52 protein-coding genes and 1 pseudogene (2 of these 53 running past the window's edge) are annotated in these 57,671 nt (G+C 57.0%); 20 read left to right on the top strand and 33 right to left on the bottom strand.

The features are described 5' to 3' along the window. Window positions 1-2,220, bottom strand: the 5' portion of a protein-coding gene (locus tag RCH91_RS09460; RefSeq protein ID WP_306534472.1) for a DEAD/DEAH box helicase. 3,009 nt of this gene lie to the left of the window's left edge; 2,220 of the gene's 5,229 nt are visible here — the first part of the coding sequence; it begins with the start codon at window positions 2,218-2,220; the stop codon falls past the left edge of the window. Between the two features lie 856 nt (window positions 2,221-3,076). On the opposite strand from RCH91_RS09460, the gene RCH91_RS09455 reads away from it, so the two are divergent. The 4 genes and pseudogenes from RCH91_RS09455 to RCH91_RS09440 all read left to right on the top strand — a co-directional run bounded on the left by RCH91_RS09455 (window position 3,077) and on the right by RCH91_RS09440 (window position 5,918). Beyond that, entirely contained in the window at window positions 3,077-3,682 is a 606-nt protein-coding gene (locus tag RCH91_RS09455) for a recombinase family protein (RefSeq protein WP_306534470.1), read from the top strand. A 116-nt stretch (window positions 3,683-3,798) separates the two neighbouring features. Then, window positions 3,799-4,161: pseudogene (locus RCH91_RS09450) on the top strand (IS3 family transposase). Beyond that, window positions 4,158-5,048, top strand: a complete 891-nt coding sequence (locus RCH91_RS09445; protein ID WP_306534468.1) for an IS3 family transposase — start codon at window positions 4,158-4,160, stop codon at window positions 5,046-5,048. The pseudogene RCH91_RS09450 and the gene RCH91_RS09445 overlap by 4 nt, the downstream one beginning before the upstream one ends. Window positions 5,049-5,678: 630 nt before the next feature. Continuing rightward, complete coding sequence (locus tag RCH91_RS09440; protein ID WP_306534466.1) at window positions 5,679-5,918, top strand: MbcA/ParS/Xre antitoxin family protein; 240 nt, start codon at window positions 5,679-5,681, stop codon at window positions 5,916-5,918. Window positions 5,919-6,148: 230 nt separating this feature from the next. Here the strand turns inward: RCH91_RS09440 and RCH91_RS09435 are convergent, their stop codons facing one another. Beyond that, window positions 6,149-6,913: a helix-turn-helix domain-containing protein gene (locus RCH91_RS09435; protein WP_306534463.1), complete on the bottom strand. Its 765-nt coding sequence runs from the start codon at window positions 6,911-6,913 to the stop codon at window positions 6,149-6,151. Between the two features lie 294 nt (window positions 6,914-7,207). On the opposite strand from RCH91_RS09435, the gene RCH91_RS09430 reads away from it, so the two are divergent. The 3 genes from RCH91_RS09430 to RCH91_RS09420 all read left to right on the top strand — a co-directional run bounded on the left by RCH91_RS09430 (window position 7,208) and on the right by RCH91_RS09420 (window position 9,659). After that, window positions 7,208-7,705 (top strand): HNH endonuclease signature motif containing protein, encoded by a 498-nt coding sequence (locus RCH91_RS09430; protein WP_306534461.1) that lies wholly within the window; start codon window positions 7,208-7,210, stop codon window positions 7,703-7,705. Between the two features lie 12 nt (window positions 7,706-7,717). Next, window positions 7,718-8,257 carry a hypothetical protein gene (locus RCH91_RS09425; RefSeq protein ID WP_306534459.1) on the top strand — a complete coding sequence of 180 codons (540 nt, stop codon included), beginning with the start codon at window positions 7,718-7,720 and terminating at the stop codon, window positions 8,255-8,257. A 367-nt stretch (window positions 8,258-8,624) separates the two neighbouring features. Then, window positions 8,625-9,659 (top strand): tyrosine-type recombinase/integrase, encoded by a 1,035-nt coding sequence (locus RCH91_RS09420; RefSeq protein WP_306534458.1) that lies wholly within the window; start codon window positions 8,625-8,627, stop codon window positions 9,657-9,659. 258 nt (window positions 9,660-9,917) lie between these two features. Here the strand turns inward: RCH91_RS09420 and RCH91_RS09415 are convergent, their stop codons facing one another. The 3 genes from RCH91_RS09415 to RCH91_RS09405 all read right to left on the bottom strand — a co-directional run bounded on the left by RCH91_RS09415 (window position 9,918) and on the right by RCH91_RS09405 (window position 14,652). Beyond that, window positions 9,918-11,774: a cytochrome c3 family protein gene (locus RCH91_RS09415; RefSeq protein WP_306534456.1), complete on the bottom strand. Its 1,857-nt coding sequence runs from the start codon at window positions 11,772-11,774 to the stop codon at window positions 9,918-9,920. 407 nt (window positions 11,775-12,181) lie between these two features. Continuing rightward, on the bottom strand, window positions 12,182-14,062 hold the full coding sequence (locus tag RCH91_RS09410) for a B12-binding domain-containing radical SAM protein (protein ID WP_306534454.1): 1,881 nt from the start codon (window positions 14,060-14,062) through the stop codon (window positions 12,182-12,184). 41 nt (window positions 14,063-14,103) lie between these two features. Beyond that, window positions 14,104-14,652 (bottom strand): MXAN_5187 C-terminal domain-containing protein, encoded by a 549-nt coding sequence (locus tag RCH91_RS09405; RefSeq protein WP_306534452.1) that lies wholly within the window; start codon window positions 14,650-14,652, stop codon window positions 14,104-14,106. A gap of 153 nt (window positions 14,653-14,805) precedes the next feature. On the opposite strand from RCH91_RS09405, the gene glmU reads away from it, so the two are divergent. Continuing rightward, the gene (glmU, locus tag RCH91_RS09400; protein ID WP_306534450.1) at window positions 14,806-16,233 is read left to right on the top strand and encodes a bifunctional UDP-N-acetylglucosamine diphosphorylase/glucosamine-1-phosphate N-acetyltransferase GlmU; all 1,428 of its coding nucleotides are present in this window, start codon (window positions 14,806-14,808) and stop codon (window positions 16,231-16,233) included. A gap of 65 nt (window positions 16,234-16,298) precedes the next feature. Next, on the top strand, window positions 16,299-18,128 hold the full coding sequence (gene glmS, locus RCH91_RS09395; RefSeq protein ID WP_306534448.1) for a glutamine--fructose-6-phosphate transaminase (isomerizing): 1,830 nt from the start codon (window positions 16,299-16,301) through the stop codon (window positions 18,126-18,128). 254 nt (window positions 18,129-18,382) lie between these two features. Here glmS and RCH91_RS09390 read toward each other — a convergent pair whose 3' ends face one another. The 12 genes from RCH91_RS09390 to ttcA form a co-directional block, all read right to left on the bottom strand. Continuing rightward, window positions 18,383-19,687, bottom strand: a complete 1,305-nt coding sequence (locus RCH91_RS09390) for a pyridoxal phosphate-dependent aminotransferase (RefSeq protein WP_306534447.1) — start codon at window positions 19,685-19,687, stop codon at window positions 18,383-18,385. A gap of 253 nt (window positions 19,688-19,940) precedes the next feature. Then, window positions 19,941-20,534, bottom strand: coding sequence for a hypothetical protein (locus tag RCH91_RS09385; RefSeq protein WP_306534446.1), 594 nt, complete (start codon window positions 20,532-20,534; stop codon window positions 19,941-19,943). A gap of 2 nt (window positions 20,535-20,536) precedes the next feature. After that, a complete protein-coding gene (locus tag RCH91_RS09380) occupies window positions 20,537-21,001 on the bottom strand; it encodes a WbuC family cupin fold metalloprotein (RefSeq protein ID WP_306534444.1) in 465 nt (154 codons plus the stop codon). Between the two features lie 7 nt (window positions 21,002-21,008). Next, window positions 21,009-21,359, bottom strand: coding sequence for a VOC family protein (locus RCH91_RS09375; protein ID WP_306534442.1), 351 nt, complete (start codon window positions 21,357-21,359; stop codon window positions 21,009-21,011). 216 nt (window positions 21,360-21,575) lie between these two features. Further along, window positions 21,576-22,118, bottom strand: coding sequence for a HyaD/HybD family hydrogenase maturation endopeptidase (locus tag RCH91_RS09370; protein ID WP_306534440.1), 543 nt, complete (start codon window positions 22,116-22,118; stop codon window positions 21,576-21,578). Window positions 22,119-22,120: 2 nt separating this feature from the next. After that, window positions 22,121-22,789, bottom strand: a complete 669-nt coding sequence (gene cybH / locus RCH91_RS09365) for a Ni/Fe-hydrogenase, b-type cytochrome subunit (RefSeq protein WP_306534438.1) — start codon at window positions 22,787-22,789, stop codon at window positions 22,121-22,123. 9 nt (window positions 22,790-22,798) lie between these two features. Then, window positions 22,799-24,499 (bottom strand): nickel-dependent hydrogenase large subunit, encoded by a 1,701-nt coding sequence (locus RCH91_RS09360; protein ID WP_306534436.1) that lies wholly within the window; start codon window positions 24,497-24,499, stop codon window positions 22,799-22,801. Window positions 24,500-24,502: 3 nt separating this feature from the next. Then, entirely contained in the window at window positions 24,503-25,588 is a 1,086-nt protein-coding gene (locus tag RCH91_RS09355; protein ID WP_373694378.1) for a hydrogenase small subunit, read from the bottom strand. A gap of 250 nt (window positions 25,589-25,838) precedes the next feature. After that, window positions 25,839-26,567, bottom strand: a complete 729-nt coding sequence (locus tag RCH91_RS09350) for a ComF family protein (protein ID WP_306534432.1) — start codon at window positions 26,565-26,567, stop codon at window positions 25,839-25,841. A gap of 1 nt (window position 26,568) precedes the next feature. After that, complete coding sequence (locus RCH91_RS09345) at window positions 26,569-27,222, bottom strand: lactate utilization protein (protein WP_306534430.1); 654 nt, start codon at window positions 27,220-27,222, stop codon at window positions 26,569-26,571. Between the two features lie 28 nt (window positions 27,223-27,250). Then, window positions 27,251-28,228: a 4Fe-4S binding protein gene (locus tag RCH91_RS09340; RefSeq protein ID WP_306534428.1), complete on the bottom strand. Its 978-nt coding sequence runs from the start codon at window positions 28,226-28,228 to the stop codon at window positions 27,251-27,253. A gap of 203 nt (window positions 28,229-28,431) precedes the next feature. Beyond that, window positions 28,432-29,205: a tRNA 2-thiocytidine(32) synthetase TtcA gene (ttcA, locus tag RCH91_RS09335; RefSeq protein ID WP_306534426.1), complete on the bottom strand. Its 774-nt coding sequence runs from the start codon at window positions 29,203-29,205 to the stop codon at window positions 28,432-28,434. 139 nt (window positions 29,206-29,344) lie between these two features. Here ttcA and priA point away from each other — a divergent pair, with 139 nt between their 5' ends. The 4 genes from priA (at window position 29,345) to RCH91_RS09315 (ending at window position 33,890) form a co-directional block, all read left to right on the top strand. Beyond that, window positions 29,345-31,588, top strand: a complete 2,244-nt coding sequence (gene priA / locus RCH91_RS09330) for a primosomal protein N' (RefSeq protein WP_306534424.1) — start codon at window positions 29,345-29,347, stop codon at window positions 31,586-31,588. An 84-nt stretch (window positions 31,589-31,672) separates the two neighbouring features. Next, window positions 31,673-32,176 (top strand): peptide deformylase, encoded by a 504-nt coding sequence (gene def / locus RCH91_RS09325; RefSeq protein WP_306534422.1) that lies wholly within the window; start codon window positions 31,673-31,675, stop codon window positions 32,174-32,176. Window positions 32,177-32,185: 9 nt separating this feature from the next. Next, a complete protein-coding gene (fmt, locus tag RCH91_RS09320) occupies window positions 32,186-33,133 on the top strand; it encodes a methionyl-tRNA formyltransferase (RefSeq protein ID WP_306534420.1) in 948 nt (315 codons plus the stop codon). Between the two features lies 1 nt (window position 33,134). Further along, window positions 33,135-33,890 (top strand): DUF116 domain-containing protein, encoded by a 756-nt coding sequence (locus RCH91_RS09315; protein ID WP_306534418.1) that lies wholly within the window; start codon window positions 33,135-33,137, stop codon window positions 33,888-33,890. 397 nt (window positions 33,891-34,287) lie between these two features. Here RCH91_RS09315 and RCH91_RS09310 read toward each other — a convergent pair whose 3' ends face one another. The 14 genes from RCH91_RS09310 to RCH91_RS09245 form a co-directional block, all read right to left on the bottom strand. Beyond that, a complete protein-coding gene (locus RCH91_RS09310) occupies window positions 34,288-35,742 on the bottom strand; it encodes an NADH-quinone oxidoreductase subunit N (RefSeq protein WP_306534416.1) in 1,455 nt (484 codons plus the stop codon). A 33-nt stretch (window positions 35,743-35,775) separates the two neighbouring features. Continuing rightward, window positions 35,776-37,335 (bottom strand): NADH-quinone oxidoreductase subunit M, encoded by a 1,560-nt coding sequence (locus RCH91_RS09305; RefSeq protein WP_306534414.1) that lies wholly within the window; start codon window positions 37,333-37,335, stop codon window positions 35,776-35,778. A 35-nt stretch (window positions 37,336-37,370) separates the two neighbouring features. Further along, window positions 37,371-39,380 (bottom strand): NADH-quinone oxidoreductase subunit L, encoded by a 2,010-nt coding sequence (gene nuoL / locus RCH91_RS09300; RefSeq protein ID WP_306534412.1) that lies wholly within the window; start codon window positions 39,378-39,380, stop codon window positions 37,371-37,373. 57 nt (window positions 39,381-39,437) lie between these two features. Then, window positions 39,438-39,740, bottom strand: coding sequence for an NADH-quinone oxidoreductase subunit NuoK (gene nuoK, locus RCH91_RS09295; RefSeq protein WP_306534410.1), 303 nt, complete (start codon window positions 39,738-39,740; stop codon window positions 39,438-39,440). Window positions 39,741-39,758: 18 nt separating this feature from the next. After that, a complete protein-coding gene (locus RCH91_RS09290; RefSeq protein WP_306534408.1) occupies window positions 39,759-40,262 on the bottom strand; it encodes an NADH-quinone oxidoreductase subunit J in 504 nt (167 codons plus the stop codon). Window positions 40,263-40,275: 13 nt separating this feature from the next. Further along, a complete protein-coding gene (gene nuoI, locus RCH91_RS09285; protein WP_306534406.1) occupies window positions 40,276-40,671 on the bottom strand; it encodes an NADH-quinone oxidoreductase subunit NuoI in 396 nt (131 codons plus the stop codon). Between the two features lie 27 nt (window positions 40,672-40,698). Continuing rightward, entirely contained in the window at window positions 40,699-41,739 is a 1,041-nt protein-coding gene (gene nuoH, locus RCH91_RS09280) for an NADH-quinone oxidoreductase subunit NuoH (RefSeq protein WP_306534404.1), read from the bottom strand. A gap of 62 nt (window positions 41,740-41,801) precedes the next feature. Continuing rightward, window positions 41,802-44,288, bottom strand: coding sequence for a molybdopterin-dependent oxidoreductase (locus RCH91_RS09275; RefSeq protein WP_306534403.1), 2,487 nt, complete (start codon window positions 44,286-44,288; stop codon window positions 41,802-41,804). Window positions 44,289-44,329: 41 nt separating this feature from the next. Then, entirely contained in the window at window positions 44,330-46,105 is a 1,776-nt protein-coding gene (nuoF, locus tag RCH91_RS09270) for an NADH-quinone oxidoreductase subunit NuoF (protein WP_306534401.1), read from the bottom strand. Between the two features lie 34 nt (window positions 46,106-46,139). Further along, window positions 46,140-46,661 (bottom strand): NAD(P)H-dependent oxidoreductase subunit E, encoded by a 522-nt coding sequence (locus RCH91_RS09265; RefSeq protein WP_306534399.1) that lies wholly within the window; start codon window positions 46,659-46,661, stop codon window positions 46,140-46,142. Window positions 46,662-46,688: 27 nt separating this feature from the next. Next, on the bottom strand, window positions 46,689-47,861 hold the full coding sequence (gene nuoD, locus RCH91_RS09260) for an NADH dehydrogenase (quinone) subunit D (protein ID WP_306534397.1): 1,173 nt from the start codon (window positions 47,859-47,861) through the stop codon (window positions 46,689-46,691). Between the two features lie 61 nt (window positions 47,862-47,922). Continuing rightward, window positions 47,923-48,411 carry an NADH-quinone oxidoreductase subunit C gene (locus tag RCH91_RS09255; RefSeq protein ID WP_306534395.1) on the bottom strand — a complete coding sequence of 163 codons (489 nt, stop codon included), beginning with the start codon at window positions 48,409-48,411 and terminating at the stop codon, window positions 47,923-47,925. A gap of 32 nt (window positions 48,412-48,443) precedes the next feature. Then, on the bottom strand, window positions 48,444-48,956 hold the full coding sequence (locus RCH91_RS09250) for an NADH-quinone oxidoreductase subunit B family protein (RefSeq protein WP_306534393.1): 513 nt from the start codon (window positions 48,954-48,956) through the stop codon (window positions 48,444-48,446). Continuing rightward, window positions 48,947-49,303, bottom strand: a complete 357-nt coding sequence (locus RCH91_RS09245) for an NADH-quinone oxidoreductase subunit A (RefSeq protein WP_306534391.1) — start codon at window positions 49,301-49,303, stop codon at window positions 48,947-48,949. Before RCH91_RS09245 ends, RCH91_RS09250 begins: the two co-directional genes overlap by 10 nt. A gap of 319 nt (window positions 49,304-49,622) precedes the next feature. Here RCH91_RS09245 and hemL point away from each other — a divergent pair, with 319 nt between their 5' ends. The 5 genes from hemL to atpE all read left to right on the top strand — a co-directional run bounded on the left by hemL (window position 49,623) and on the right by atpE (window position 52,621). Beyond that, on the top strand, window positions 49,623-50,906 hold the full coding sequence (hemL, locus tag RCH91_RS09240; RefSeq protein ID WP_306534389.1) for a glutamate-1-semialdehyde 2,1-aminomutase: 1,284 nt from the start codon (window positions 49,623-49,625) through the stop codon (window positions 50,904-50,906). An 88-nt stretch (window positions 50,907-50,994) separates the two neighbouring features. Continuing rightward, window positions 50,995-51,240, top strand: coding sequence for an AtpZ/AtpI family protein (locus RCH91_RS09235; protein ID WP_306534387.1), 246 nt, complete (start codon window positions 50,995-50,997; stop codon window positions 51,238-51,240). Then, on the top strand, window positions 51,212-51,598 hold the full coding sequence (locus RCH91_RS09230) for an ATP synthase subunit I (protein ID WP_306534385.1): 387 nt from the start codon (window positions 51,212-51,214) through the stop codon (window positions 51,596-51,598). Before RCH91_RS09235 ends, RCH91_RS09230 begins: the two co-directional genes overlap by 29 nt. A 3-nt stretch (window positions 51,599-51,601) precedes the next feature. After that, complete coding sequence (locus RCH91_RS09225; protein ID WP_004512585.1) at window positions 51,602-52,291, top strand: F0F1 ATP synthase subunit A; 690 nt, start codon at window positions 51,602-51,604, stop codon at window positions 52,289-52,291. Between the two features lie 54 nt (window positions 52,292-52,345). Continuing rightward, the gene (atpE, locus tag RCH91_RS09220) at window positions 52,346-52,621 is read left to right on the top strand and encodes an ATP synthase F0 subunit C (protein ID WP_298267138.1); all 276 of its coding nucleotides are present in this window, start codon (window positions 52,346-52,348) and stop codon (window positions 52,619-52,621) included. Between the two features lie 84 nt (window positions 52,622-52,705). On the opposite strand, the gene RCH91_RS09215 is transcribed toward atpE, so the two are convergent. Together RCH91_RS09215 and RCH91_RS09210 are read right to left on the bottom strand one after the other, a co-directional pair. Beyond that, window positions 52,706-54,196, bottom strand: coding sequence for a leucyl aminopeptidase (locus RCH91_RS09215; protein ID WP_306534380.1), 1,491 nt, complete (start codon window positions 54,194-54,196; stop codon window positions 52,706-52,708). 70 nt (window positions 54,197-54,266) lie between these two features. Continuing rightward, window positions 54,267-55,661, bottom strand: coding sequence for a DegQ family serine endoprotease (locus tag RCH91_RS09210; protein WP_306534378.1), 1,395 nt, complete (start codon window positions 55,659-55,661; stop codon window positions 54,267-54,269). 164 nt (window positions 55,662-55,825) lie between these two features. Here RCH91_RS09210 and RCH91_RS09205 point away from each other — a divergent pair, with 164 nt between their 5' ends. After that, window positions 55,826-56,689: a type II secretion system protein N gene (locus RCH91_RS09205; protein WP_306534376.1), complete on the top strand. Its 864-nt coding sequence runs from the start codon at window positions 55,826-55,828 to the stop codon at window positions 56,687-56,689. Between the two features lie 59 nt (window positions 56,690-56,748). Further along, on the top strand, window positions 56,749-57,671 hold the start of the coding sequence (gspD, locus tag RCH91_RS09200; RefSeq protein ID WP_306534374.1) for a type II secretion system secretin GspD. It continues 982 nt past the right edge of the window; the window shows 923 of its 1,905 coding nt (coding positions 1-923); the start codon lies at window positions 56,749-56,751; its stop codon lies off the right edge, out of view.

Raw genomic sequence — 57,671 nt, 5'->3', positions numbered from 1 at the left:
GTATTGGTAGCCGATTTTCAGCAGACCGAGCTGCTCCAGGTTGGGGTTGACGATTCGCCAGCCACGGCGCAAGTCGTAGAAGAGACGGTAGCCGAGCACATCACGCAACGCCTGCTGGGCTTTTCTCTCAGCGAGGAATTCGGCGTCGGGGTTGGCCATGAACTCGTGCTTACTGAGATCGAGTTGGCCAGCAACCAATTGGGTCAGGGTTTCGTCGGTGATCCCGGAGGGGTTCTTCTTGACTGCGGCCAGCAGTGCGCCACGAAGCAGAAGTACCATGACGAAGTCATTGAAATGACCCGCCTGAAGGGAGGCGTCCTGGCGGTTATCGGTAAAGCCGAGCAGCTTTTTGGCCTGATCTGGGAGTTCCTGTTCTTCTTCCAGAAGGTAGCGCATGACCGATAGGGCCATGATGGTGGTCGCCGAGCTGCGCCCCTCGGTACTAAGACTCGAAAGCTTGCTGCGGTCGCGCAACTGGCTCTCGTAGAGGTGACCGCAATCGGGGTTGAGGCAAAAACGCAAGGAACCGGGCAGATACCAGCCTCGCATGCCGCCATCATAGGTATCGCCGGCTGGGTTGACTTTCACATAAACCGGTTTGTATCTGCGGAAGTGGCTTTTAAGGCGCGGGGGTTCCTTGGAAAAATCGAGCCAGTCCTCCGGGAATGCCTTCTCCGGGTCGGCGTCATCCCAAAGGGCATCGGCATCGGGGAAGAACAGTCCGGGCTGGATATCTTCATCTTCGTGGGCACGATCATCAAGGCTACGAGGCTCAATTTTTTCGATTTGCCCTCCTTCGAACTGAGCCCAGACAGGAAAATACTCCTGCCCACACTGCCGGCAAAAGGTTGCGTTGAACAGGCGTTTGTCGCGATCGCCCGGTTTGAACTGCTGGCCGTTGACCGTCAGGTAACGTTGCCCTGGTGGCTCCAGGGTGGAATACAGATCCCCTGCTCCGGAGACGAACTGGTGAAGCCTGAAGGCAAAGAGGCTTTTCCCATCCAGTCCGCGCGCCTGATATGCCTTGAGAAGAAAATCCCGGAGCACATCTTCACAGCGTTCCTGGTTCACACCTGTCAGTTCGTAAAGCTTCTGAACCGCCTCGTTGATGCTCTGCGGTCTTGCTCGAACCCATGACTCTCCTTCTCTGGCAAGCCCCAGGTTCAGCTCAACCCATGGCGCCAACGGGTGAGCTCGAAGCAGTTCGAAATCTTTGATGTCCCCAAGACCCTGCTCCAAGGACTTGCAGAGAAGGGCAACATCTGGCTCCGTTTGCCCCACCGTGACACGTTGCAGGGTTTCGGTGATGACATTTTCGGCTTTTACCGGTGCACCGAAGAGCCTGCTGGCAATCCGGGCAACGGTCGACTTACGGTCTTCGGACTCCCCTTCCGAGGCCATGGTGGCCGAGGTACCGATGCAAAGAAGATTCTTGTTTAGCGACTCACGCACTCTCCGGACCAAAATTGCGACGTCCGCCCCTTGGCGGCCGCGGTAGGTGTGCAGTTCGTCAAGAACCAGAAACTCCAACCCCTGTGCAGCACGAACAATTCCCTTGTCCAACTCCTCTTGCCGGGTCATGAGCAATTCCAGCATCATGAAGTTGGTCAACAGGATGTCAGGCGGGTTGGCGACGAGACGTTCACGCTCCTCCTGGCTCTCCTGGCCGGTGTAACGGCCATATGTAACCTTCTCATTGCCTAGACCATAGCCTTCAGTGAGGAATTTCTGCAATTCTTCAAGCTGGCTATTGCAGAGGGCATTCATCGGATAGATAACAATGGCCTTGATCCGGGCCCTGTTCTGGCCCGCCTCATTTTGCCGCAAAACATGGTCGACTATGGGGATGAAATAGCTGAGGGACTTACCCGACCCCGTACCGGTGGTAAGAACATAGCTTTCCCTACGTTGAGCTATGTGGACTGCATCCTGTTGGTGTTTGTGGAGCAAGAGAGGAACGCCAAGATTTCCACCTTCTTTGCCACGGCGGAAAATGGCTTCACATTCCGGATGCAAAACCCCGTCCCTGACTAGTTGGTCGATGGCTTTGCCTGGAACGTAACATGGATTAAGCTGAATAAGGGGGGAAGGCCAGAAATGCTGGTCGGCGTAAGTCCTGTCGATGAACTCGACCATATCTGCCGTCTTAACCGTGCAGAAGCTGCGGGAAAAAGCCTCATAATCACTGGTAAGACGAGTGCGGAACTCAAACACATTCATGTTGTCCCTCGCAGGCTATTTCAGTCAAATATTTTCAAATCAACAAATGCGCCTGATATCTTCAACACGTCATTATGCCTGATCACCGTTCGGGTGGACATGATGAATGAGATCTTGCCGAGATAAATGTTGGCCAGGTGGAAAATCCTTGTTACATCATGCCCTTAAGACTGATTACGGTAACCAGAGATCACGCACCTGTCGTTCCTGGAAATGTTGCAACCAAATAAAAAAACGCTGCTGATGTTCTTGAACGTCAGCAGCGGCTGAATACCCCGTGTCATGCTCGAAGATTGTCCACACCCCGCACCCTCCGGTCATTAGAAAAGCATCATAGCTATCGTTTATAGAGCGGCGCCCAATCGATGTCAATCATCCATTTCCCAATGGAAAGCACCTCAATTGGCTATCAGTGCTTCCGGAGCAGTTGCCTCAATCCAGCGCCACGGTCAAAGTGGATTGACTGGGTACAGCTTGCGCAAGTTGGGGCTCCAGCTTTCAGTATGTCTCGTGCGGATTTGGTAATACATATTCGACAGCAATGTCAGAATACGTCACCTTCTACAGCAACGGAATCAGTTCGGAACCATTGCGATTCACCGCGTAAATTCAATAGATTGCGTGTCGCTCCTAGTCGTTTCATACATGAGTTGCATGTTGCACTCCCATAGGGGATGCAACATGCAACTCCTCACAGCCTTCGCGACCTGACAGGCCTACAAGCCTCAAATGTGAATATAAAAATGGCCGATTCTTCTTTACTTTAAATGAAGGCTAAAACCATGGCTTATGCTTTACGCTAGTTGTAAAGTTTGCTATGCTTTATGCGGTATTTGCTGACAGGAGGGTGAAAACGATGGCAACCTACGGCTACATTAGGGTGTCGACCGACAAGCAAGACCTGGAAACCCAGAAGTTCGGGATCCTGAACTTTGCAAACGAGAAGGGATTGGGCCAGGTGGCCCTTGTCGAAGAGGCAGTATCAGGCAGGGTCAGCTGGAAGAACCGGGAACTTCACCGGATTATTGATGGGCTGTGCAAAGGGGATGTATTGATCGTAACCGAGCTCTCGCGGCTGGGGCGAAGCATGCTCGAGGTAATGGAGCTGTTGTCGATCATGACAAAGAAAGAGGTTAAGGTCTTCGCCATCAAAGGGGGGTACGAGCTCGGAAACAATATCCAGTCGAAGGTCCTGGCATTTGCCTTCGCCCTGGCAGCGGAGATCGAACGCGAGCTTATTTCTGACCGGACAAAAGAAGCGTTAGCCAAGAAAAAAGCGGAAGGGGTAAAGCTTGGGCGGCCGAGTGGCAGACTCGGGAAATCGAAGCTCGATGGCCAAGAAGAAGAGATTGGGCGCCTCTTGGAGCATAAGGTGCCAGCGGCAGCCATCGCTCGACTGCTGAAGGTGTCCAGACCAACGCTGCTGGGGTTTATAAAGTCAAGGAATCTGACCCCCAACTGATTGGAGGCGTGAATCAGACTAATTGAGCAGGAACAGCAGGACGGCAACGGCTATGGCGGCCCCGGTTTTCTTGGACACGAAAATGAGGTAAATCTACGTGTTCAAGGAGGTCGTCAATGGAAAAGGATGTCAGTGTCTCCGGTGCGGCGGAAGGAGAGCGTAGCTCGACTGGAGCAGCACCGGAAGTCAAACGTTGGAGCGCCAACCGCAAAAAGGAGGTTGTCCTGCGGTTGATGCGCGGTGAATCAATCGATGCCTTGTCCCGTGAGTTGGGCATCGAAATCTATCGCTTGGAAGAGTGGCATCAGAAAGCACTCCAAGGGATAGAATCTGCTCTCAAGGCTCGTTAAGGTGATCCGTTGGCAGCGGAACTCGATGCAGCCTTCAAGCGCATCGGTGAGATCACCATGGAAAACGAGCTACTGCGGGAGAAAGCGAGGCGTGCCCACCCTTTGGCCCAGAGGAGATCGAAGAAATGAGCGCTACGATCTCCCCTGCCACCGGTAAAGCCTACGGCGTTCAGCGCGTCTGCCGTGCCTGGGAAATGCCCCGCTCGTCGTTCTATAGCCGCCAAGGCAGAAAAACCCTGCCATCGGTACTGCTCAAGCGTGGCCCGAAAACACCGCTCACTGACAACGAGGTACTTGCTCTTATCCGGATCGATCTGGAGACATCCCCCTTTATCGGCGAGGGGCACCGTAAGGTCTGGGGACGCCTACGCTTCGTCAAAGGGATCAAAGTCGGCCGTAAGCGGGTGCTGCGTCTCATGCGGGAGAACAACCTGCTCTCTCCTCACCGGGTTGTTCAGGGACATCCCAAGAAGCACGACGGCAAGATCATCACGGCAGCTCCCAACGTCATGTGGGGTACCGATGGCACCAGGATCTTCACCCTGGAAGAAGGGTGGTGCTGGTTGTTTAGCGCCGTGGAGCACTGGAACGCTGAGTGCGTCGGTTGGCATGTGACCAAGAATGGCGATCGGTTTGCCGCATTGCAGCCGCTCTCCATGGGAATCAAGGCCCGTTTCGGCTCGGTCGGAGCCGCTGCTGCACGTGGGCTGGTACTGAGGATGGATCACGGCAGCCAATACCTTTCGGAGCATTTCCAGAATCAGATCAAGTTCTGGGGAATCGCCCCAAGTTTCTCTTTTGTTGCCGAACCGCAGACCAACGGGGTGACGGAACGGTTCAATCGGACTCTCAAAGAACAGGTCATCTATGGCCGCCACTACCGCACCATCGAAGAAGTAAGGACGGCAGTAGCTGACTTCATGGATCGTTACAACCGGCTGTGGCTGGTTGAAAAACTCGGTTTCAGAAGCCCTCGACAGGCCTTCGAGGAGTATCAACTCAAGAAGGCTGCGTGACTCTTATCTTGTGTCCAGGGTACCGGGCGCGCTACAAGGACGGCAACGGCAAACACGGCAGCAAATGTGATCATGCCAACGCGACAAACAACGTTGCGCTCTAGCTCTTTAAATTCCTCATCCAGGAAACTTTGATAGGGCCTTTTTCGCATGACCACTTCTCCTTATTCACAGAGTATCTCACTCGCCATCCCACCTCAATAGCCCTTTCCGGGACCGAGCCCACAATAAACCCACAATAGGCCCCAGGCCTCTTTTTTAGAGTATTGTCCAGATAGCCCCTGGACAATTTGGATGTCTCGAAATTGTTCTTCAGTTAAAACGCATAGTTATGCGATATTTATTATACACCCTTGAAATTGAATTATAAATTTGACAGCTTGCCGTTTTACTGTGTTCTGCATTGCGGTACACGCACATAAGCATGTACCTACCTGCTCCTTCAATTTTTTTGGCGTTGCCTACCGCAAAGGGAACGCTCGAGAATCAACACGAGAAATTTTCACAGTAATTTACGACTAGCGGCGGGGCAATTTTGGATGACGATAGCAGGTCATTTTTCGATACCGGCTGACACATGATCTCGACAAGTAAAATTCACTCCCCCGGCGGGAAACAGTGGAGGACAATATGGATATTCAAGCACTTGTGGAACTTCTAGCTATTAAAGGACAATTGAATGAATCGCAAGTTCAAATGCTAGCTCGGGCCATAGAAGTATTTAGAACCCCAGACATGGCCTACAAGTGGTTTCTGTCACCCGTGTTGGCACTCGGCAATACACGACCTGTAGAACTAACGAGCGACGAGGCAGGGATTCATGAGATCATGAAAATATTGGGACGCATTGAGCAGGGAGTGTATTCCTGAAAACTAAATTCTCTTCTTATACAAAATTATTTTAGAATCTTCCGACGTGGTCTTTGACCGGCATATCTCGAGAAACCGCAACGATCATTTTGCACACTGTCTCTCTACAAAATCTTATCGTGATTTTTAACAGTTACCCCTTTACCATCAAGCAATTGGTGTATCCACATTAGGCGGTGTTGAAATTGCAGCCACGGCGATAACGAAGTAAACTCCAGGTGCATTCAGCTTCACTCGAATATCACCTCAAGCTCGGTCCCTTCCCCCTTCCTCATAGTTATAATTTTTTGGATCATTTCCCGTGCCTCTGATTCTGTAATTCCTTCTTCATTTTTGAGGGTTATCACTGTCCTCACCTTCCAGATTTTCCGGTACGAAACGCGACGGATAAACTCCTCAAGTTGTGCTAAGCATTCTCCTCGAAGCAAAAGCTCGAACGAATCCAACAACTCTCTACGTGCAGCATGAGATTCCGCTGCCTGACCGAAGAACGTCTCAAATTGAGCATAAGTAATCTCGGCGCGCCGCAACATCTTGAGTGATCTCACTATCTCATCTAACTCAACACAGAAACCATCACGCGCCTGAATAATCAAAATACCCCCCTCTTGGAGCGGAAAAAGGGCAATAAGATTCGGCAGATCTGAAACCCTCGCTACATACACATCGGACACCTGCTGTTCCGCGATAAGAGATGGCAATAGAATAGAGAGATCGCTGACTACACGTGTAACAGCCCGCTCCTTACCATCATAGCAACGAGCGGGCACTGAAAATGCTCCGCAGAGAAATGGCGCACCCTCCCCTGTGCTCAACCATTTGGCGTTACATTCGAGCGCCCGGGCTATTTCAGCAAGCATTTTACTTCGAGGCACGTGTCGCCCACCTTCATACTTGGGAACCTTGGCCTGCTGCACATTGATTGCATCCGCAAGCTCTTGCTGACCCATCCCGTGCAGCAAGCGCAGTAACTTGATTCTCTCTCCAATATGCATAATTCCCCCTGACGGTAGTGCGAGCAGCATACCAGATTTGACATAAAAAATGTCATGCCATTTTTTAGTTGATCGCCTTCCCTAAACTGCGGTATAATTGTACTAGTACAATTTAAGGAGGGCGTTATGTTGCATCATTTATCATGCAAACACTGTGGCGGCAAATTTAGGTCATTTCGTGCAAGTCAGCAATTTTGCAGCAGAGAATGCGGGCATAGGTTCAGGCGTGAAGAAGGAGATAGGCGCCGAGCGGCGAAAACGCACGTAATCCCCTGTTGTTATTGCGGGAAAACGATGACTACGCTTAATCCATTACGAAAATACTGCGACAAAAAATGCCAGGGACTGGCGGAACGCAACCCTAGAAACTATGAACCAAAACGAAAACGTTTACCGCGGCAGGGCCCTTCCAGCTTTGAGCAGATATGGGATTCTGCTCGCAGAAGAAACTATGACGGATACATAACCCTGATAGTTAAAACGCCCGATGGCAAACGGGTTCAGCGAAGAGAGCACCGCGTTATTTGGGAGCGTGCAATTGGGATCGAATTGCCAGAGCATTGGATAATCCATCATCGCAACGGTCAGAGATCAGACAATCGACTAGAAAATCTGTTGCCGATGCCTGTTGGTGATCATGTTTCATTTCATCTGGATATCAGCAAACTGGTCGGCCTGTCCCGAAGATCTTACAAAAAGGAAGCCCAGCTGATTCTAGAACGGTGTTTATCCAGAATAATTAAACATTACCCCGATGCGGCTAGATTTTACGATCCGATTTCGAGCAATTGAGAGGAGGCCTCTATGCAATCGACCAAACTACTCATTTATCCGAGTGACCGTGATGAAGACTATCAAAAATTGGCAATTTCGATGATCAGATACGTCCGCCTCGAAATGATAAATGCACCTCAGCATATTCTTGATCGAGAAATAGAAATCATACAAAAACGAGTCCTCCTGTGCCGGGAAAACTCGTCCAAAGATCTCAGAATCTTTCTCAAGAACATGCTGCTGTCAGAAGTGTCGATCAAGTTTGGACAGCCCTCTTGTTCGAATTGCCTTAAATTCACTTCCTGCTCTAATTTGCCAACGACCCACCCCGGCACTGAATACTTTTCCGACCCCTCTTTGCTGTCTTCGACGAATCGCCACGAATCCGACGCAAGCAGCAAATGTCAAGGTTACGCACCTGACCTGAATAAATTCGAATCCGCAATTTACAGCTATCCGCGCACCTTAAAACGATTGAACGCTTGCTTCGCAGTCGAATTAAACGCAAGAGCGATATCTCTGGCGATGCTCAGGATTCTTAGCGCTTGGCACCGCAAGGCTGTAAGTTGACAATTTCTGCCGTTTAAGATTCTGATTTCACAGGAATTTCATAAGGTAGCAAACCGAACTATCAAATCCATCAGCAGCACTGTTGCATAGCTGCACATTATTGCCTGAAGGCTGATCTCAGGAGGCAATAGTGATGTGTGACAGTAACTGTAAACTTGAGGCGAAATTAGATAGAGTCATCAGCTTGTTGGAGTTGCTGGTTCACCCTCAGTCTCAAATTGATCTATCTGATCTGGTAAATCGCATTAGTTCAGGCGACAGAGCCGCCTTGCGGCAATATAACGCACGTAAAATCAGAGATCAAACTCAAAGATAGCCTTCGCCATCCCTGGAAAATGAGCGCACTGCAATTATATGGAGGCATGCTATGTCAATTCGCGCTGTGAACAAAAATAAGACGAAATGGGTCATCGATTATTATCCAGCGGGTCAAAAAGGAAAACGTGAGAGACTGACGTTTATAGGCAGTGAAGATGAAGCCCGCCATATCGAGCTGGGGTTGAGGCAGAAACGTTATGCAGTTAAACCTGTCAATCCAAGAGTGATAGATGTTGTGCTGGACTGGCAAGAGTGGGCAAGGGCTACATATGCTGAATCGACATATATTGACATGGTGAAAGCGATGAAAAAAATACTCCCACAATTCGGAAATATTCACTTTAGTCAACTCAATCAAGGTCTTGTTGAGGAATACAAAGTTAAGCGACACGCCGAGAACGCCAAGAAGAGAACGATCAACAAAGAACTGTCGTATTTTTCTTCGATCTGTTCCTGGGCAACGACCAACAAATATGCCGCGGAACCGGCATTTGTGCCTGCGCAATTTAGGAGAGTAACGTCTCCAGCGATCACAGTTCCTGAGTACGCAGAACTAGACGCCCTGATAGCAAACATTGAAGAACGGTATAAAGGCATTGTCCTGCTGATGAATGATGCTGGACTCAGGCGGCAGGAAGCTCTCCGCCTGGAGGTAAAAAACGTTCGTATCAAAGATGGAATTATCAAAGTACTCGGCAAGGGTAGCAAATGGCGGTCAGTCCCAATTGCGACTGAAAGACTGATGGACGAGCTCAAAAAAGCAACTGCCGGCAGAACAAAAGGTTATCTCTATACGAATCCCAAAACGGGCAAACCGTATACAGGCATCAGAAAGGCACTGGAGAGGGCTGCCCTAAAAGCCGGAATATCGGACCGGATTTACCACCACCTACTAAGGCACTGCTACGGTACGTATGCAACAGAAGCCGGCGTGCATCCCAGGGCACTCCAGCAAATGATGGGGCACGAAAAATTGAGCACAACTGAAAAGTACGGCGAGGTCAAAAGTAAATTCATTGTGCAGGAATCACGCAAAATGCAAAAATATCACGAAGAAAATGGCACGACCCCAGATCCAAATTAAATCACCTTTGTGACCATACCAGTCACAAACATATACCACAACCCACTGTTTTTGCAGATTTTTTATGTACTGTTTACGGACTGAAAATCCTCGTGTCGGCGGTTCGACTCCGTCTCTGGGCACCAGAAAAATCAAGGCTTCGCGGGTTTTCCGCGAAGCCTTTTTTCGTTTTCTCCATATACACAACCCTGAACAAAGAAGGGGTGGCATAGAGCCACCCCTTCTTTGTTCACATCAATTCAGTGCTGACTACAACTCTTAGTGTGATCCTCCGGAGAGGAAGGCGAAGAGCATCAGCACAACCAGTGAGAGACCGACGATGACGGCAAAGAAGCCGAAGGTTTTGACGATAAAGTCGTAGGCGACACCGCTGGTTTTCTTGGCGGCAAACTGCTCGGTGATCCCCAGCTCTTCATAGCGCTTCCACTGGTCACCCCGCTCCTCGAGGAACTCGTGTTTCGGCATCTGGCCATTGAAAATGACGAAGTCCATGGGGAACTTCTCCGGACGGCCGTGGGTGTTGAAGAAGTGGACCGTGAAGATGAAGCCGGTGGCAAGAAGCGCCTCGTCGGAGTGGACGATGGTCGCGACGTTGAACATCCAGCCCGGGAGGAAGCTGCCGAAGAACTCGGGGAACCAGAGCATCAGGCCCGAGCCGCCGATGGCGAACATACCCCAGAAGACCGCGATGAAGTCGAATTTCTCCCAGTAGGTCCACCGCTCGAAGGTCGGCTTCGGCCCCCGGAAGAGGAACCAGCGGACCATGCCGGCCACGTCCTTGATGTCGCGGAAATTAGGCATGAGGGAGTCGGGGCCGAACATGCGCTGGAGCCAGCCACCCGGCAGGTCCTTCCGGACGAAGAGGAAGTGGAAGGAGAGGAGGAGCGCTCCGACGAAGTAGACGAAGGTGATGCCGGCGCCGATACGGTGAACGAGAGCGGCATTGGCGGAGTGACCGAAGATGTGGTCCATCATGAACTTCGCCCACTGCTGGTCGCTGAACTTGAGAGGAAGCCCCGAGAGCGACAGCAGGAGGAAGCTGATGATGACCAGCAGGTGGAGGAATATGTGACGCTTCTTGAAGCGGCGGTATACCTTGTGGCCATCGGGGATATGATGCTCCTCATGGCCTTGGATGAGGGCCTGCTGTTTCTCGCGATTCTCCACGAAGCCGCGGAACATCCAGAACAGGGTGTGAATCCAGAACACGGCGAAGGTGCAGACGAGCAGCCCGGTCATGGCTACGAAGGTGTAGAAGAGGATCGGATACTTCTCCCGGTCGTGGGAACCGTGGGAGTAGAACTTGGTGAAGAGGGGGGTCGCCTTGGGGTGGCATTTGGCGCAGGTGGCGACAAGATTCTGGGGATTGACGCTGGAGTTGGGATCCTTTGCCGGCAGAACACCGTGGGCGGTGTGACAATCGGCGCAACCGGCAACCTTCTCGGGGAAGCCGAGGCGGTAGTTCTTGCCGTGGTAGCTCTCCATGTAGGTTTTTACGGCGACAGGGAAGACGTTGTTACGTGCCATCATCTTCTCGTCGGCGTGACACGTCATGCAGACCTTGGTGTGGAACTCGCGGTTCTCCTTGGATTTCGGATCACCGAGAGGCTTGATGGCGTGGAGGTTATGACAGTCGTTACAGGCAGCCGAATCCATGTTGCCGCCGGCCACCGCCTTGCCGTGAACGGAGTTGCGGTAGCCCGCTTCCTTGTCGTGGCACTGGATGCACTTGGCAACGACCTTCCGCTTGTCCTTGTTCCAGTACGTATGGCTATGGATGTCGGTGTGGCAGTCGGCGCATTTCACGTCCTTCTGGGCGTGGACGCTGGCGTAATGCTCGGAGTTCTCCTTCTTGTGACAACGTTCGCACTGGACCTTGTGGACCTTGGTTTCGCCCTTCATGTGCTTCGCAAGATCGGTGATCTCCACATGGCAGCTTGTACACGCGTTCTTGCCGTGGACGGACGCGGCAAATGCGGTGGCGGAAATCTTGTTGCTGTGACAGCCGAGACAGGTGGCGGGGTCGATTGCCATGCCACTTTCGGCAGCCGCAGGCCGGGCGACGGCCATGAGCAGCAGCAGTGCAGGGAACAGCCAGAAAACCTTCGACAACATGCATGCTCCTCCTTATGAGGTATTTTTTCCTGTTTTTCCCGAAAAGAGAGCGGTAAAACAAGGTATTGCAAGAACCAAAAAAACATCCTGCTTCGATCGATCGTCTCTACCTAATAATATTAGCCGGAATTATTTCAGGATGTTAGAGTCAAACAGTGACAGATGAAAAGTAAAACGCTATTCTAAATATTAAGCCTCATTCAATGAAGAAACGTCAATCTCGGCGATAGTAATCCCGAGGGGGGAAAAAAGCAACAAAATAGTATACTTTTTTTATACATAACCCGCGTCTGGAAGAAGCAAAGCAAAGCGGTCGAAGCGCGGCATGCCTCCTTGAGACGAACGGTTCGCCGATGAGCGCGGAACCGGCTCTGACACCCGGATCGCTGCAGCCCGCTTTGCCGATTTCACTTCAGGAGCAATTCGGGGACAATGACAATCCCTTCTGCTGCAGCAAACTCGAGAAATTCTGCCACCTCGTCCCGGGGAAGGCCGAGACGGGACGCCGCCACTCCGGCCGCTTCACGGCCGTCGAGACCTTCGAGCAGAAGGAAATAAGGTTCTATGAGAGACTCGGTAAAGATGTCGTTGCCCCGGGGGTAGATGACGGCCCACGACCTGCCGGGAGAGAAGCACGAGCATATTTCCCGCAGGTCGACGTCTCCCACCTCCAGAAGATCAGTGATTTCATAGGAAAAGCGGGCAAGCCGCACGGATGGGGCGAGGCGCAAGGGCTGGTCGAGGATAGTCATGCCGGCCAGACTGCGGTCGGTGGGAAGCTCCGGCGCCGGCGCCAGGAGCGCCGCCGCATAGTAATAGTGGTAGTCGACCAGGTCGAGGGCGGCGGGAAGGAGGCGGGTCAGCCGGCGCTCCTTGAAGATACGGGAAAGGAACGCACGCTGGAGCGACCAGATCGCCTCATCGCTCAACGCCTCCTCCCGGGCCTCCACCCCTTCCTTCTCAAGCCATGCCCGAAAGGCATCGAGGAACTCTGCCGGGGTCATGGCGAGGGGAGCAACAACGCCGTTGAACCAGGCGACGGCCCGTCCCCGGCTGTAAAAGATGTCGCAGGCCGCAGCGAGCCGGGCGGCGCGCTCCATGTCCCGAACCGGAAACGTCGGGGAACCGGTGAGCGTGTAGGGGGGAGCGGGAAGGTGGTCGAGCTCCGCCTCTGCTGCTCGGCCGGCGAGGGGCGTACCGGGGAGGACGGCAAGGGGAAAGATGTCAAGGTGGTTCGGGTAGAGGCCGAGGGCAAAATCGAGGGAGCGCTTGAAACCCTCGAGCGAATCGCCGGGGAGTCCGTAGATGAGATCGAAGCCGAAGACCGCCCCGCTTTCGTTCAGCAGCGAAACTCGCTTCCTGAAGTCGTCCGGGTCGAAATGACGCCGGATCTCTTTAAGAACCGCGGGATCGGCGCTCTGGAGACCGATCTGAAGGGAACAGGTGATACTGGCGAAGAGCCGGGCCATCTCCCGGTCCACAAACTCGCTCCGCACCTCGAAGTGGAAGTGTATATGGGGGGCACGTCGGCGGATCATCCGGAGGATCGTCTTTGCCCGCTTCGCATCGATGTTGAAGGTGGAGTCGAGAACGAACACCTGGGGAACGTTGTGCCGGACAAGAAAGTCGAGCTCGGCATCGACCCGCTCCAGGGAAAACCGCCTCACCCCCTTGGTCCCCTTGTAGTCGAAACAGTACTCGCAGCTGAAGTCGCACCCACGGGAGAGCTGCCAGAGAAGCCCGCCATAGCGCCGGGGCTCGATCACCCCCGTAAGGAACGGCGACGGAATGGTATCAAGGAACGCCACCGGTTTCTGGGGCCGGATTACAAGCTCCCCCCCCTCAGGCCAGGCGGTCCCCGGGGCGCCGCAGAGGGGACGTCCTGCACAGAGTCGGGCCGCCACTTCGAGAAACGGTACCTCTCCCTCGCCAAGAATCAGAAAATCGTACCCTCCCCCTGCAAGCGCCCCGGCAGGGTCGGCAGTCGCCTCGGGGCCACCGGCGAAGATCACAAGCCCCGGTCGCTCACGCCGCAGCACAGCGACCACCCGCGCCGACGCCTCGGGGTTCCAGAGGTAGAGGGAAAAACCGACTGCATCGGGTTCGTGGGCAAGGATCTCGGCGGCACATGCGTCGGGGGAATCGGCGCACAGGAAGTCGCACAGCGTGACCGTGACACGGGCGGCGAGCTCCTCGTCGGTCGCGAGGTACGCCTTCAGGAACGCGTTGGCAAGGGGAACGGCTTGGGGAGAGGGGGATGGATGGATGGCAACAAGGACGACCTTCACGGGCTCCTCCGGTGAGACAGAGTGGAGATATCCGGTGGCAGTTACTGGGACCGGCGAGGGCGGGCCTTGATCTTGGGCACGCCATCCTGGATGACGATCCGGAATTCCACCCGGTCGGTGCCGTACTTGGCCGCGATCGCCGGCTTCTGCCTCTCGATGGCGGAAGCGACCATCTCCCTGGTTATGGTTTCGACGGGAAGGTTGCAGGAGCGTCGCGCCTCGATGAACTGGCGGTACAGGTCGTCGGTATCGTCGCGGTGCGGTGGCGAGGTTTTGCCGGCTGGAGCGGAACGATCGTCGTGCATGGCCATCCGGAACCGGTCGCGGGAGTACCGCCCCTCCTCCATGAGACGGAGAATCCGGTTCCAGTACTGACGGTAGGAGTTCAGCTTCGCCACGAGGGAATTGTACTTGAAGTTCAGCATAGTGTTGACGATCTTCACGCTGACGTACTTGCGCGCCAGGCGGTCGACGGTTTCCAGCAGACGCACCGGTTCCCGCTTCTCCAGACCGAGAAAATACTGCTCGTACTTGATGATCAGTTCATTGAGGCACTGCTCGAACTGGGCTATGTCTTCCGGAATCCCCATAGGCTCTCCGGGTCAGACTATAGACAGAAAGCCCCCTCCGTGTAAAGACGAAAGCTTATCCCGCCCCCCGTCTAATCGCTTGACGGCCGCGCGGGGCATCGTATAGAGTAAGTCGCTTCAATACCTAACATTTTCCCTCAAAGGGGGGCCGCCATGGGCGATCTTGCGGCGATCATCCTTGCCGCCGGCAAGGGAACGAGAATGAAATCAGAGCTGGTCAAGGTGATGCACCCCCTGGCCGGCGTACCGATGGTGGCGTGGCCCGTTGAAGCGGCCCGGCAAGCGGGGGCATCCCGCATGGTGCTGGTGGTCGGTCACCAGGCGGACACCATCCGCGAGCACTTCGCCGGCACGGAGAACATGGCCTTCGCCCTCCAGGAAGAGCAGCTGGGCACCGGCCACGCCGTGGCCAGCGCCGCCGCGCCCCTCGACGGTTTCAGGGGAAGAGTCCTGATTCTCTGTGGCGACGTCCCCCTCATCCGGGCCGAGACGCTCCAAGGGATGATCGACGCCCACGGTGCCTCCGGGGCGGCCCTCACCGTCCTCACCACACGCCTCGAAAACCCCTTCGGCTACGGCCGGATCATCCGCGGCTTCGACGGCCGGGTCATCCGGATCGTCGAAGAAAAGGACGCAACCCCCGAGGAACGGGGGCGGAACGAGGTGAACGCCGGCATCTACTGCGCCGAGGCGGCGTTTCTCTTCGACGCGGTCAAGCGGATCGGCAACGACAACGCCCAGGGGGAATACTACCTCACCGACATCGTCACCATGGCCAACGAGCGGGGGCTGCGCTGCACGGCCCATCCCGTAGCCGACCCGATGGAGGTCATGGGGGTGAACGACCGGGCCCAACTGGCCGAGGCGGGACGATTCGCCCGGCAGCGGATCAACGGGGCGCTCATGCTCGACGGGGTGACCATCGTGGACCCGGCCGCCGCCTACATCGACCGGGGGGTAACCGTGGGGCGCGACACCACGATCCACCCGGGAGTCCACCTTTCCGGCGAAACACGGATCGGCGAAGGGTGCGTCATCGAGTCAGGAGCCGTCATCAAGGGAAGCACCCTCGGCGACGGCTGCGTCGTGGAGCCGGGGGCCATGATCCGGAGCTGCCGCCTCGGAAGCCGCGTGATGGTGAAGGCAGGAACCGTCATGGAGGATGCGGTCATCCATGACCACACGGCCATCGGCCCCATGGCGCACCTCAGGCCAGGCACCGAACTCATGGCCCACGTGAAGATCGGCAACTTCGTGGAGACCAAGAAGATCACCATGGGTGAAGGCTCCAAGGCGTCCCACCTCACTTATCTGGGTGACGCCTCCATCGGCAGCAACGTCAACGTCGGCTGCGGCACCATCACCTGCAACTACGACGGGGTACGCAAACACCGGACCGTCATCGAGGACGACGTCTTCGTGGGGAGCGACGTCCAGTTCGTGGCGCCGGTGACCATCGGCCGAAACTCCCTCATTGCCGCAGGCACCACGGTAACCCGGGATGTCCCCCCCGACTCTCTGGCCATCGCCCGGACCCCCCAGGTGAACAAGGACGGGTGGAAACTCAAAAAACGGGACTAGGGTTCCGAAACCAGGCAATATCCGGGTCTCAACGACTCTTACCTATTTAAACGGAGAATTGATATATGTGCGGAATTGTCGGCTATATCGGCGCCCAGGAGGCGACCCCCATCATCCTCGACGGCCTCAAGCGCCTTGAATACCGGGGATATGACTCCGCCGGGGTCTGCACCCTCGACTGCGGACGGGCCGAGGTGCGGCGAAGCGAGGGAAAGCTCATCAACCTGGAGCGCCTTGTGTCGGCCCAGCCCCTGCTGGGACAGATCGGCATCGGCCACACCCGCTGGGCTACCCACGGCAGACCCTCGGAGATTAACGCCCACCCCCACCAGTCGGGGTCGGTCATCGTGGTCCATAACGGGATCATCGAGAACTACCTGGAGCTGAGGGAACGGCTCAAGGGAGCCGGCCGGGAGTTCCTGAGCGAGACCGACACGGAGGTTATCTCCCACCTCATCGACGAAAAGTACGCGGCCTGCGGCGACTTCGAGCGTGCCACCCGGCAGGCCCTGCTGGAGTTGCGGGGGGCCTATGCCGTCTGCGTCCTCAGCGAGAAGGAGCCGGGGGTTCTCATCGCAGCAAAGCAGGGTTCCCCCATGGTGGTGGGGCTCGGCGCCGGCGAGTTCTTCGTGGCCTCGGACATCCCCGCCATCCTCTCCCACACCCGGGAAATGGTCTTTCTGGAGGACGGCGAGATGGCCATCTTCCGCAACGGCACCCCCTCCTTCAGCCGGGTGAGCGGCGAGCCCCTCGAAAAGGCGTCGCGCCACATCGACTGGTCTCCCCTCATGGCCGAGAAGGGAGGGTACAAACACTTCATGCTCAAGGAAATCTTCGAGCAGCCCCGGGCCGTTCGCGACACCATCGCCGGCCGGCTCCGGGAGGAGCAGGGGGACGTATATCTGGAGGACCTGAAGCTCACCGACGAAGAGCTCAGGGGAATCGACCGGATCTGCATCGTTGCCTGCGGCACCTCGTGGCACGCGGCCCTGGTGGGAAAATTCCTCTTGGAAGAGCACTGCCGCCTTCCCGTGGAAGTGGACATCGCCTCCGAGTTCCGCTACCGCAACCCCGTGGTGAACGACCGGACCCTCATGGTCCTCATCTCCCAGTCGGGGGAGACCGCCGACACCCTGGCCGCCATGCGGGAAGGGAAAGCCCGAGGGGCCAGGAACGTCGCCGTCTGCAACGTGGTCGACTCCTCCATCGCCCGGGAGGCCGCCGGCGTCGTCTACACCCACGCGGGACCCGAGATCGGCGTCGCCTCCACCAAGGCCTTCGTCACCCAACTGGTGGCCCTCTACCTCTTTACCATCCGGCTCGGCCGGGCCCTGGGGACCCTGGACCGGGCAAAGGGGCGCGCCATGATCGCCTCCCTCGTGAAGATTCCCGGCCTCATCGAAAAGACCCTGGAGATGAACGACCAGGTAGAGAAGGTGGCCCGCCACTACATGAACGCCCGGGACTTCCTCTACCTGGGCCGCGGCATCTGCTACCCCATCGCCCTGGAAGGCGCCCTGAAACTCAAGGAGATATCCTACATCCACGCCGAAGGATACCCGGCGGGAGAGATGAAGCACGGCCCCATCGCCCTCATCGACGAGAACATGCCGGTGGTGGTCCTCGTGCCGAAAAACGCCACCTACGAAAAGGTCCTCTCCAACATGGAGGAGGTCATCGCCCGGGGAGGGCGAGTCATTGCCATCTGCTCCGCCGGCGACGACGGCGTAGCCCAGAAGGCCGAGGAAACCCTCGAAGTCCCCACCGACGGCGAGGAACTGACCACGATCCTTCTCTCGGTCCCCCTCCAGCTTCTGGCCTATCACGTGGCGGTCCTCAAGGGAACCGACGTGGACCAGCCGCGCAATCTGGCGAAAAGTGTGACAGTGGAGTAGCGGCGCTTGTCCTTTAGTGTTGTTGAAGCTGGAAAATATAGATGGAAACCAGAAAATAAAGTTGGAAAAAGGCTGCCGATATATCGGCGGTCTTTTTTTTGCAAACGGACCACTTTTCCGGGGGGGGGGGAGGTCAAGGGGGCTGAGGGTGAGTGGTGAAAACCACACCAACCGATGGGTGGGTGCTCGGTCTATGGCGATCTACCGTCACTGAAGAAAAGGGGGAACTGACAGTCAGCACCCCCCTGCCCCGTTCAGGATTTCAAATACTCCGCAATCTTCTTCGCCAGGGTCTGGTAGATCCGGAGGCATTCGGCCTCGTCCTTTTCCAGGAGCGTCACCCGGAACCCCTGGAGCGGCGTGTTGAAAGAGGAAAGGGGCACGATGCAAATGCCGGTGCTGGCCAGAATGTAGTAGACGAACCGCTTGTCCGGCGAGACGCCGGGGGCGTTCACGAGACCCTCCACCAGCTGCCGTACCTCGGCGTTCTCGATGGGGAGGGACTGGCAGTTGGTGAGGAGGCCGTCCTGGAAGGCCACCGACATGTAGAAGGCTCCGTTGGTCCGGTTCACCATGAGCCCCGGCACTTCCTTGAGGCAGTCGAAGGTGATGGTGCTCATCTTCTCATAGCGCTTGATCCGTTCCTGGAGGTAGGTCTGATACTCCGGGTGCTTCATGATGGCCGGGATGCACTTCTGGGGGAGGGTGGTGGAGCAGACCTCGTTCATCTTGGCGGAGAGGATGGAGTTTATGTACTTGCGGAACTGCTCGTCCCTGCCACCGTTGTAGACCTCTATCCAGCCGCAGCGGGAGCCGGGCCAGGGGATTTCCTTGGAGATCCCCTTCATGGCGATGGCCGGCACGTCGCCGATGACATCGGAGATGGGGACGGTGGTCTGGCCGTTGTAGGTGATGTTGTTGTAGACTTCGTCGGCGATGATGAAGAGCTCGTATTTGCGGGCAATGGCGACGATCTTCTCGAGAGTCTCCTTCGGGAAGACCATGCCAGTGGGGTTGTCGGGGTTAATGAGGAGGATGCCGGAGATCTGGGGGTTGTACCGAACGTGGTTCTCCAGGTCTTCCAGGTCCGGGAACCAGTGGTCCTCGGGCTTCAGCCGGTAGCAGACCGGCGACGCCTGGGCGTGGGCCGCCTCGCCGATGGAGTGAGTGGTGTAGGTGGGGGACGGCATGAGGATGCGGGTTTCGTGGCGCAGGTTGCCGTAGACCGTGGAGATGGCGTCACCGAGGCCGTTGAAGAAGATGATGTCGTCGGGAGTGATCTGGGCCCCGCCGCGGCTGTTGGTGAGCCCGCAGATAAACTCCCGGGTCTCCAGGACGCCCCGGGTGTGGCAGTAGCCCCAGGTGTCGTTCTCCATCACTTCCTGGGCCACGATCTCCTTCATCCAGCGGGGGATCTCCTCTCCTTTGACGATCGGGTCGCCGATGTTCTCCCAGTTGATCTTCACGCCGTGCTTCTGGAGCTTCTCCGCCACGTTCACGATGTTGCGAATCTCGTAGGTCAGTTCGCCCGCGCCGGGCGTCACCAGTTCGTTTCTCACGCTCTCCCCCTCTTCTCTCTCTGTTGGTGTTGGTCCTGAAAAATTGCAAAGGCCGTGGGGGTCGCCCACGGCCTTTCGATGATACACGAAGCGGATACGCCTCCTCACACGGCAGCGGGGATCTCTGCGGCGACGGACGCCGCGGCGATGATAGCTCGTGCTGCGATGGCGATGGAAACGGTGTTTTTATTCATAGGGGACTCGAATAGCACAGGCGGTTGCCGGCCGTCAATATTTTTTTGCCCGGGCACCTTCACTCCAGGGTGATGAGGAACCGGCCTTCCTCGTCCCGCCACCGCAGCCACCCCATGATGGCCTGGTCCATGAGGACCCGAATCCGGTCCCCGTCCACGTCGATGATCCGGAACGTACGCTCGGGGGTAAGGGGCTCCAACTCCGGAGCCGCATCACCCGGGCCGCCCCGGGGAACGTAATAGGGCTTCTTGAGCCCCCGAAGGAGCCGCGCTTCCCTCCCCCTGAGTATCTCGTCCCACGGGACGAAGGGCCAGGCCCGCCGCGGCTCCACCCATGCCGAGCGACCGGCGTCGTCGTGGATGACCTTCAGCCACCAACCCTTCCGCGCCGTGACCACGAGGGGGAATTCACCGGGCAGGGCCTTGAGGGGGAGGGCAAGATGGGGAAGGGACGCTGCGCTCTTCTCGGCGATCCGGCCGACCCCCGGCTCACCGTAGAGGATGAGTTCCGGCGGAGCCGCCGCGCCGGGGGCGGTGCGGACCATGAGGAGACCCATGCCGGTATCGGGGCGAAGAGGCGGCGGAGCCGCCCCGGCTAACGACACGAGGAGGGTGACGAGGATGGCTGCGACGATTGCACGGAAAAGGGCCATCGTCAGCGGAACAGTGCCATCAGAGAAGCGTGGTAGCCGCCGGCGCTCCCATCACCCTCGGCAGGAGCCCAGGGCGCTTTCTCCCCCGCGGTCAGGGGGAGGTAGGGGCCAGCCTTGGCCTCGAAAAAGACTGTGCCGGGCTCCAGGCTCACGACGGTGTGGAACTCCCCGTGGGGGATATCGACGGCGACTGCATCGCCAGCCTGGAGGAGATGGGTGCCGGTCACCGCGCCCGCCTCGTCGAAGGAGACAATGCCGAGCCTCCCCCGGAGAATCACCATCGACTCGTCCTTGTTGGGGTCCAGGTGCCGGTGGGGCTGGATGTAGGAGCCGGGCTCCATGGCGTTCAGGAGCCGGTGGCAGCAGAATGCGTCGGTGGGGTGGAGATTGTGGTTTTTCCGCAGGCGGGAGCCTTCCCGGGCCTGGGCAGTGACCTGATCAAGAAGCTCCTGGGTGATGACCTTCATGGAGAGCCTATCGGTCAGCGAGGGCAAAGAGGTTTCCGTCGGGGTCGGCGACCACCGCCATCTTCCCCCAGGGGCTCTGCTCCAGGGGCTGCTCGAACCGGACCCCCGCGTCGGTAAGCTCGCGGCAGAAGTTCTCGATATCCTTCACCCGCAGGGTAATGCCGGTATGTCGCCCCGCCAGGGCCTTCGCCTCGTCGGTGAGGGTCAGCGCCACACCGAGGGTCGTGCCGCCAGAGAAGAACTCCATCATCGTCACCCCCTCCTGGGCCAGGGGGAGCTTCAGCTGTTCCTTGTAGAACCGCTTCGCCGCTTCGAAATCGCGGACAAAGACCACCACGTTTTTCATCGCTTCAACCATGGGATACCTCCCGGATAGATGGTTCGTGTACCGCCCCGAACATAGCAGAGAGGCCGGTTCGCGGCAAGTGTGAACTGCCGGGGCCCCAACGGCCAAGGGCGCCCGGACCTGCATCGGACCGGACGCCCCTTCACATAATAAGACGGCAGCAGGAATAACACGGAGCAACTGAGCAACGGAGAAATCAACACGTAGAACCAGATTCCGAGAAAAACCTCAAAGGTTTTTTCTCAGATTTTCCTCCGTTGCTCCGTTGCTCCGTGTTTCAAACAGTTTATTCGGGTCCACCGGCTCGGGAGTCACCCCCCACGCAGCAAGCTCCGCAATGACTGTTTCGACGAGGCGGTCGAACTGGGCCGCCACCGCCGGCGTCAACTCCATCCCCAACTCGATCGATTCCGGCTGCACCCCCCAGAGGACCATCTCCGCGGGACGGTTCCCCTGTAACTCGGCCACGGCCAGGAGATCCTGAAGCCCCATCTGGTGGGGGGAGAGCTTGGTCTGGAGGGCCACGGGAATCTCCTCCCCCGCCAGACGCACCACCGTCCCCGGCGGGCCGCCGGTCTCCACGGCATCCACCATGAGGAGCCGCTCGACCCCCTCCAGATGGGGGAGGAGATCGAGGCCGAGGGTGCCGCCGTCCAAGACGGTCACCCCATCGGGGAAACGGTACCCGTCCATGAGCCGCTGCGCCACCCGCACGCCGACGCCGTCGTCGGTCATGATCAGGTTCCCTATGCCGAGCACGAGGATCGACATCCCTACTCCCCCCGTTTCACCGGCTTGTAGCCGCCGAAGATGCTCGAAATGACCCCGCCCCGCTCCTTCACGTCCATCAGCCAGGCGCTGTAGATGTGATGGATGGCAAAACCGATGAGAAGCCACATGCCCATGTGATGGGTAAGCCGCATCCCCTGGTTGCTGAAAAGGGCGTAGAGCGGCGTGAGGATTACGTGCATCACGCCGCCGGGGGAATGCTCGGCATAGAGGGCGAAGCCGGTGCCGACCATAACCAGATAGAGGATGAAGACCAGGAGGTACGTGGCGCCGGCCAGGGCGTTGTGGCCCGTGGGATGGGGAACCTTCCGGGAGAGGAAGGTGTAGTAGAGAAACATCCTCCCCATGTTGCGGCGCCCTTCGGGATACATGAACGGGACGAATTCCCGCCATCCCGCATGGCGATTCCCGACGAAGGCCCACCAGATGCGGGCCGCCAGGCTCACGGCGAAGGCATAGCCGGCCGTGAAATGCACCACCCGCACCCATCCCATGACGAAGTCCGCGGGGTCGACCCCCAGGGTCCTGGGAGAGCCGATGTAGATGCCGGTGAGCGAGAGGACGGTGATGGCGATCATGTTGACCCAGTGGGTCACCCGCACCGGGACCTCCCAGACATACTCTTCGTAAAGACAGCTCCGGTTCCGTGCCATGGCGACCTCCTACAGGACCTTGACGTTCACCAGCTCTCCTCCTCCAGCGTCGATCACGTGGACGGCGCAGGCCAGGCACGGGTCGAAGGAGTGGATGGTCCGGAGGATCTCCAGGGGCTTGGTGGGGTCGGCCATGGGGGTGCCGACCAGGGCCGCCTCGTAGGGGCCCCGCTCCCCCTTCTCGTCCCGGGGGGAGGCGTTCCAGGTGGAGGGGACCACCGCCTGGTAGTTCTCGATCTTCTGGTCCCTGATCCTGATCCAGTGCCCGAGCGCCCCGCGGGGGGCGTTGTGCCAGCCGTACCCCGCCGCTTCCCGGGGCCAGGTGGCCGGGTCCCACTTCTCGCCGTTGTGGATCGCCAGATCACCCCCTGCAATGTTGGCCACGAGCATGTCGAGCCATTTGGGGAGCTCCTGGGCCACGAGCAGGGTCTCGATCCCCCGGGCCGCGGTCCGCCCCAGGGTGGAGAAGAGGGCCTCGGGGCCTACCCCCAGCTTCCCGAGGACCAGGTCCACCGCCCCCCTGGCGCCGGGATGCCCCGCGGCGTAGGCCACGAGGATGGTGGCCAGGGGCCCCGTCTCCATGGCCTTGCCGTCGTAGCGGGGGGATTTCACCCAGGAGTACTTCTGGTCCGTGTCGATCATGTCGTAGGGGGGCTTGGGGCCCGTGTACTTCGCCTCGGTCCGTTCGTCCCAGGGATGGACCCCGGCGGCGCTCCCCTCGTACCAGGAGTGGGCCACGCTCTCGGTGATCTTCCGCTGGTCGATGGGGTAGACCCGGGAGAGATCCTTGCCCAGGATGATCCCCTGGGGGAACCAGAGCTTTTCCGGCTTGCCACTGGTGTCCAAGGGGTACTCGCCGTAGCTCAGATAGTTCCCCACCCCGCCGCCGATGCCGGCCCACTCCGTGTAGAAGGAGGCCACGGCCAGGAGGTCGGGGATGTAGACCTTCTCCACGAACGCCTTGGCCTTCTTGAGGAGCTGGGCGATCTCGGCGATCTTGTCGGCGTTGAGGGCGTTCTGGGAGTTGGGGTCCACCGGAATCGCCATCCCCCCCACCAGGAAGGTCTGGGGGTGGGGGTTCTTGGAGCCGAGGATGGCCTGGACCTTGATGACCTCCCGCTGCCAGTCCAGGGCCTCCAGGTAGTGGGCCGTGGCCATGAGGTTCGCCTCGGGCGGGAGCTTGTAGGCCGGGTGCCCCCAGTAGGCGTTGCCGAATGGGCCGAGGCGCCCCTTTTTGACGAAGGCCCCGAGCCGATCCTGCACCGCCTTGAAGTAGGTGGGGGAGTTGAGGGGCCAGTCGGAGAGGGAGGCCGCCAGAGCCGCGGTCCTGGCCGGATCGGCCGTGAGGGCCGAGACCACGTCCACCCAGTCCAGGGCGTGGAGGTGGTAGAAGTGGATCACGTGGTCCTGCACCACCTGGATGCCGATGATGAGGTTTCTGATCAGCTCGGCGTTCAGGGGGATCTTCACGTTCAGGGCGTTCTCCACGGCCCGGATGGAGGCGATGGAGTGGACCGTGGTGCAGACCCCGCAGAAGCGCTGGGTGAAGTACCAGGCGTCCCGGGGGTCGCGCCCCTTCAGGATCTTCTCGATCCCCCGGAACATGGTGCTGGAGCTCCAGGCGTCGGTTATCCGCCCGCCGTTCACCTCTGCCTGGATACGGAGGTGCCCCTCTATTCTCGTAATCGGATCAACGACGATTGTGGCCATGGATCAATCCTCCTTTGCCCCTTCGGATTCGTCGCCCTTGCGGAACGCGCTCACCACCCCGTGGACGCCGAAGGCGGCCGCCGTGGCGGCGGCGAGCCCAAGGCCAATCGTGTCGGCCGTGGTCTCGATGCCGAAGCCGGGGACGTTGGGGAGCCGCTTGTAGAGGGGGGTCATGGAATCCCAGAAATAGGGCTCGGAGCAGCCGGCGCATCCGTGGCCCGCCGAGACCGGCCAGGCGGTCTTTTCGTTGTAGCGCTGGCTGGGGCAGTTGTGGAAGGTTTCCGGCCCCTTGCACCCCATCTTGTAGAGGCAGTGCCCCTTGCGGTGGGCCTGGTCCCCCCACTGCTCCACGTACTGGCCGGCGTCGAAGTGGGGCCGCCGCTCGCAGTTGTCGTGGATCCGCTTGCCGTAGGCGAAGAGGGGACGCCCCTTGCCGTCGACCGCCGGGAGCTTGCCGAAGGTGAGAAGGTGGACAACGGTGGCCACCAGGTTGTCGGTGTTGACGGGGCACCCCGGCAGGTTGATGACCGTGGCCCCGGGCACGGCGTCCTTCACCCCCATGGCACCGGTGGGGTTGGGGGCGGCGGCCGGGATGCCGCCGTAGGAGGCGCAGGTGCCGACGGTGATGGTGGCCATGGCGCCGCCGCAGACCTCCCGGGCGATGTCCAGGGCCGACCTGCCGGCGATGCAGCAGTAGGCGCCGTTGGCGCCGGTGGGGATCGATCCCTCCACAATGGCGATGTACGTGCCGCTCCGCTCCTTCATGGTCTTGTGCCTGGCCTCCTCGGCCTGGAAGCCGGCGGCGGCCATGATGGTCTCGGCGTAGTCCACGGAGAGGACGTCGAGGACGATCTCCCCCACGGTGGGGTTGGCGGCCCGCAGGAGCGCCTCGGTGTCGCCGGTGCAGCTCTGGAATTCGAGCCAGATGACCGACGGCCGCTTGTCGTCTTCAAGGGCCTCGGCGATCCGCGGCGCCAGGGAGACGGGCAGGGCCAGAGCCGCCGTCATGGCAGTGCAGAACTTGAGGAAATCGCGGCGGGATACCCCCCGCTCTTCCCAGAATCCCGACGTGCCGGGACAGTACTTCATCTCATCGCGCTCATCGTTCTTCTTCACCATGGACTCTCCTCCTTGCACCGAAAACAGCGTGTAACCGTATCAGTCGACGAAGGCCTCTATCCATAAAATTTATAACATCATTTCTATTTTAAATCCAACCAACACCTTTAAATATGGAGTTAATTTTGAATAATAATATTCCCGCAAAGTCAGCCAGCCAGACAATTACGTAAAATCCATAACGATGTCTCGCAGTCAATCGCGCCCCATGGCACTGAGACTACCGCCCCAGAGGGGCCAACGCCACCGTCGCCACAAAGACGGCCGAGGCGCCGGCCCCCTTGAGGACCCGGGCGCATTCCGCCACCGTGCTGCCGGTGGTGGAGACGTCATCCACGAGGAGGACGCGCCTTCCCACGATCCGCGCCGGATCGGCGACGGCAAAGGCGCCCCGCACGTTAGCCCGGCGCTCCTGGGCGGAGAGGGTCACCTGGGCAACAGTGGGACGGACACGGCGGAGGGTGTCCCGCAGGAGCGGAAGGCGCCACTGCCGGGACAGGACGTCGCCCATGAGAACCGCCTGGTTGAAGCCCCGCTCCCGCAGGCGCGTGCGATGGAGGGGGACGGGAACGATCACGTCGGGTGCAGCGGATTGAACAAAAGGGGTGAGGTGCCGAATGGCGAGAAGGGCCAGGGGACGGCGCAGGTGGGCCCTGTGGCCGTACTTGTGGCGGTGGATGAGCTCCTGGAGGGGGCCGGCATAGAGGAGCGCCCCCCGGGCAGCGTCAAAGGGGGGCGGCGTGAGAATGCAGGAGCCGCAGGGGTGGTCAATCCCCCCCTCGGTCCCGTGGGGTACGCCGCAGATGGGACAGAGGGGGGAGGTGACGGGGGTCATGGCCCCGAGGCAGGCGTCGCAGAGATGGAGCGGGCCCGCCTCGGGCACCGGAGCCTTGCACAGGTGGCAGAGGGGCGGGAAGAGGACGTCGAGGAACGCCTGGAGGAGCTCCACCCTAGAGCCCCATATCCTCGTTCACCACCAGCACCCGCAGGTCGGTGAGGCGGGGCTTGCGGTCGATGACCGTGGTGACGCGGCAGATCCGGTCGGGGGAGTTACAGTCGGAGCAAAAGCCGGTGGTGGCGCAGGGGGTCTTGTAGTTGAGGCGTCGGGCGTTGGGGGGCGAGGCCCACTCCTTTATCCGGCCGATGGCCTCCTGGACGCCGCCGTCCACGATCTTGTTCCGGCCCGCCACGACGATCACCTTCTTCGGTCCGAAGAACATGGAGCCGACCCGGTTGCCGGTGGCGTCGATGTTCACGAGCCACCCGGAAAGGGTAAGGGCGTTGGTGCCGGCGAGAAAGAGGTCACAGGTGAGCTGACGCCGCATGATGGCCACCCGCTCCTCCAGGGAGAGCCCCGGCGCACCATGGATGAGGAGCTCCTTCCCCGTCTCCCGGAGCCGCTCGATCACCTTCAGGTCCGCCACCGTCATGGAGCCCCCAAAGCCGACGCTCCCCGCCTCGGCCGCCTCGGCGACGATGTAGTCGAAGGCTTCCTGGCCGGTGGGGCAGTAGACGGCGGTGAAGCCGTTCTTCTCCAGGGACTCCACGGCCTTGCGGCATTTCTGCTCGTGGGTCCAGTCGACGAGTTCAGTCGTGAGTGACATGGTGAACCTCCTTTCTCAATCTATACATTCACGGCCCCAGAAGCCGCACGTACTCGGCATAGGGTATCTGCGATTTCCAGTTCCCGGTGGCGCGCCCCGCGAGTGATCCGCCCACAAAGAGACATACCACCAAAACGGCAAAGAGAACAGCGTTCACCGCCACCTTCCGGCCGGTCAGCTTCATCTCCAGGGCACCCATGGCCCGACAGTGGCTCACGCAGCGCCAGCAGCCGATGCATTCTTCCGACATCACCCGCTCTTTCGCCATGACCGGGATGTAGGCGGGGCAGACCTGGCTGCAGACCCCGCAGGAGACGCAGGTCTTCCCCTCCCGGGTCACCTTCACCGGCGAAAGGATCGACACGAGCCCCAGGAGGGCCCCGTAGGGGCAGAGGTAGCGGCAGACGGGATTCCGCACCGGCAGCGACAGGACGAGGAGCACCACGATCACCACCAGGGGTATCCCCGACAGGTGGAGGAAGAATTCCAGGAGCCGCACGTCGGCCACCCTGTTGTAGTCGGAATAGATGAAGGCCGTGACCGCCTCCGGCGGCATGGCCCAGAGAATGGAGTAGGGGAAGAAGAGGAGAAGCAGGTACTTGATTCCCCGCAGGGCCATGTCCAGCCACCGGGGGGGACGGAGATTGCGCCTGAAGAGAACGAATCCCCGCTTCCAGAGGAGCTCCGACAACGTTCCCACCGGGCAGATCCAGGAGCAGAAGGAGCGCTTCAAGAGCAGCGACACCGCCACGGCCGTGACAAAGATCACCACCGACGCCGGATGGACCGGGTTGATGGCGCCGCTGGCGACCCAGTCCTTCACCCCCAGGAGCCCGGCGATGGGGAGGAAACCTTCCACTCCGTCGGCCCGGGTGACGAACGGTGCGGCCCCGCCGGTGCGGAAGTGGCGCACGAAGAGGAAGAGCCGCACCCCCAGATAGACCATGAAAAGGAGAAATCCCCACTGGATGGCGATCCGGAGGGGTTGCACGTAGCGTTTGCTCACGACGTTGCTCCTTGGGACATATTATGTCGCAGCACTGCGGTACCCTCCCATCATCGAACACAAGGAGGATACCATGGAACCCATCGTTGTCTTCGGCGTCGGCCTCGTGGCCTGGGGCGCCTTTATCTGCATAGTGGACATGATCCGGGACCGGGCATCGACCCGAATCGCGAAGAGGGAGAAGGCCCCCGCAAAGCCCCCCGTCAGGGGACGGCGCAGACCCGCTGCAGCTCCCGGTCGAGGAGGTGCCGCGGCTGCACGTTGGCCAGTGACCGCAGAAGGCTCCGTTTGACGAAGGGATTCTCCCGCTCCAGCGCCTTCAGAAGCTCCTTCATCCGCTTGCGCTGGATGTCGGCCTTGCCGCAGACCGGGCAGCAGCAACAGACCACGGGGAAGCGGTTCTCCCGGGCAAAGGGGATGATCTTCCGCTCCTCCACGTAGACCAAGGGGCGGATCACCGTCGTCTCGCCGTTGTCGGCCAGCATCCGGGGCGCCATGGCCTTGAGGGTCCCCACGAAAAACTGGTTGAGGAGCAGCGTCTCCACGAAGTCGTCCAGGTGGTGCCCCAGGGCCAGCTTGTTGCAGCCGTGCTGCTGGGCCAGGGTGTAGAGGACGCCCCGCTTGAGCCGGGCGCAGATGGAGCAGTAGGAGGAGCCGGGGCGCCGCTTCTCCCTGATGATGTCGTAGTGGGTAGTGGCCTCCACGTGGTGGGTGAAGCCGTGCTCCCGCAGGTGCGCCGCGATGACGTCGCTGCGGAAGCCGGGGTAGCCCGAGTCGATGGTGAGGGCCACCAGCTCGTACTTCACCGGCGCCCGGCGCCGGAGCGATTCCAGGATATGAAGGAGGGTGTAGGAGTCCTTCCCCCCCGAGACCGCCACCGCGATCCGGTCCCCCTCCTCGATAAGGTTGAAGTCGGCGATGGCCCGGCCGACACCGTTTTTTATTTTCCGATACCGCTTTTCGTCCACAAACTCCACGGGTTCCCTCTCCTTCGACAATTCACCTACGGTACCCCACCGGCCTTCCCCAAGTCAAGACGGTGCGTCCGTCCCTTTCCCTTGTTACCCCGGGACCGTCCTGCTATTATTCCCGTAACGCCACCAGCATCCGGATCCCATGAAAAATTCAGCATCAGACATCATCGAAGTCGCCATCCCGCTCCCCCTCGACACCACCTTCCACTATCGGGTGCCGGAGGCGCTCATGCCGCGCATCACCCCGGGGAAGCGGATCCTCGTCCCTTTTGGCCGGCGGAAGGTGACCGGCTACGTCCTGGGCTTCGCCACGGGTGAGGAGCGGGAGCTGCGGGAAGTGGCCGACGTCCTGGACGACTCCCCCCTCTTCACCCCGCGGGAGCTGGAGCTGTACCGCTGGGCCGCCGCCTACTACCTCCACCCCCTGGGGGAGGTGATCAAGGCGGCCCTCCCTGCCGGGATCAATGTCCAGAGCCGACGTGGCTCCTCCGCTGACGACGGCGACGCCATGGCGGGGGGGAAGGCGGTCAGGACAGAGACCGTCTACCGCCTTGCAACGGACCCACCGGCTGCCGACGTGCCACGGGGAAAGTCCTCTCTCATTCTCTCCCACCTCCACAATGCCGGCGAGGCAACGGCGGCGGAGCTGCGCGGCATCTTCGCCGACTGCGCCCCCCAGCTCCGGCGCCTGCGGGAGCTGGGCTTCGTGGAGTCGGAGGCGCGGGAGGTCTACCGGGACCCGTTCCGAGAGGAAGCGGTCACCCCCGACGCACCCCTCGTTCTCAACGCCGGCCAGGCTGCTGCCCGGGACCGGATCGTCGCGGCCGTCGATACGGGGCGGTTCACCCCTTTCCTCCTCCACGGCGTCACCGGCAGCGGCAAGACCGAGGTCTACCTCCAGACCATCGCCCACCTCCTGGACAGGGGGCGGACCGCCCTTGTCCTCGTGCCGGAGATTGCCCTGACCCCTCAGCTTGTCAACCGCTTCCGGCGCCGCTTCCGGTGCGGCATCGCGGTACTCCACAGCGGCCTCTCCGACGGGGAGCGCTACGACGAGTGGCGGCGGATCAGGCGAGGAGAGGTGGCCATCGTCATCGGCGCCCGCTCGGCCATTTTCGCGCCGCTGGAGCGAATCGGCATGATCGTGGTGGACGAGGAGCACGAATCCTCCTACAAGCAGTCCGAGGGGTTCCGCTACAACGCACGGGATCTGGCTCTGGTCCGGGGAAAGATGGAGAAGGCCTGCGTCGTTCTCGGCACTGCTACCCCCCAGGTCACCACCTGGCATGCCGCCACGACCGGGAGGCTTGAACTCCTCTCCCTCCCCGAGCGGGTGAACGGCCTGCCGATGCCCCGGGCGGAGGTCATCGACGCCCGGGGTCGGAAAGGTGATGCCATTCTTCCGCCGTTGGCCGAGGCGATCGCCGCCAATCTGGCCAACGGCGGGCAGACCCTTGTCTTTCTGAACCGCCGGGGCTTCGCCACCTGGCTCACCTGCGAGGAGTGCGGCCACGTGCTCCGCTGCCCCAACTGCGCCGTCACCCTCACCTATCATCAGCGCAAGGACCGCCACCTCTGCCACTACTGTGACTACGCCATCCCGGCCCCCTCGGTCTGCCCCGACTGCGGCAGCACCCAGGTGACGCACTTGGGACTCGGCACCGAACGGGTGGAAGAGCTGGTGCGGGAGCGTTTTCCCGAAGCGCGGGTCGACCGGATGGATCGGGACACCACCCGGGGGAAGGGGGGGCACGCGCGCATCCTCCGCAGGGTGGCCGAGCGGAAGACCGACATCCTCATCGGCACCCAGATGGTTGCCAAGGGGCATGACTTCCCCGGCATCACCCTTGTGGGAATCGTGTCGGTGGAGTCAACCCTCAACATCCCCGACTACCGGAGCGCCGAACGGGCTTTCCAGCTGGTGACGCAGCTCATGGGAAGAGCCGGACGGGGCGATGATCCGGGGAAGGTCATCATCCAGACCCTCAATCCTGACCACTATGCCCTCTCCCATGCGGGCGCCGGCTCCATGGGGGAGTTTTACGCCGCGGAACTCGTCTTTCGCCAGGAGACCGGCTATCCCCCCTTCGTTCACTTGGCGGCCCTCTACCTGACCGGCACCGCGGCACCGGCCGTGGAACAGGAGAGCAAGGTCCTCGCCGCACAGATTCGCACCCTGCGCCGTGACACGGGGGGACGGGTCGAGATCCTTGGTCCTTCCCCTGCCCCCCTTGTGAAACTGCGAGGCAGGTTCCGGTGGCAGTTGCTTCTCAAGGCGCCGGAACGCTCGGCGCTCCACCGACTTCTTGCCCGTCTGAGGGGGGCCTACACCCCTCCCTCCGGGATCAGACTCCAGGTAGATGTGGACCCGGTAGATCTCATGTGACGGTCTGGCCGTCAGGAAGGGTTTGATTTTTTCAGCCCATCTCTCTATATTCATGAGAATACCAATCTGTAAAGGTGCATGACCATGGTACGAACAATCCTCACCTACCCTGACCCGATCCTCAAAAAGAAGGCGGTTCCGGTAACAGTTATCAACGATGCGACCCGCGAACTGGTCCGCGACATGGCCGAGACCATGTACGATGCCCAGGGGGTTGGTCTTGCAGCTCCGCAGATAGGCGTGAGCCAGCGGGTCATCGTCATCGACGTGTCCCAACGGGACGAGCGGCCGGAGCTGATCGTCTGCATCAACCCGGTGTTCGTCCATACCGAAGGGGAATCGTACGAGGAGGAAGGATGCCTCTCGGTACCCAAGTACGCTGCCAATGTCCACCGGCACGCGAGTGTCGTGGTCAAGGCTCTCAATCTTGATGGAGAGGAAGTCTCCTATAAAGCCGAGGGGCTTCTGTCCATCGCATTTCAGCACGAAATCGACCACCTTGACGGCATTCTCTTCGTGGACCACCTCTCTCCCCTGAAGCGGGAGATGTTCAAGAAAAAATACCGCCGGATGATTGAGGAAGGATAGAGTTACCACATGGCCGGACTACGTATTATCTTCATGGGGACCCCCGACTTTGCCTGCCCCACGCTCACCAAGCTCATCGAGCGGGGCGAGCATGTGATTGCCGTCGTGACCCAGCCTGACCGACCCAAGGGTCGCGGCCAGAAGCTCGTGCCGCCTCCGGTGAAGGTCATCGCCGAGGAACATGGCATTCCGGTTCTGCAACCTCTGAAAGTCCGTGCGCCCGAGGTTATCGCCCAGATCCGGGAACTTAACCCAGACCTGATCGTCGTTGTCGCCTTCGGCCAGATTCTTCCCCAGAGCCTTCTCGACATCCCGCACCATGGCTGCATCAACATTCACGCCTCGCTGCTCCCACGCTACCGGGGGGCTGCCCCCCTCAACTGGTGCCTCATCAACGGCGAAACCGAAACCGGCATCACCACCATGCAGATGGACGCGGGACTTGACACGGGAGACATGCTCGTAAAACGGTCTATTCCCATTGGCCCGGACGAGGATGCCCAGTCACTCCATGACCGTCTGTCCCTCCTCGGCGCCGAAACCATTGACGAGACCCTCGACAGACTCCTGGCGGGCACTCTTACCCGTGAAAAACAGGATGACTCTCTCACCTGCTACGCACCGATGTTGAAGAAGGAAGATGGCCTCATTGACTGGAACCGCGAGCCGCAGCAAATAAAGAATCTCGTTCGCGGCTTCACGCCGTGGCCCGGGGCGTATACCACTCTGGACGGCAAAACACTGAAGCTTTATAAGGTTTCGGTGGCCAATGGTAATGGTAGACCAGGGGAACTCATCGCTGCGGGGAGGGACGGAATCATCGTCGCCTGCGGTTCGGGGAGCCTCCAAATCGAGGAATTGCAACTTGAGGGAAGGAAACGGTTATCAGCTGCTGAGTTCCTCGCAGGGTGCCGCCTGGAGCCAGGGAACCGTCTCGGTACTCCCGCCGGGAATTGAAATGCCCGACAGACCGCCACAAAAACGCCTCTTCATCGTACTCATGGGGGTCACCTGCCTCCTGATTGTAGGGGCCATCTATCTGCTCTGGTGGGTTCCCACGACGGGACTGGCAAACATTCACCCAAGCCTTCCCCGTATTGCCGGGATCGTGTTTGGCGGGCTGTCTCTCCTAGCTCTCCTTGGCACGCTGGTGCTCGTTCTAACCTCGGCCTTGGGCAAGGATATCCTATTCACCCGCTTTCTGCGTGGTGTCGTCATCAAGTTTCTCCTCCCTGCCATAGAGCTCATCGGCCGCACTTTCGGCATCTCCATCGATACCATCCGTCAATCGTTCATTGCCATGAACAACAGCCTGGTTCTTTCGCAACGGTGTCGAGTCAAGCCGGACCGTGTCCTTATTCTCCTTCCCCACTGCCTCCAGCTTTTCGAGTGCGAGATTAAGGTAACCGGCAGCATCAACAAATGCATCAGGTGCGGTCGTTGTGACATTATGGGACTTGCCGAATTGGCCGAGAAATACTCCATAGATATCTCTGTTGCTACGGGAGGAACACTTGCCCGCAAGGTGATCATTGAGAAACGTCCCAAGCTTGTGTTGGCAGTGGCTTGCGAGCGGGATCTCACCTCCGGCATAAAAGATTGCTACCCCCTTCCGGTAATTGGCGTCCTCAACGACCGCCCCTTTGGACCGTGCTTCAACACCAAGGTGGACATAGAAAAAATAGACGAAGCACTCAACTCTGTCATCGGTTAGCAGCGCGTCTCTGCATTAACGCCGTTTTCAGTAATCCCTCCATTAATCTACCTTCTCACCGTTCTGCCCTTCGGTGCAACTACCGCCTTCTTTACATGCGCCTTGTCTCCCTAATGTGACTGCCTCGTATGGAATTTCGGTTCGTCGGGCCGGAATTTATCCATTAGCTTACTTCAAGATTCTACCACGCAACGGACTCCCTTGATGTCCGGGTAACGGTTTCCACAACCAGGGTCCGTTGGGAGACTCTCACCACCAGTCACCGGCACACCACCATGATGAACCAGACAGTGCGAATCTCGCCGCTCCACGCCATGGCTAGCGCTCGCAAACGAAATAAGGCCCCTTCTGACGAAGGAGCCTTATTTAAACCGCAAACTGATTCGAGTATTAAGAGCTAGAGAAGCACAGCCTGCTGGGCAAGGTTGAGCAGAAACGCCGGCACAACTCCCGGCAGCAGAACACCGACTACGGCAATAATAATGCATATGGCCACTGCAGGAGTCAGCTTCATCCAGTCAAACTCTTCAACGGGATCTTTCATGTACATGTAAACCATAACACGAAGATAGTAGTATACCGAAGCAGCACTGTTCAGTACCCCGATGATGGCAAGCCATACATAGCCCGCCTTGACAGCCCCTGAGAAGAGGTAGAACTTGCCGATGAATCCGGCCGTCGGTGGCATGCCTGCCAAGGAGAACAAAAACACGGCCATGGCCAGAGCCAACACCGGATGTTTTGTACCGAATCCTGCATAATCCATGACATTGTTGTTTGCTTCGCCCTTCTTGCCAACAAGTATGATGATCGCGAATGCTCCTATATTCATAAACGCATAGGAGAGCATGTAGAAGAGAATACCTGCCGTCCCCTCTGCATTGCCTGCAGTGAAACCAACAAGGGCATACCCAGCGTGGGCGATGGAGGAGTACGCGAGCATCCTCTTGATGTTGTCCTGATTGAGCGCAATCAGGTTACCAACCGTCATGGTCAGGACTGCCAGAATCCAGAGGAGATCGGACCAATCAGCTTTGAGGGAAGGGAAGGCAATGATAGCAACGCGCATGAATGCGGCAAAACCGGCTGCCTTGGGACCTGCCGACATAAAGGCAGTCATCGGTGTCGGAGCACCTTCGTAGACATCAGGAGTCCACATATGGAACGGTGCGGCAGCAATCTTGAACGAGAATCCTACTGCCATCAAAAGCATACCGATAACAAACAGGGGATTCTGAGCAACTGCACTATTTTGCGCCACGTATTCAGCAATTTTCACGACGCGAGTCGTGCCGGTGGCACCATAGGTGAGTGCCATTCCGTAAAGGAGAAACCCTGTAGAGAACGCACCGAGGAGAAAGTACTTGAGACCCGCTTCGTTGGATTTAAGGCTTGCCCTGTTAAGGCCTGCCAAAACGTAGAGGGAAACCGAGAGCACTTCAAGGCCAAGGAAGATTGTCATCAGATCTGTGCCTGACGCCATTAGCATCATACCAACCGTGGCAAAAAGAAGCAGAGGATACAGCTCGCCGAGGTTACACTCCTCGCGTTTGAAATACTGATCCGAGATGAGAATGGTCATTCCAACCGTTAGAAGGAAAATGCCCTTGAAGAATAGAGCGAAATTATCCTGGACTACAGAATCATTGAATGACGCTACGGGATTTCCCCAGCCACCAATGAGCGTGAATCCGGTGATGATGATGCCTACGAGACTCAAATATCCCAGATAGGCCTTGTGCTCACTCGGCACGAAAACGTTCACAAGGAGCAGCGCCATAGCAAAGATCGAAAGAATGATCTCCGGCATGATTGGCGCAAAGTTAATGACTGGAATTGCAATTGTTTCCATCTAGGTTCCCTCCGGTGGCTTTTCTGAAACCGATTACTTGTGCTCGACAGGCAGCACGGCGGCAGGAAGAGCCTGCGGTGCCGGGATCTGAGGAATTTGCGCCTTGGCGGTCTGCTTCGACTTGACGTGAACGATCAGTTTCTCGAGCGACGGATTCATTTTGTCGATGAATGGGGTGGGGTAAACACCCATCACAAAGATAAGCACGATCAACGGCAGCATGATCGCAATTTCGCGAGCGTTAAGATCCGTGAGGGTCTGGTTTTTGGGGTTAGTCAGTTCACCAAACATGACACGCTGGAACATCCAGAGCATATAGACAGCCGCCAGGATCACGCCACTTGTACCAATTACGGCGTACCAGCGAAGCTCACTTTCATAAGCGCCGATGAGGATGAGAAATTCCCCAACGAAACCGTTGGTCCCTGGAAGACCGATGGAAGAGAGAGTAACAATCATGAAAATTGTCGCAAAAATCGGCATCTGCTTGGCCAAGCCGCCGAAGTCGGTTATGAGACGGGTGTGACGGCGCTCGTAAATAAATCCAACGATAAGGAACAGTGCGCCGGTGGAAACACCGTGATTAAGCATCTGGAGCATACCGCCAGAAAGGCCCTGAATGTTGAGAGCAAATACGCCGAGCATGACATAGCCAAGGTGCGCAACTGAGGAGTAGGCAACCAGCTTCTTAACGTCCTCCTGAACCATGGCCACGAGTGCGGCATAGACAATGCCAATGACCGAGAGCACCGCAATGAGAGGCGTGAACTGTGCGGTGGCGTCAGGAAAGAGAGGCATTGCGAAGCGGACAAAGCCGTAAGTTCCCATCTTCAGGAGCACTGCCGCCAGAATGACGGAGCCAGCAGTCGGAGCTTCGGTATGGGCGTCTGGCAACCAGGTATGAAGCGGGAACATCGGCACTTTGATCGCGAAGGCCAAGGCGAATGCAAGGAACATCCAAGTCTGGGTGACAGGATCCAGAGAAAGCTCATAGAAGCGGAGAACAGTAAAGTCACCGGCTCCAGCCTTGAAGTAGAGGACGATGAGTGCGACCAGCATCAGGAGCGAGCCGACCATTGTGTAGATGAAGAACTTGACAGCTGCGTAAATCTTGTTTTTCCCACCCCAGATGCCGATGATGAAGTACATCGGGATGAGCATGACTTCCCAGAAAATATAGAAGAGGAAAAGGTCAAGGGATATAAAGGCACCAAGCATCCCGACCTCGAGGAGGAGGAGACAGATCATGTACTCTTTGACCTTGGTCTCAACGGCTGTCCACGTTGAGAGGATGGCGATCGGCATCATGAAGGTTGTCAGAATCACGAGCCAGATGCTGATCCCGTCGATGGCAACATGGTAATTCATCTGGAACGGTCCGGCAGCGATCCAGGGTACCTTCTCCACAAACTGAAACTCAGCGTTGCTCTGGAAGCCGGTCACCAGCGGCAGCGACACGACAAACGTCACGAGCGACACTAGGAGTGCAAGCCCCCGCTGCGCCGAATGGCTCTGCTTGGGGACGAAGAAGAGCAGTACGACCCCCAGGAGTGGTAGAAAGGTCATCACGCTGATTAACGGAAACTGACTCATGAATCTGCTCCTTTAGTCCTATTGGTAATTCAGAGTTAGCGGAAGAGATAGAAGGCTACGATCACCACCGTGCCCAGTGTCATGCCGAGTGCGTAGTTGTGTACATACCCAGTCTGAATGTTCCTGAGAGCATTACCGATGCCCTTGACGATTGTCGCCACACCGTTGACAACGCCATCAACCACCACCACATCAAAACCTTTCCAGAGGGCATTCCCAAGCGCCTTGCAGGGGTTGACGAAGAGGAAGTCGTAGAGCTCGTCAACATACCACTTGTTATAGACTGCCCGGTGGAGCGCCGGGAAGGCAGCGGTAAACTTCGCGGGAATCGACGGTGCAGCCACGTAGAGGAAAAACGCGATGGAGATACCAACCAGAGCAATCACAACGGATACGCCCATGAGTCCCCACTCGAGTGCATGGCTGTGATGTGCAGCACCATGAGCAAACTGCTGGGCCATGAAGTCGGTAGATCCCTTAAAGACTGGTTCCAGGTAATGCTCGAGATAATTCGGTATGCCCCCCAGAACATTGCCAATCAATTTCGGGATACCGACATAACCACCAACGATAGCAAGGATGCCGAGCACAATCAGCGGGAACGTGATTACAAAGGGAGATTCATGAAGGTGACTCTTGGCTTTTTCCTTGATCCGGCACTCTCCAAAGAACGTCATAAAGACAAGCCGGAACATATAGAAGGCAGTGAATCCTGCAGCTATTGCACCCGTTGCCCAGAGAATTAGGTTCAGATCACCATGAAGAGGATTGGCAAAGGCCTGCCAGAGAATCTCATCCTTGGAAAAGAAGCCGGAGAAACCAGGAATTCCAGCGATGGCGATGGTAGAAACCAGGAATGTCAGGAAAGTAATAGGCATTACCTTCTTTAGACCACCCATATTTCGCATGTCCTGAGCATCATCATGGGAGTGGATATGATGCAGTGCATGATGCATTGAATGAATCACAGAACCAGACCCGAGGAAGAGGCAAGCCTTGAAGAAGGCGTGTGTCATAAGGTGGAAAATGCCGGCGGTAAAGGCGCCAACCCCCATGGCGAGGAACATGAAACCAAGCTGAGATACCGTTGAATATGCAAGTACACGCTTGATATCATTCTGAGCAGTACCAATGGTTGCTGCAAAAATGGCTGTTGCAGCACCAACAATAGCGACGACCATCATCGTCTCGTGGGAGCGAATGTAGACGAAATTCAACCGGCCGATCATGTACACACCAGCGGTGACCATCGTAGCTGCGTGGATGAGTGCGGATACCGGAGTCGGGCCTTCCATGGCATCAGGAAGCCAAGTGTAGAGAGGAAGCTGTGCGGACTTGCCGGTGGCGCCCAGGAAGAAGCAGAGGGTAATAATTGTTACTACCCCGCCAACCGGAAGGAGATGAGCACTGGCTGCCAATTCACGGAAATTGATGGTCCAGACGTTATGCGTATGTCCGAGGTACCAGTAAAGTGTGAAGAGTCCGAGAAGAAAACCGAAATCTCCAACACGGTTCATGACGAACGCCTTCTTGCCGGCATCCCCCGCTGACTTCTTGTGGAAGTAGTAACCGATAAGGAGGTAGGAGCAGAGACCGACCCCTTCCCACCCAACGAACATAAGCAGAAGGTTGTTCCCAAGCACCAACAGGAGCATGGAGAAGGTGAAGAGATTCAAGTACGTGAAGTAACGGTAGAAGCCCTCTTCGCCATGCATGTAGCCAATGGAGTACACATGAATCAGGAAACCGACACCCGTGACGACCATGATCATGAGCGCGGAGAGTGGATCAATGAGGAAGCCGATTTCGGCGTTAAAGTTGCCGGATTTGATCCACGTAAAGAGCACTTTCTCAAAGACGCGCTCTTCTGCAGGTCTTGAGATAAGCTCAATCAGGATGCCGCACGACACAAGAAACGAGCCGAACACCATGAGCGATCCGATTCCACCGATCACGGTCTCGTTCTTGATCTTCTTCCCGAGAAGGCCGTTTATGACGACGCCGATCAGAGGGAACAGAGGTATCAGCCATACGTACTCGAACATTCCTGACTCCTTTTTTATAGCGAGAAATTCAGAGTTTCGTAAACTCAGCCCGAGCTGCTACAGCTTCATGAGCTTCATGTCTTCAACGTCAATGGACTCGCGATTCTTATAGAATGCAATCATGAGCGCGAGACCGACGGCGGCTTCAGCTGCCGCAACCGTCATGACAAAGAAGACAAATATTTGTCCGTCTATGTTGCCGAGATGCTTTGAAAAGGCAATGAAGGTAAGATTGACCGCATTCAGCATCATCTCGACGCACATAAAGATGACGATGGCGTTCCTCCTGATTAGGACACCGATGGTCCCGATGGAGAAGAGTATTGCGCTGAGTATCAAGTAGCTGTGCAAAGGTACCATGAGCTTAACCCCTGTCAGTTAGATTTTCTTCTTCGTGAGTATGACCGCACCGATGATGGCCACCAGGAGCAGAATGGAGGTCACCTCGAAGGGGAGGAGGAAGTCGGTATACAACGCCTTACCGATCAGTTCAGTATGGCCAACCTTGTTAATGAGATCCGAATCCATCGCCCCTTTCTGGCCGGTGAGCGAGCTTCTATTAAGCAGGTAGAAGAGCTGGAAGAGGCCAAAGAGTCCGATCAGGCTGCCAAACAGAACACTGTGGGAGCTTCTTCGTCCCGCCTCAGTCCTCACATTGAGGAGCATGATGACGAACACAATCAGAACCATGATTGCGCCTGCATAGACTATCACCTGTATGGCTGCCATGAACGGAGCGTCAAGCGTCACGTACAGAGTTGCCAGGCAGAAGAAAGTCAAAATGAGAGAGAGCGCACTGTTGATCGGGTTCTTGCAGGTAATGACCAGAATGCCGGCCAGGACAGCTACCGCTGCCACGATCATGAAGAAGAACGTTTCCATTGCTGCTCCTTTATTACTTTTCTAAGAGTCGCTCTTTGACGAAGACGAAATCTTCCCGCTTATAATTTGCCAGTTCGAACTGATCGGTCATTTTCAGGGCATCGACAGGGCAAGCCTCAACACAATATCCACAGAAAATGCACCGAAGCAGATCAATTTCATACCGCTCTGCATATTTATCATGATTCTGGTCTTCGCCTGCCTCTACGGTGATGCATTTTGCCGGGCAAACTGTCGGGCACAGGTAGCAAGCAACACACTTAGCTCTGTTATGAGATACCTTCAGGGCATGCAACCCTCGGTAATTGGGTGAAGGGGTTGGCCGCTCGTCAGGATACTGCAGCGTCACCGGCTTCATGAATAGATGCTTTAGAGTAATCTTGAGACCATTAATCAACGGCATTATCATGGCGTGTAACCTCGTAATAAGTTGTGACTAGAATGATACGATGATTCCTGTGACTACGATATTGAGAAGTGTCAGTGGCAGGAATACCTTCCACCCCAGGCGCATCAACTGGTCATAACGGTAGCGCGGATAGGTTGCGCGGATCCACATGCAGGTAAAGATCAAGAAGTAGACCTTTGCAATGAACCAGAACCAGCCTGGCAGGAATCCAGGTCCATGCCATCCCCCAAGAAACAGGGTGGTGGTTACCGCGCAGACCGTTACCATGTTGGCGTACTCAGCCATGAAGAACATGGCATACTTCATACTTGAATACTCGGTACAGAACCCGGAAACAAGCTCTGTCTCCGCTTCTGGAAGGTCAAAAGGAGTACGATTGATTTCCGCAAGTGAACAGATACAGAACAGAATGAATGCCAATGGTTGCTTGAAAGCGTACCAGGCTCCATTTGCCTGATCTGCCACTATTTTTTGCAGTGACAGTGATTCAGAGAGCATAAATACTGAAACAATAGCCAGACCAGCCGCCAACTCGTACGATACCATCTGGGCGGCAGAACGCAGCCCACCGAGCAGAGAGTATTTATTGTTGGAGGCCCAGCCTGCCAACACAATACCGTACACGCCAACCGATGCCAAAGCGAGTATGTAAAGCACGCCGACATTGAGGTCAACGACTTTTCCTGCGGCTGTGTCATAGTATGCAGCTATTTGGAGGGGAATCTTGTAGCCTCCCACTTCGATTGTTTCGCCGAAGGGGATGACGGCAAAGCCGATGAAAGCCGGTATAAGTGCAATGACCGGGGCAATCAAGAAGGCAAATTTATCTGCCTGGGAGGGGATGATCTCCTCTTTGAAGAAGAGTTTAAGGCCATCCGCAATTGGCTGAAGGAGTCCGTGCCAACCAGTGCGCATCGGCCCTAAGCGTACCTGCATGTGGCCGATGATCTTACGTTCAGCATAAGTGGCGTATGCCACTGTCAGCAGTACGAAGACGAACACCACGAGCACCTTGAGCACCATGGCGATGTAATATGCCATCGGCAATCCCAAAATTTCGTATCCCATTTGCACTCTTCCCCTCTTGATGTGATGGTGTTGTGAGTGAGCCCTGCAGCTATTGGTATTGGTTACTTACTGATAGTGACCCATGTAACAGAAGCACCGTCAGTGATGCCATTTATGGACATATCCGAGAAATGATACGGTGAGAACACAACACCGGCAGGCAACCGCATGCTCACTTTTGCCTTGAGCTTAACCTCACCCACAGAAGATCTTACCGTCACGGATTGACCTTCCTCTACACCGAGTTTAGTCGCATCCCCATTGTTCAGTTCTATGTACCCTTCCGGGCAGACATACATGGGACCTTCGCCGTAGAGAGATAATGTTCCGCAATGATTGAGAGCGCTGCCGGTAACAAGAGCCATCGCACCAGCAGTCGACTCTTGAGCACTGCCGACTACCGGCATGAAACGTGGCTTATTGGTTACCGGATATACTGAGCCGTTCTCTCCCAGTTTCTCAAGAGTAAGACCGCTGTACGAGGGAACCTCCGCCGCAATCTCGTTGAAGGTTGCATCCAATCCCTTGGGCACTTCACCGCCAAGAGAAGAGTACAGATCACTGAAGATTTCAAAGTCGCTGCGCGCCATGCCAATCGGAGCGATTGCCTTCCTGACTTTTTGGACAGCCTTGCCGACGCTCGTAAATGTCCCATTCTTCTCAGCAAAGGAGCAGGCAGGGAGAACCACATCTGCTTTACTAGCCGTTTCCGTCAAGAACAGGTCCTGAACCACAAGGAACTCTACGGAATCAAGAGCAGATTCGACCTTTTTGCGGTTCGGATAAGAGACAACAGGGTTCTCTCCAACCACATAGAGGGTTTTGATGGCACCGGAGACGCAGCCTTCAAGAATCCCTGCCGCATCTCGACCACCGGCGACAGGATGAATTCCCAGGTCAGCAGCCCCCTGACTATTGTTCTTCTCACCCATAATCAGGACGCCGCACCCTTCCTTGCCTATCTTGCCCGTAAGTAGTGCAAGATTTATCACTGATTGAGCAAGAACCTTCCCGTGACCGGGATAGCCAATGCCGATTGGAAGCAGAATAAGCGCTTTCTCAGCTTTGGCATACTCACGGGCGAGGGCTGCAATATCGTCGGCTGACATACCGCATTGGCCGGCGACAGCAGTTGGCGCATAGGCAGAAAGACTTTGTACGAGTTCTGCATAGCCAGGCAATGAAGTCGCTGTGCTGTCAGCAAGCCCCTCCTCCACAATTACCTTAGCAAGGGCGTTGAAAAGGACGACTTCACTTCCGGGCCTATGGATATACGTGGCGGCGTTCGGCAGTCGCGAGAGCTTACCCTTCTTGTCCGACACAATACGAAGGTTGACACCCTTGCGTTTTACCCCAAGATTGACCTCAAACCCGAGAACCGGATGGGTTTCATAGGCATCTGACTTAACAACCAGCAACAAGTCTGTTGCCTGTATGTCTGAAATCGAGGCTGGAGACGCAGGATAACCCAGGCTCTCTGCAGCACCAGCAGTTAACGCTTCATGGGCATAGCCAGCGGAGTGGTCAATATTGTCAGATCCAAGTCCCTGACCAAAAAGCTTTTTGAAAAGATAGAGTTCCTCGTTAGTAAGGCGAGGGGTTACCAGACCAGCAACTGTTGCTCCACCAGCGATCTTTGCTTCAGAAAGTCTCTGACGAACCAAGCCAAGTGCTTCGTCCCAAGTGGCTTGCTCAAGTCTGCCGTTTTTCTTGACAAGTGGCGTTGTCAGTCGCTTGTCACTGTTGACGAATTGATAGCCGAACCTGCCCCGAGTACACAGCTGACCGTTATGGAACCCCTGATTCTCGTCATAAATGGTGGTGAGAACCTTATTATCCTTAACCCCGAGGGTCAGCTGACAACCTGTGCCACAGTAGGAACAGACCGTCTTCACCTTGTTCAGCGACCACCAGCGGGCCTTGAACTTGAAGGGTCGGCTTATGAGAGCACCAACAGGGCAAACAGATACGCAGGATCCACAAAACTCACAATTCAGAGGCCCATCGAATTCTGTCCCGATTTTAGCCTCAAGACCGCGATTGAGAAAGGAGTACGCCCCGTAGGAAACAATCTCATCGCAGATACGAGCGCACTTGCCACAATGAACACAACGGTTCATGTCCCGCTCGATGAGCGGGTTCTCGTAGTCGATCTTATGCTGGAACTTCTCATCCTGGAAGCGGTTGGCGTTCACCTCATACTCATAGGTGAGATTTTGGAGGTCACAATCACCAGCTGCGTCGCAGACAGGACAGTCAATGGGGTGTTTGAGAAGCAACAACTCAAGAACCAGTTTCCGCGCCTTGACAATCTCCGGGGTCATGGTGCTAACGATCATCCCCTCGGTCACAGGGGTTGTGCATGCAGGGATCTGGCGCCCCTTCATCTGCTCAACCTCGACGAGACACATGCGGCAACCGCCGAAAGGATGGAGTTTCTTGTCGTGACAGAGAATGGGTATCTTGATGCCGGCTGATTTTGCTGCATCGTAAATGGTAGCGTCCTTGGGTACCGTTACCTGTTTTCCGTCAATCGTGAGATTTACCATCGTGACCTCTGTATAACCTCGGAAGTTAGCTCGTCGAGCAGTTACTCAATCGCCATGAACCGGCAGGCGTCATAACACGACTTGCACTTGGTGCACTTCTCTTTATCCAGGAATGCAATCTGCCCCTTCTCCCAGATGATTGCATCAGACGGGCACGCCTTAAGACACGCGCCGCACTTGACACACTTATCTTCAATCACCTGCCACAGGAGCAACTCCTTACAACAGTTGGACGGGCAACGCTTATCCGTTACGTGAGCCTCGTACTCGTGCCGGAAATAGCGAATGGTGGAGAGAATGGGGTTCGGTGCTGTTTGCCCGAGGCCGCAGAGGGACGCCTTCTTGATGGTTGCTCCCATCTCAAGAAGAGTCTCTATATCCCCCTCCTGTCCACGCCCCTCTGTGATTTTCTCGAGAATATCGAGCATCACCTTGAGTCCGATGCGGCAGGGAACGCATTTCCCACAGGACTCCATCCTGGTGAAGGACAGGAAGAAGCGTGCTACGTCGACCATGCACGTGGTCTCATCCATGACGACCAGACCACCCGATCCCATCATGGCGCCAGCTTTTATGAGCGAATCGTAATCAACGGGCGTATCAAGAACCTCGGAAGGGATACAACCGCCCGAAGGGCCGCCAGCCTGAACCGCCTTGAACTTGCGGTTATTGGCAATCCCACCGCAAACGTTGTAGATAACGTCACGGACCGTCATGCCTGCCGGCACTTCGACAAGACCTGTGTGCTTCACCTTGCCGGTAACGGCGAAGATCTTGGTCCCCTTTGTGGTGTCTGTTCCGAGGGAGGCATACCATTCAGCCCCCTTGTTGATAATGTGACGAACGTTGGCAAACGTCTCCACGTTGTTGATGTTGGTCGGCTTAGCCCAGAGGCCTTTAACGGCGGGGAATGGTGGCCGGGGGCGGGGCATGCCGCGCTCGCCCTCGATGGAAGCCATGAGCGCCGTCTCCTCGCCGCAAACAAAGGCACCAGCACCCTTTTTGATGATCAAGTCAAAGTCAAAACCCCATCCTTGAATGTTATGCCCGAGATAACCCTTCTCACGGCACACATCAAGAGCCTTCTGCAGACGCTCAATGGCCAGCGGATACTCTGCCCGAACATATACATAACCCTTCGTGCAACCGATGGCATAGGCCGCGATCATCATCCCTTCGATGATGCAGTAGGGGTCACCTTCGAGAATCGAACGGTCCATGAAGGCCCCGGGGTCCCCTTCGTCGGCGTTACAGATCAGATATTTGAGTTTACCTGGCGTAGCTGCGCAAAAGGACCACTTCATCCCGGTGGGGAAACCGCCCCCCCCTCGACCACGGAGCCCCGATTTCTTGACCTCTTCGATGACCGAAGCCGGGTTCATCTCCTTGACGCATTTCTCGATGGCCTTGAAACCATCCTCTTCAAGATAGGCATCCAGACTTTCAGGGTCGATTTGACCGCAGCCGGTCATGACCACCCGCATCTGAGCATCAACGAAGGTGTTGTAGTAGGGCTTTGCCTTACGCTTCTCCATCGGGGTACGATTGATGATGTGCTCTTCAACGATCTGCGCTACCTCTTCAGGCATCACAAAATCGTACGTAACACGACCAAGCTCAGAGTCAACAATGTCGACGAGGACGTCATTGGCGCAAAGCCCGCGGCAGCCTGTCTTAATGACATCACAGCGTTTGCCAACAACAGCGTTAACACCTTTTTCGGAGATGATCCGGGTGAATTCCGCCTCGACCTTTTTTGCTCCGGCCGATACACCGCCAGTCCCCTGACAAATCAGAATCTTTATAGCTTCGCCCATATCGTATCCTCTGATGTGAATGGTTGGATCGGTCCTATTTCATCGGCCGCTGGTTATAATCAGCAATGATTTCTTCAATCTTTTGCACGGTCATCTTGCCGAAGGTGTCATCGTTGACCATCGCCAAAGGCGCCATTCCGCAAGCACCAAGGCAAGCAACCTTCTCGAAGGTGTAACGAAGGTCGGGAGATGTTTCAGCATGCCCAATCCCCAACTTATCAAAGAAGGTCTCCACAATCCTCGGAGCACCTTGGACATGGCATGCGGTTCCAACACAGACCCTGATTATGAAACGACCGCGAGGCTTGAGATGAAACTGTGCATAAAACGTCAGAACACCGAATATCTGACTGGGATAGACATTGAGACGATCAGCCACCAGATCGATGGTCGGTTTTGGCACGAAGCCATACTCGTCCTGAATACCCTGAAGCACCGGCATGAGATTGCCCGGAAGGGTCAGGTACTTGTCAATAATATGATTGGCTGGCCCGAGATCTATTTCCTCAGCAGGCGTTTCTTCGACATTTGTCGCTTCGGCCGGAGCGTTGCTCATTACTCCCTCTCCTTTATCGCGGTGGCATTACCGGTCGATTTCACCAAGCACGATGTCCAGGGTACCGATGACGGCAACCAGGTCTGCAAGCATAGAGCCCTTTGCCATCTTTTCTATGGCCCCAAGATTGACGAATGAAGGTGGTCTTATCCGCATCCGGTACGGCTTGTTCCCGCCGTCACTGACGATATAGTAGCCAAGTTCTCCCTTGGGGTTCTCCACCCCTTGGTATACCTCCCCTTCAGGAGCAGGAAAACCTTCGCTGGCTATCTTGAAGTGGTGAATAAGCCCCTCAATGGTATTGTAGACATTTTCCTTGGGCGGATAGGTCACCTGGGGCGAATCCGCCAACACCGGACCAGGCTTGAGCGAATCAAGGGCCTGACGGATGATATTGACCGCCTCGCGCATCTCGACGAGTCTTACCTTGTAACGATCGAAGGTGTCACACTTCTCTCCTACCGGAACCTTGAACTGGTACTTCTCGTAGCCGCTGTAGGGATTGTCGCGACGAAGATCCCAATCAACACCCGACCCACGAAGAGCAGGGCCGGTAATACCATAGTCGATGGCATCCTCGGCAGATATCACGCCATTGCCGACAGTACGGTTGAGCCAGATGGTATTCTTTGTGAGCAGCCCCTCATAGGTATCAAAATGACCAGGGAACGTGTCTATGATTTCCCGCACGTCTCTTTCGAACCCATCATAGACATCCGTAGAGAGCCCGCCTATACGGAAGTAGTTGCTTGTCATCCGGGCGCCTGAGATCTTTTCGTAGAGGCTCATCACCATCTCACGCTCACGGAAAGCGTAGATGAACACTGTCATGGCGCCAATATCAAGTGCGTGACATGCGATCCAGACGAGGTGAGATTTTAGACGAGTAAGCTCTGTCAGGATTACTCGTATGGCCTGAGCACGCTCTGGCACCTCAATATCCAAGAGCTTCTCCACAGCCAGCACATAACCAAGGTTGTTACTCATTGGTGCCAAGTAGTCGAGACGGTCGGTCAAGGGAATCGTCTGGTGGTACGTCCGATGCTCGGAAAGCTTCTCCACACCACGATGCAGATACCCGATATGCGGCGTAATTTTCTGGATGATTTCGCCGTCAAGTTCGACCACCAACCGCAGAACGCCGTGGGTACTCGGATGCTGCGGTCCCATGTTGACTGTCATGATCTCAGTACTAGCCATTGCGCGCCTCTGTATCCTTCTCTCTAGAAGTAGGTTAATTTCGTTCGACTGAACCGACCAACTATGACAACCGCCCCTTGTAGGGCTCGCGGTCAGGCCCCTGCACCGGATAATCTTTCCGGAGCGGATGACCAACCCAGTCGTCGGTCATCAGGATGCGACGCAAATCGGGGTGATTATTGAACGTAACACCCATCAGATCGTAAACCTCACGCTCCAGCCAGTTGGCCGATTTCCAGACACCGGACACCGTATCAATGGTACAGTCGGCCTCCGGAACCCCCGCCTTGACCCTGAGACGGTCTTTATTGGGGATTGAGTAGAGGTTATAGACCATCATGAAACGAGGTTCCTGCTTCCCCAGATAGTCCACAGCGGTTACGTCAGTACAGAGGTTATACGCGAGCGACGACTTGAGGAAGTTACATATTTCCAATATGTTCTCCCGCGTCACTGTGACCGTCACCTCTCCGCGAAACTCTTTTACATCCAGCACGGAAGCCGCGAATTTCTCCCTGAGCTTTATTACTGCGCGATTAGTTTCAGCCATAACCGTTGGCTCCCCTTACCTAGTTGATATGGTCACGCCGCCGACTCAAGTCGTTGGCCAAGGCCGATAGTAGAACCGAAGGAGTTCTTGTCCTTCATGATCTTGTCCTGAAGCTTGAGAAGACCATAGAGCAACGCCTCAGGCCGGGGCGGACAGCCCGGAATATATACATCCACCGGAAGCGCCGTATCGATCCCCTGCACAACACTGTATGTATCAAAGACTCCGCCCGAGCAGGCACAGGCCCCCATGGCAACCACCCATTTGGGTTCCGGCATTTGCTCATAGACAGTTTCAATCATCGGCAACATCTTCTTGGTAACGGTTCCGGCAATAATAATGCAATCGGACTGCCTTGGCGAAGCACGGAAAATAATACCGAAGCGGTCCAAGTCATTATGGGATGCCCCGGTGGCCATCATCTCGATGGCACAACAGGCTAGACCGAAGGTCATCGGCCAAATGGAGGACTTCCTCGCCCAGTTGACGAGACCGTCCAGGGACGCGGTAATGAAGTTTTCTCCCAACGGCTGATCTACTCCCATTCCAAGGCTCCTTTTTTCCAGACATAGATGTAACCAACAAAGAGAATGACAATAAAGACTCCCATCTCCATCACGCCAAACATCCCCAACCTCTTAAAGATTACCGACCACGGATAAAGAAAAACCGCTTCAATATCGAACAGGATAAAGAGCATGGCAATAATGTAGAACTTGACAGAGAACCTCTCTCGGGCCGACCCCACTGGCTCGCAGCCACATTCATAGGGGGCGAGCTTGACAGCGCTCGGCTTCTTCGGCCCGATAAGCGACGAAAAGGTCAGCGCACCGAGACCAAATACAGCTGCTATTGCCACCAGAACAATTATCGGGAGATAGGCGCCAAGCATATGTCTTCCCTCCAGTTTCGATTAATGTTGCGTTTATTTGCCATTCGCCTTGCCAGCCGGCGACGCAGACCGCGCCTAAAACCGCGTTTCTTGCGTGCGTATACTGTATACAATTTGGTGGGAACTTATGCCATTTGAAAAACTTTGTCAAGAAAAAAAAGTTCTAATACTAGCGCCATAATTCACTGAATTCCTGCCATATTTACGTCACCCCGCACGCTCTACCCACACCTTTTGGCTCTTGACACACTTATGGAGTTCGTGTAAATAACACCTGGATTTTTCAGACAAATTCGACACACTGGGGGGACCCTTCCACATGAACACATGCCACTCAAAAGAACTCTTTGCCAAGGCCCAGGTGATAATCCCCGGCGGAGTAAACAGCCCCGTGCGAGCATTCAAATCAGTCGGCGCTGAGCCTATTTTCATTAAAAAAGCTTCTGGCAGCAGAATTGTCGACGCCGACGACAATTCTTATATAGATTACGTTGGGTCATGGGGACCAATGATCCTCGGGCACTGTCACCCCCAAATCGTTTTGTCGGTACAGCGTGCCCTTGAAAGCGGCAGCAGCTTCGGCGCACCAACCGAACTAGAAATTACTCTGGCAGAGATGGTTGTAGCGGCGGTGCCTTCCATTGAAATGGTCCGAATGGTCAGCTCAGGCACCGAGGCGACCATGAGCGCCATTCGGCTGGCGAGGGGATTCACCGGGCGTGACAAAATCATCAAATTCTCGGGATGTTACCACGGTCACGCCGATTCCCTTCTCGTCAAGGCGGGTTCGGGTGCTGCAACGTTCGGGGTTCCCGACTCTCCGGGCGTGCCGAAGGACTTCGCACAACACACCCTCACCGCAACGTTCAACGATCTTGAGTCGGTAAAGGAACTCATCGCCGCCAACTCCGGGGAAGTGGCCTGCATCATCGTTGAACCGATCGCCGGCAACATGGGCACAGTACCCCCCTGCGCAGGCTTTCTCGAAGGACTTCGCGAGACCTGCACCAATAATGGGATTATTCTCATCTTTGACGAAGTCATGACGGGCTTCCGCGTCGCTTATGGCGGCGCCCAGGAACGCTATGGGGTAACACCCGACATGACTACTCTGGGCAAGATCATCGGCGGCGGTCTCCCCGTCGGCGCCTTTGGCGGCAAACAGGAAATCATGAAACAGCTTTCCCCCTCCGGCGGGGTCTATCAAGCGGGGACCCTCTCGGGCAATCCGCTCGCCATGACCGCCGGCATTGAAACCCTGAAACTTCTCCAGACAGAGGGATTCTACTCCCGCCTTGAGGAGAAGAGCCGAATACTGGGAGATGGAATTGCCGATGCAGCACGGCGCGCCGGCTATCCCATCTACTCGACGCGCGTTGGAAGCATGTTCTGCTCCTTCTTCACGAACGGGGAGGTTCATGACTGGACCTCGGCCGCCACATGCGACACCAAGGCGTTCGCTACCTTCTTCCGTGCCATGCTGGAAGAAGGCATCTACCTGGCGCCATCTCAGTTCGAAACCGCCTTCGTCTCCAGTGCCCACTCCGATGAAGACATCGAAAAGACTATCGCTGCTGCCTACAAGTGCTTCAAGAAACTGTAGGCACAATACTGAATTGTCATTGACACCATCACAGAGGCTGTGGTAAATAGCTTAAGTTTTCGTGCTTCACTCTACCACACGTTGGCCCATGGACGAAGAAAAGCGGAGCATCATAAAGACCGTCGGTCTCGTTTCCAGCATGGGCATTTCGATGGCGCTGGCGATTATCATCGGCGTTGTCATCGGAAGACAACTCGACAAGTGGCTCGGCACACACCCCTGGTTCTTCTTCATCTTTCTGTTTTTTGGCATCGCAGCCGGTTTCAGGAACATATACATCATTGCCGGCAGGGAAATACGAAAAGATGGGGAGGACAACAATAAACGAGGATAGGCTCTTTGTCGCCGTTACAACCGGCAGCTGGATCCTTGTAGTTATCCTTTCCCTAGCTGGATATGTGTTTGGGTCGGGAAGTTTTGCGGCCGGCATCCTTGCCGGCGGGATCCTCGCGATTGGTAATTTCTACTGGTTGAAAAACACGCTGAGACGCGTTCTTAATCTTCAGCCACGGCAGGCAAGCAATTTCGCCCAGTTTCGCTATCTGCTCCGGCTTGCTCTGGTCGCACTTACACTCTATCTGCTCATCGTCCACACCCAAATCGACATTATCGGCCTCATCATTGGCCTGTCGGTACTTGTGGTCGTCATAATGGGACTTTCGCTCTATATGTTGCTTGATAAAGGAGAGTAACTCATGGTCCATCCGCTGCTGTTCCTGCAGTTCTTCAGAAAGCTCCTCGAACCGCTCCACATCTCGGAGGCGGGCGCTGATGCCATAGCGTACACGTGGCTCATTATCGTGTTTCTGCTCATTGTCTCGCTTATCGCCACCAAGGCGCTCAAAGCCGTCCCCACCGGCATGCAAAACTTCATGGAAGTGGTGGTCGGAGGCATAGAGAACATGGTCGAGGAGACCATGGGAGAGAAGGGAAGACCCTACTTTCCGCTCATTGCCACTCTGGCCCTCTTCGTTCTCGTCTCGAACCTGATCGGCCTCATCCCCGGCTTCTTCCCTCCGACCGCAAACCTGAATACGACCGCCGCCTGCGCCATCATCGTATTCCTTTCCACCCACGTGGTCGGCATCAAGAAACACGGATTCCACTACCTGCAGCACTTTATGGGCCCCATCTGGTGGCTGGCGCCGCTGATGTTCTTCATTGAGATCATCGGCCACCTGAGTCGTCCCCTTTCTCTCTCGCTGCGTCTTTTTGGCAACATGAACGGCCACGAACTCGTGCTCATGATTTTCTTCGCCCTGGCGCCGTTCCTTGTGCCGCTGCCGATGATGCTGATGGGTGTGCTCGTTTCGTTCATCCAGGCGTTCGTTTTCATGCTGCTCGCCATGATCTATATTCAGGGTTCTCTCGAAGAGGCTCACTGATAATCCAATCCTATACTATTTAGGAGACAACACAGAAAAGGGAGGTAGTAAAAGATGGAATTTCTTACGATGTGTATGCTGGCTGCTGGTTTCGGTATGGCGATCGGTGCGTTTGGTACCGGTATCGGCCAAGGTCTTGCGGTAAAGAGCGCTGTTGAAGGCGTTTCACGCAACCCGGGCGCTTCTGGCAAAATCCTGACCACCATGATGATCGGTCTGGCCATGATCGAGTCCCTGGCCATCTACGTTCTCGTTGTATGCCTCATCATCCTGTTCGCCAACCCCTACAAGGACGTTGCGATCAAGATCGCCGAAACCGTCGCGAAGTAATCAAGAGCGGTTCCCGCTTCAAGCGAAAAAAGGGTGTGTCCCCACGGACACACCCTTTTTTCGTCCCAACCTCTCCTATCGCACTCAACAAAACGTTCTTTGCAGGTACTCCACAAGAAGCCTGACTCCTACACCGGTCGCCCCTTTGGGGAGGTAGGGTTTACCCTTGTCTTCCCAGGCAGTTCCCGCGATGTCGAGATGGGCCCATTTGGTCTTTCCGACATAGCGCTGGAGAAACCATGCCGCGGAAATGGTGCCGGCATGGGCCCCACCGGCGTTCTTCATGTCGGCGATGTCACTTTTCATGATCTCACCGAATTCCTCCCACACAGGGAGCTCCCAGAGCCGTTCGCCGGTAGCCTCGCCAGCTCCCGTGAGGGCGCGGATAAGCGCCGGATCGTTGCCCATGACCCCGGTGGCAACGGTGCCAAGGGCCACAAGGCAGGCTCCGGTCAGGGTCGCCAGGTCGATCAGCGCAGCGGGGCGGTAGCGCTGGGCATAGTGGAGAGCGTCGCAGAGAAGCATTCTCCCTTCGGCATCGGTGTTGACTATCTCAACCGTTTGACCTGACATGGTGCGGACCACATCCCCCGGCTTGTACGCTCCTCCCCCCGGCATGTTCTCGGCAACGGGAATAAGCCCCACAAGGTTGACCGGCAACCGGAGGCCGGCGACAGCCCTGAGGGTCCCCATGACCGCCGCTGCTCCCGCCATGTCGTCCTTCATGCGCTCCATGCCTTCCCGGGGCTTGAGCGATATCCCTCCCGAGTCAAAGGTGACTCCCTTGCCGACAAGGACCACCGGACGCTTCTTCGGGTCCCCAGCCAGATACTCAAAAACGATGAAGCGGGGAGGATTGTGGGACCCCTTGGCAACGGATAGGATCCCCTCCATGGAGAGCCGCTCCATTTCCTCGCGCTCCAGGACCCGGCAGGTGATGCCGAGGCGGCCTGCCAGGGCTATTGCCTGATCGGCGAGATACGCGGGAGTCGCGACATTGCCCGGCTGGGAGACCAGATCGCGGGCAAAGGTGACGGCTTCGCAAATCGTCACGCGCTCTTCGGCGACACGAACCGCTTTCTCCCGTTCCGTGTCGTCAGCCACGAGGAGGACCACCTCCTCCATTGCAGCCTCGTCGCTCTTCTTGGTCTTGTAGTGATCAAAAGAATAACTGCCGAGAAGATAGCCGTCGACCGTGGCCTCCAGGGACCGTTCCACACCGGCGGCTGCCCGATGCAGCAGAGATGTGAAACGCGGCACTCCGGTTGCTCGGACTGCCTTTACCGCGGTTCCCGCAGCCTGACGCACCCGTTCAGCGGTAAGCTCCTCCCTCTTGCCGAGCCCCACGAGGAGGATCCGTTCTGCAGGGAGACGGCCAAACGTATGAATCAGCTTTGATTTGTTGAGTTTACCCGCAAACTCGTTGCTTTCCCAAATGCTCGATGCTCCCCCTTGTAGTTTTTCGTCGATGGCCCCCATGAGAGGATCGTCAGCGAATCGTTCCTCAAAGCAGCCAAGCACGAGCACTGGACTGGGATGGACCAGGGCATCGCCCGTAGCGGTTGTAACATGCATGACATTTCCTCCTTGGACAAAAAAAGGGTGCAATCGCGCGGATCACACCCCGTGGCAATGCTGGCAGAAATCATTCAATCCGCAGGGCGAGGAAGTAGTTGCCATCGCCCCGACGCAGCAGGAAACGGACTACGTCCCCTTTCTTGTATCCTTTGATGATCTTTTCGTAATCCTGAATGGAAGCAATGACTGTGCCATCGATCTCGCGTATTATGTCACCAGGAAGGAGCCCTCCCTCATCCGCGATGCTTCCCGACTTGACACTGGCGACAACCACCCCCTGGGCTTCCTTGAGTCCCATTTTAGCAGCGAGGTCCTTGGTCAACTCCCGGACGGAGATACCGAGCAGGTCGGCAGCGGCTCCCTGGGCACCCTCGTCGCCCCCATCGGCAAGCCGTCCTACGGTGACGGTGAACTCCCGGGCTTTACCATCCCGGAGAGCTTTCACCGTTACGGCCTTCCCGACCGGGGTGGCGGCCACAAGCCGCGGAAGCTCGGTCATTTCGTTGATCTTACTTCCATCGAACTCAAGGATTATATCGCCCCCCTTGAGCCCCGCCTTGGCGGCCGGCCCGTCCTTGACCACGTCGGCAACGAGGGCGCCCTTGTCGCCTTCGAGACCGAACGACCTGGCCAGTTCCGGCGACATGGGCTGCATCGTGACACCGAGCCACCCCCTGGTCACCTTTCCCTTCTCCTCGAGCTGGGGAAGAATGTCCTTGGCCATATTGACCGGAATGGCAAAGCCGATCCCCTGCCCGCCGGCCACGATGGCGGTGTTGATGCCGATTACCTTCCCCTCGGCGCTGAAGAGGGGGCCGCCCGAGTTGCCCGGGTTGATGGAGGCGTCGGTCTGGATGAAATCATCATAGGGGCCACTGCCGATAACACGCCCGGTTGCGCTGACAATGCCGGCAGTTACGGTCTGGGCCAGGCCAAAGGGGTTTCCGATGGCCATTACCCACTCACCAACCTTGATCTGGGCACTGTCGCCAAGCTCCGCCACGGGGAGATTCTCTTTGGCATCAATCTTGATTAAAGCCAAGTCGAGCTTCTCGTCCGTCCCCTTGATCTCCGCCTTGAATTCACGGCCGTCGGAGAGGCGGACCTTTATCTCGTCAGCGCCGGCAATGACATGATTATTGGTAAGGATGAACCCCTGGTCGCTGATGATGAAGCCCGATCCGAGGCTCCGTTCACGCTGGGGACGGCGGGGCATTTCCTCCAAGAAACGCTCGAAAAAATCCTGGAAGGGGTCAGGGAAAGGGGAAGGCTGGCGCCGCATACGGTGCTGAGGCGCCGAAGTCTTCGTACTACTGATGTTGACGACGGTAGGCTTGAGCTTGTCAGCGAGCGTTACGAAATCCGGTGCAAGAATCTTTGCGGGGGATTCTCCCACCGCCAGCACCGCGAGGCAGGCGGCGAGAACGATCTCCTTGAAAAACCTTAGTGTAACCAGCTTCATGGGTACCTCCGACGATAGAATTTGCCTGTTAACTGTAATAACCGGTCAGCTGTTTGTCAACATGGGCGGCCTCCCGGCGGCCGGACAGGGCCGTGTTTTCTCTTGCCAGCCCAGAACATCTTGATTAGTATGATCCTCACTTTCGACGACGCTAAGTAGGCATAATGAAAAAGATTTATCTCATAACGGCTCTTCTGCTCATCCTCAACTCCCTGGCAGTGGCGCGGATTGCTGCTGCCCTGGTGACCTACCGTTTGTCCCATGCTCTCCCAAAAGCCGTCAATCTGACCCCATCCGCCATAAGACCGGCCCATGCGGAAGGGCTGTCAGCATTTGCGCCGATTGTCGAAAAGGGGCTCTTCGGGCGGGCCGCCCAAGGAAAACTGACACCTCTCGCAGCAGCAACACCGGCCGCCAAGGGAAACAGCCCAACATCCGCCCAGGGAGACCTTGTTCTCGTCGGTACGGTACGTGGCTCCTTCCGGGAAACCTTTGCCCTGATCAGACGCACCATGCCGCCTGAAGAGCGGGTTTTCCGACTCGGCGACCAGGTCTTCGACCGGGGCCCCCTGGTGAGTGTCCAGAAGGAGAGTGTCGAGATTCTGTCTGGCGGAAAACGAGTCAAATTTATGACCCCTCTGGCGACACCGTCAGAAACACCGTCGCCTCCGTCTCCTTCCTCACAGGCACCCGCCGTTACGGGTGGGGCGGGCAGCTTCGTCATCGACCAGCGCGTCCTGAACGCGGCCCTCGACAACATCGGCCAGGCCATGACTGACGCCCGGCTCCTGCCCAGCGTCAAGGACGGGAAGGTAGAGGGTTTCCGGGTGTCGGAGGTGAAACCGTCAGGGGTCTTCGCCATGGTTGGCATCAAAAATGGTGACGTGCTGCACAAAATCAACGATCTTCCCGTGGACTCGCCGGAACGGGCCATCCAGTCCCTGGCCTCCCTCAAGGGGCAGAACCGGATCAAGCTCGACCTGGTGCGGGACGGGAAGCCGGCAACCTTCAGCTACGACATACGCTAATTGATGAAAGAGACGGGCTCTTCGAGACCCCGCAGTCCCCGCTTTATCCGGAGGCATTCGTGATCATACGCATCGCAGCAAGGCTCGCTTCGGCGGCACTTTTCTTCTCCCTCCTGGCCCCCGTTTCGGCCCTGGCCAAGGGGGTGGTCCTCAACTTCAGCGACGTGGACATCGCCACCATGGTCAAGTTCATCAGCGACCTGACCGGCAAGAACTTCGTCATGGACGAGCGGGTGAAGGGAAAGATCTCCGTCTACTCCCCGTCGAAGCTCTCCTCCGACGAGGCATTCAGCGTCTTCACGTCGGTGCTGGAACTGAAGGGATTCACTGTCGTGCCGGCGGGGAAGGTCTACAAGATTATCCCCACGGCCCAGGCAAAGCAGTCGGGGATGAGACTCCTCACGGAGAAGGACCGGGTGCCCGTGAGCGACGCCTACGTGGCCCGGATCATCCCCCTGGAGCGGATCTCGGCCCAGGATGCGGTGACCTTTCTCCAGCCCATTGTCTCCAAGGACGGCTACATCGCTGCCTTCGGGTCCAACAACATGCTCATGGTTGTGGACTCGGCACTGAACATTCAGAAACTGACCAGCATCCTCGCAAAGATCGATTCCTCCCAGAGGCGGGAGGGGGCCGAGACCATCTTCCTGAAGAACGCCACGGCTGATAGCGTGGCAACGGTGATCCGCGAATGGCTCGGCGGCAAGGGAGGCCGACCGGCAACCCCCGGCCAGGCCGGCCAGCAGGTTACCTCCGCCGCCGGGGTGCTCGTGATCCCTGACAGCCGGCTCAACGCCCTCGTCGTCTCCGGCAGCGACCGGGACAAGGAGGATATCAAGCAACTGGTGGCCCTCATTGACGTGGTCCCTCCCACTACGAGCAGCAAGATCAACGTCTATTACCTGGAGAATGCCGATGCCACCGAGGTGGGGAAAGTCCTCGACGGCATTATCAAGGGTGCACCCGTTCCTGGCCAACCGGG

The organism is Geobacter sp. (assembly GCF_030834625.1).
GTDB lineage: Bacteria > Desulfobacterota > Desulfuromonadia > Geobacterales > Geobacteraceae > Geobacter.
Note: the sequence above shows the minus strand (reverse complement) of the source record. Positions and strands in the feature narration are given on the sequence as shown.

What these genes read in the sequence shown, in the direction of transcription:
- RCH91_RS09310 (WP_306534416.1), bottom strand. Translation starts at nt 35,742, where the DNA reads ATGGAAACAATTGCAATTCCAGTCATTAACTTTGCGCCAATCATGCCG.
- RCH91_RS09430 (WP_306534461.1), top strand. Translation starts at nt 7,208, where the DNA reads ATGACTACGCTTAATCCATTACGAAAATACTGCGACAAAAAATGCCAG.
- nuoH (WP_306534404.1), bottom strand. Translation starts at nt 41,739, where the DNA reads ATGGGATACGAAATTTTGGGATTGCCGATGGCATATTACATCGCCATG.
- fmt (WP_306534420.1), top strand. Translation starts at nt 32,186, where the DNA reads ATGGCCGGACTACGTATTATCTTCATGGGGACCCCCGACTTTGCCTGC.
- RCH91_RS09205 (WP_306534376.1), top strand. Translation starts at nt 55,826, where the DNA reads ATGAAAAAGATTTATCTCATAACGGCTCTTCTGCTCATCCTCAACTCC.
- RCH91_RS09290 (WP_306534408.1), bottom strand. Translation starts at nt 40,262, where the DNA reads ATGGAAACGTTCTTCTTCATGATCGTGGCAGCGGTAGCTGTCCTGGCC.
- RCH91_RS09230 (WP_306534385.1), top strand. Translation starts at nt 51,212, where the DNA reads ATGGGGAGGACAACAATAAACGAGGATAGGCTCTTTGTCGCCGTTACA.
- cybH (WP_306534438.1), bottom strand. Translation starts at nt 22,789, where the DNA reads ATGGCACGGAACCGGAGCTGTCTTTACGAAGAGTATGTCTGGGAGGTC.
- RCH91_RS09455 (WP_306534470.1), top strand. Translation starts at nt 3,077, where the DNA reads ATGGCAACCTACGGCTACATTAGGGTGTCGACCGACAAGCAAGACCTG.
- RCH91_RS09405 (WP_306534452.1), bottom strand. Translation starts at nt 14,652, where the DNA reads ATGGGGATTCCGGAAGACATAGCCCAGTTCGAGCAGTGCCTCAATGAA.
- nuoI (WP_306534406.1), bottom strand. Translation starts at nt 40,671, where the DNA reads ATGATAATGCCGTTGATTAATGGTCTCAAGATTACTCTAAAGCATCTA.
- RCH91_RS09275 (WP_306534403.1), bottom strand. Translation starts at nt 44,288, where the DNA reads ATGGTAAATCTCACGATTGACGGAAAACAGGTAACGGTACCCAAGGAC.
- RCH91_RS09375 (WP_306534442.1), bottom strand. Translation starts at nt 21,359, where the DNA reads ATGGTTGAAGCGATGAAAAACGTGGTGGTCTTTGTCCGCGATTTCGAA.
- glmS (WP_306534448.1), top strand. Translation starts at nt 16,299, where the DNA reads ATGTGCGGAATTGTCGGCTATATCGGCGCCCAGGAGGCGACCCCCATC.
- RCH91_RS09250 (WP_306534393.1), bottom strand. Translation starts at nt 48,956, where the DNA reads ATGGGAGTAGATCAGCCGTTGGGAGAAAACTTCATTACCGCGTCCCTG.
- RCH91_RS09385 (WP_306534446.1), bottom strand. Translation starts at nt 20,534, where the DNA reads ATGGCCCTTTTCCGTGCAATCGTCGCAGCCATCCTCGTCACCCTCCTC.
- RCH91_RS09380 (WP_306534444.1), bottom strand. Translation starts at nt 21,001, where the DNA reads ATGAAGGTCATCACCCAGGAGCTTCTTGATCAGGTCACTGCCCAGGCC.
- def (WP_306534422.1), top strand. Translation starts at nt 31,673, where the DNA reads ATGGTACGAACAATCCTCACCTACCCTGACCCGATCCTCAAAAAGAAG.
- RCH91_RS09345 (WP_306534430.1), bottom strand. Translation starts at nt 27,222, where the DNA reads ATGTCACTCACGACTGAACTCGTCGACTGGACCCACGAGCAGAAATGC.
- RCH91_RS09435 (WP_306534463.1), bottom strand. Translation starts at nt 6,913, where the DNA reads ATGCATATTGGAGAGAGAATCAAGTTACTGCGCTTGCTGCACGGGATG.
- RCH91_RS09265 (WP_306534399.1), bottom strand. Translation starts at nt 46,661, where the DNA reads ATGAGCAACGCTCCGGCCGAAGCGACAAATGTCGAAGAAACGCCTGCT.
- RCH91_RS09245 (WP_306534391.1), bottom strand. Translation starts at nt 49,303, where the DNA reads ATGCTTGGCGCCTATCTCCCGATAATTGTTCTGGTGGCAATAGCAGCT.
- RCH91_RS09370 (WP_306534440.1), bottom strand. Translation starts at nt 22,118, where the DNA reads ATGTCGATCCTCGTGCTCGGCATAGGGAACCTGATCATGACCGACGAC.
- priA (WP_306534424.1), top strand. Translation starts at nt 29,345, where the DNA reads ATGAAAAATTCAGCATCAGACATCATCGAAGTCGCCATCCCGCTCCCC.
- RCH91_RS09235 (WP_306534387.1), top strand. Translation starts at nt 50,995, where the DNA reads ATGGACGAAGAAAAGCGGAGCATCATAAAGACCGTCGGTCTCGTTTCC.
- RCH91_RS09315 (WP_306534418.1), top strand. Translation starts at nt 33,135, where the DNA reads ATGCCCGACAGACCGCCACAAAAACGCCTCTTCATCGTACTCATGGGG.
- nuoK (WP_306534410.1), bottom strand. Translation starts at nt 39,740, where the DNA reads ATGGTACCTTTGCACAGCTACTTGATACTCAGCGCAATACTCTTCTCC.
- hemL (WP_306534389.1), top strand. Translation starts at nt 49,623, where the DNA reads ATGAACACATGCCACTCAAAAGAACTCTTTGCCAAGGCCCAGGTGATA.
- RCH91_RS09210 (WP_306534378.1), bottom strand. Translation starts at nt 55,661, where the DNA reads ATGAAGCTGGTTACACTAAGGTTTTTCAAGGAGATCGTTCTCGCCGCC.
- RCH91_RS09440 (WP_306534466.1), top strand. Translation starts at nt 5,679, where the DNA reads ATGGATATTCAAGCACTTGTGGAACTTCTAGCTATTAAAGGACAATTG.
- glmU (WP_306534450.1), top strand. Translation starts at nt 14,806, where the DNA reads ATGGGCGATCTTGCGGCGATCATCCTTGCCGCCGGCAAGGGAACGAGA.
- RCH91_RS09445 (WP_306534468.1), top strand. Translation starts at nt 4,158, where the DNA reads ATGAGCGCTACGATCTCCCCTGCCACCGGTAAAGCCTACGGCGTTCAG.
- RCH91_RS09425 (WP_306534459.1), top strand. Translation starts at nt 7,718, where the DNA reads ATGCAATCGACCAAACTACTCATTTATCCGAGTGACCGTGATGAAGAC.
- RCH91_RS09225 (WP_004512585.1), top strand. Translation starts at nt 51,602, where the DNA reads ATGGTCCATCCGCTGCTGTTCCTGCAGTTCTTCAGAAAGCTCCTCGAA.
- RCH91_RS09420 (WP_306534458.1), top strand. Translation starts at nt 8,625, where the DNA reads ATGTCAATTCGCGCTGTGAACAAAAATAAGACGAAATGGGTCATCGAT.
- atpE (WP_298267138.1), top strand. Translation starts at nt 52,346, where the DNA reads ATGGAATTTCTTACGATGTGTATGCTGGCTGCTGGTTTCGGTATGGCG.
- RCH91_RS09215 (WP_306534380.1), bottom strand. Translation starts at nt 54,196, where the DNA reads ATGCATGTTACAACCGCTACGGGCGATGCCCTGGTCCATCCCAGTCCA.
- nuoF (WP_306534401.1), bottom strand. Translation starts at nt 46,105, where the DNA reads ATGGGCGAAGCTATAAAGATTCTGATTTGTCAGGGGACTGGCGGTGTA.
- RCH91_RS09360 (WP_306534436.1), bottom strand. Translation starts at nt 24,499, where the DNA reads ATGGCCACAATCGTCGTTGATCCGATTACGAGAATAGAGGGGCACCTC.
- RCH91_RS09305 (WP_306534414.1), bottom strand. Translation starts at nt 37,335, where the DNA reads ATGAGTCAGTTTCCGTTAATCAGCGTGATGACCTTTCTACCACTCCTG.
- RCH91_RS09355 (WP_373694378.1), bottom strand. Translation starts at nt 25,588, where the DNA reads ATGAAGTACTGTCCCGGCACGTCGGGATTCTGGGAAGAGCGGGGGGTA.
- RCH91_RS09415 (WP_306534456.1), bottom strand. Translation starts at nt 11,774, where the DNA reads ATGTTGTCGAAGGTTTTCTGGCTGTTCCCTGCACTGCTGCTGCTCATG.
- nuoD (WP_306534397.1), bottom strand. Translation starts at nt 47,861, where the DNA reads ATGGCTAGTACTGAGATCATGACAGTCAACATGGGACCGCAGCATCCG.
- nuoL (WP_306534412.1), bottom strand. Translation starts at nt 39,380, where the DNA reads ATGTTCGAGTACGTATGGCTGATACCTCTGTTCCCTCTGATCGGCGTC.
- RCH91_RS09255 (WP_306534395.1), bottom strand. Translation starts at nt 48,411, where the DNA reads ATGGCTGAAACTAATCGCGCAGTAATAAAGCTCAGGGAGAAATTCGCG.